At 44.5% G+C, this 57360-nt stretch carries 38 protein-coding genes, 1 tRNA gene and 1 pseudogene; 19 read left to right on the plus strand and 21 right to left on the minus strand.

Going from position 1 to position 57360, the window contains the following annotated elements:
- Positions 1 to 104: 104 nt before the first annotated feature.
- A tRNA-Ser gene (locus HMPREF9007_RS19325) sits at positions 105 to 192 on the plus strand.
- Positions 193 to 366: 174 nt separating this feature from the next.
- A complete protein-coding gene (locus tag HMPREF9007_RS19320) occupies positions 367 to 1374 on the plus strand; it encodes a beta-ketoacyl-ACP synthase III (protein WP_008760442.1) in 1008 nt (335 codons plus the stop codon).
- A gap of 50 nt (positions 1375 to 1424) precedes the next feature.
- On the opposite strand, the pseudogene nuoE reads toward HMPREF9007_RS19320, so the two are convergent.
- The 3 genes and pseudogenes from nuoE to nuoF all read right to left on the minus strand — a co-directional run bounded on the left by nuoE (position 1425) and on the right by nuoF (position 5606).
- Positions 1425 to 1902 (minus strand): annotated as a pseudogene (nuoE, locus tag HMPREF9007_RS0124730) (NADH-quinone oxidoreductase subunit NuoE).
- Positions 1903 to 1920: 18 nt separating this feature from the next.
- Positions 1921 to 3687 carry an NADH-dependent [FeFe] hydrogenase, group A6 gene (locus HMPREF9007_RS19315; protein ID WP_008760444.1) on the minus strand — a complete coding sequence of 589 codons (1767 nt, stop codon included), beginning with the start codon at positions 3685 to 3687 and terminating at the stop codon, positions 1921 to 1923.
- Between the two features lie 11 nt (positions 3688 to 3698).
- The gene (gene nuoF, locus HMPREF9007_RS19310; protein WP_008760445.1) at positions 3699 to 5606 is read right to left on the minus strand and encodes an NADH-quinone oxidoreductase subunit NuoF; all 1908 of its coding nucleotides are present in this window, start codon (positions 5604 to 5606) and stop codon (positions 3699 to 3701) included.
- A gap of 581 nt (positions 5607 to 6187) precedes the next feature.
- On the opposite strand from nuoF, the gene HMPREF9007_RS19305 reads away from it, so the two are divergent.
- The 3 genes from HMPREF9007_RS19305 (at position 6188) to HMPREF9007_RS19295 (ending at position 12965) form a co-directional block, all read left to right on the plus strand.
- Positions 6188 to 8944 carry a heparinase II/III family protein gene (locus tag HMPREF9007_RS19305; RefSeq protein ID WP_008760446.1) on the plus strand — a complete coding sequence of 919 codons (2757 nt, stop codon included), beginning with the start codon at positions 6188 to 6190 and terminating at the stop codon, positions 8942 to 8944.
- 144 nt (positions 8945 to 9088) lie between these two features.
- On the plus strand, positions 9089 to 12382 hold the full coding sequence (locus HMPREF9007_RS28050) for an alginate lyase family protein (protein WP_022470146.1): 3294 nt from the start codon (positions 9089 to 9091) through the stop codon (positions 12380 to 12382).
- A 211-nt stretch (positions 12383 to 12593) separates the two neighbouring features.
- Complete coding sequence (locus tag HMPREF9007_RS19295) at positions 12594 to 12965, plus strand: hypothetical protein (protein WP_008766743.1); 372 nt, start codon at positions 12594 to 12596, stop codon at positions 12963 to 12965.
- Between the two features lie 105 nt (positions 12966 to 13070).
- Here the strand turns inward: HMPREF9007_RS19295 and uxuA are convergent, their stop codons facing one another.
- Positions 13071 to 14258, minus strand: a complete 1188-nt coding sequence (gene uxuA / locus HMPREF9007_RS19290) for a mannonate dehydratase (RefSeq protein ID WP_008760449.1) — start codon at positions 14256 to 14258, stop codon at positions 13071 to 13073.
- A gap of 12 nt (positions 14259 to 14270) precedes the next feature.
- The gene (locus HMPREF9007_RS19285) at positions 14271 to 15086 is read right to left on the minus strand and encodes an SDR family oxidoreductase (protein ID WP_008760450.1); all 816 of its coding nucleotides are present in this window, start codon (positions 15084 to 15086) and stop codon (positions 14271 to 14273) included.
- Between the two features lie 212 nt (positions 15087 to 15298).
- Here HMPREF9007_RS19285 and HMPREF9007_RS19280 point away from each other — a divergent pair, with 212 nt between their 5' ends.
- Complete coding sequence (locus tag HMPREF9007_RS19280) at positions 15299 to 17248, plus strand: glycoside hydrolase family 97 protein (RefSeq protein WP_008760451.1); 1950 nt, start codon at positions 15299 to 15301, stop codon at positions 17246 to 17248.
- On the opposite strand, the gene murQ is transcribed toward HMPREF9007_RS19280, so the two are convergent.
- The 3 genes from murQ to HMPREF9007_RS19265 are packed head-to-tail and all read right to left on the minus strand — an operon-like array spanning position 17232 to position 19219.
- Entirely contained in the window at positions 17232 to 18065 is an 834-nt protein-coding gene (murQ, locus tag HMPREF9007_RS19275; protein WP_008760452.1) for an N-acetylmuramic acid 6-phosphate etherase, read from the minus strand. The genes HMPREF9007_RS19280 and murQ overlap by 17 nt on opposite strands.
- Before the next feature lie 10 nt (positions 18066 to 18075).
- Entirely contained in the window at positions 18076 to 18459 is a 384-nt protein-coding gene (locus tag HMPREF9007_RS19270) for a DUF3037 domain-containing protein (protein WP_008760453.1), read from the minus strand.
- A complete protein-coding gene (locus HMPREF9007_RS19265; RefSeq protein ID WP_008760454.1) occupies positions 18437 to 19219 on the minus strand; it encodes a HipA family kinase in 783 nt (260 codons plus the stop codon). The genes HMPREF9007_RS19270 and HMPREF9007_RS19265 overlap by 23 nt, the downstream gene beginning before the upstream one ends.
- Before the next feature lie 152 nt (positions 19220 to 19371).
- Here HMPREF9007_RS19265 and HMPREF9007_RS19260 point away from each other — a divergent pair, with 152 nt between their 5' ends.
- The 10 genes from HMPREF9007_RS19260 (at position 19372) to HMPREF9007_RS19215 (ending at position 38300) form a co-directional block, all read left to right on the plus strand.
- Positions 19372 to 20982 carry a hypothetical protein gene (locus HMPREF9007_RS19260; RefSeq protein WP_008760455.1) on the plus strand — a complete coding sequence of 537 codons (1611 nt, stop codon included), beginning with the start codon at positions 19372 to 19374 and terminating at the stop codon, positions 20980 to 20982.
- Positions 20983 to 21092: 110 nt separating this feature from the next.
- Positions 21093 to 23012: a glycoside hydrolase family 127 protein gene (locus HMPREF9007_RS19255; RefSeq protein WP_032850230.1), complete on the plus strand. Its 1920-nt coding sequence runs from the start codon at positions 21093 to 21095 to the stop codon at positions 23010 to 23012.
- 185 nt (positions 23013 to 23197) lie between these two features.
- Positions 23198 to 25981 (plus strand): two-component regulator propeller domain-containing protein, encoded by a 2784-nt coding sequence (locus HMPREF9007_RS19250; RefSeq protein WP_008760457.1) that lies wholly within the window; start codon positions 23198 to 23200, stop codon positions 25979 to 25981.
- Positions 25982 to 26728: 747 nt separating this feature from the next.
- Positions 26729 to 27244 carry an RNA polymerase sigma-70 factor gene (locus HMPREF9007_RS19245; RefSeq protein ID WP_008766735.1) on the plus strand — a complete coding sequence of 172 codons (516 nt, stop codon included), beginning with the start codon at positions 26729 to 26731 and terminating at the stop codon, positions 27242 to 27244.
- Positions 27245 to 27377: 133 nt separating this feature from the next.
- Positions 27378 to 30608 carry a TonB-dependent receptor gene (locus HMPREF9007_RS19240; protein ID WP_170848630.1) on the plus strand — a complete coding sequence of 1077 codons (3231 nt, stop codon included), beginning with the start codon at positions 27378 to 27380 and terminating at the stop codon, positions 30606 to 30608.
- A 10-nt stretch (positions 30609 to 30618) separates the two neighbouring features.
- A complete protein-coding gene (locus HMPREF9007_RS19235; protein WP_008760460.1) occupies positions 30619 to 32358 on the plus strand; it encodes a RagB/SusD family nutrient uptake outer membrane protein in 1740 nt (579 codons plus the stop codon).
- Between the two features lie 29 nt (positions 32359 to 32387).
- The gene (locus tag HMPREF9007_RS19230) at positions 32388 to 33773 is read left to right on the plus strand and encodes an Ig-like domain-containing protein (RefSeq protein WP_008760461.1); all 1386 of its coding nucleotides are present in this window, start codon (positions 32388 to 32390) and stop codon (positions 33771 to 33773) included.
- Between the two features lie 9 nt (positions 33774 to 33782).
- Complete coding sequence (locus HMPREF9007_RS19225) at positions 33783 to 35159, plus strand: alginate lyase family protein (RefSeq protein ID WP_008760462.1); 1377 nt, start codon at positions 33783 to 33785, stop codon at positions 35157 to 35159.
- Positions 35160 to 35363: 204 nt separating this feature from the next.
- A complete protein-coding gene (locus HMPREF9007_RS19220) occupies positions 35364 to 37013 on the plus strand; it encodes a glycoside hydrolase 43 family protein (protein ID WP_008760463.1) in 1650 nt (549 codons plus the stop codon).
- 60 nt (positions 37014 to 37073) lie between these two features.
- Positions 37074 to 38300 (plus strand): glycoside hydrolase family 88 protein, encoded by a 1227-nt coding sequence (locus HMPREF9007_RS19215; protein WP_008760464.1) that lies wholly within the window; start codon positions 37074 to 37076, stop codon positions 38298 to 38300.
- Positions 38301 to 38430: 130 nt separating this feature from the next.
- Here HMPREF9007_RS19215 and HMPREF9007_RS19210 read toward each other — a convergent pair whose 3' ends face one another.
- The 4 genes from HMPREF9007_RS19210 to HMPREF9007_RS19195 all read right to left on the minus strand — a co-directional run bounded on the left by HMPREF9007_RS19210 (position 38431) and on the right by HMPREF9007_RS19195 (position 43670).
- The gene (locus HMPREF9007_RS19210; protein ID WP_008760465.1) at positions 38431 to 38907 is read right to left on the minus strand and encodes a copper resistance protein NlpE; all 477 of its coding nucleotides are present in this window, start codon (positions 38905 to 38907) and stop codon (positions 38431 to 38433) included.
- Between the two features lie 59 nt (positions 38908 to 38966).
- Positions 38967 to 40253 carry a hemolysin family protein gene (locus tag HMPREF9007_RS19205; RefSeq protein ID WP_008760466.1) on the minus strand — a complete coding sequence of 429 codons (1287 nt, stop codon included), beginning with the start codon at positions 40251 to 40253 and terminating at the stop codon, positions 38967 to 38969.
- A 217-nt stretch (positions 40254 to 40470) separates the two neighbouring features.
- Positions 40471 to 41253, minus strand: coding sequence for a M48 family metallopeptidase (locus HMPREF9007_RS19200; protein ID WP_032813850.1), 783 nt, complete (start codon positions 41251 to 41253; stop codon positions 40471 to 40473).
- A gap of 38 nt (positions 41254 to 41291) precedes the next feature.
- On the minus strand, positions 41292 to 43670 hold the full coding sequence (locus tag HMPREF9007_RS19195) for a TonB-dependent receptor (protein ID WP_008760468.1): 2379 nt from the start codon (positions 43668 to 43670) through the stop codon (positions 41292 to 41294).
- 97 nt (positions 43671 to 43767) lie between these two features.
- On the opposite strand from HMPREF9007_RS19195, the gene HMPREF9007_RS19190 reads away from it, so the two are divergent.
- Positions 43768 to 44202, plus strand: coding sequence for a DUF2007 domain-containing protein (locus tag HMPREF9007_RS19190; protein WP_008760469.1), 435 nt, complete (start codon positions 43768 to 43770; stop codon positions 44200 to 44202).
- Positions 44203 to 44228: 26 nt separating this feature from the next.
- Positions 44229 to 45047 (plus strand): alpha/beta hydrolase family protein, encoded by an 819-nt coding sequence (locus HMPREF9007_RS19185; protein ID WP_008760470.1) that lies wholly within the window; start codon positions 44229 to 44231, stop codon positions 45045 to 45047.
- Positions 45048 to 45411: 364 nt separating this feature from the next.
- On the opposite strand, the gene HMPREF9007_RS19180 is transcribed toward HMPREF9007_RS19185, so the two are convergent.
- Positions 45412 to 46287 (minus strand): DUF4595 domain-containing protein, encoded by an 876-nt coding sequence (locus HMPREF9007_RS19180; RefSeq protein ID WP_008760471.1) that lies wholly within the window; start codon positions 46285 to 46287, stop codon positions 45412 to 45414.
- 6 nt (positions 46288 to 46293) lie between these two features.
- A complete protein-coding gene (locus HMPREF9007_RS19175; protein ID WP_008760472.1) occupies positions 46294 to 47748 on the minus strand; it encodes a S41 family peptidase in 1455 nt (484 codons plus the stop codon).
- A gap of 329 nt (positions 47749 to 48077) precedes the next feature.
- Between HMPREF9007_RS19175 and mnmA the strand changes: the two genes are divergently transcribed.
- Positions 48078 to 49145: a tRNA 2-thiouridine(34) synthase MnmA gene (gene mnmA / locus HMPREF9007_RS19170; RefSeq protein WP_008760473.1), complete on the plus strand. Its 1068-nt coding sequence runs from the start codon at positions 48078 to 48080 to the stop codon at positions 49143 to 49145.
- 29 nt (positions 49146 to 49174) lie between these two features.
- Here mnmA and HMPREF9007_RS19165 read toward each other — a convergent pair whose 3' ends face one another.
- The 7 genes from HMPREF9007_RS19165 to pbpC all read right to left on the minus strand — a co-directional run bounded on the left by HMPREF9007_RS19165 (position 49175) and on the right by pbpC (position 57091).
- Positions 49175 to 49837 carry a response regulator transcription factor gene (locus HMPREF9007_RS19165; protein ID WP_008760474.1) on the minus strand — a complete coding sequence of 221 codons (663 nt, stop codon included), beginning with the start codon at positions 49835 to 49837 and terminating at the stop codon, positions 49175 to 49177.
- A gap of 85 nt (positions 49838 to 49922) precedes the next feature.
- Positions 49923 to 50513, minus strand: coding sequence for a DUF4251 domain-containing protein (locus tag HMPREF9007_RS19160; RefSeq protein ID WP_008760475.1), 591 nt, complete (start codon positions 50511 to 50513; stop codon positions 49923 to 49925).
- Positions 50514 to 50580: 67 nt separating this feature from the next.
- A complete protein-coding gene (locus HMPREF9007_RS19155) occupies positions 50581 to 52008 on the minus strand; it encodes a Na+/H+ antiporter NhaC family protein (RefSeq protein ID WP_008760476.1) in 1428 nt (475 codons plus the stop codon).
- A gap of 94 nt (positions 52009 to 52102) precedes the next feature.
- The gene (locus HMPREF9007_RS19150; RefSeq protein ID WP_008760477.1) at positions 52103 to 52975 is read right to left on the minus strand and encodes a VIT1/CCC1 transporter family protein; all 873 of its coding nucleotides are present in this window, start codon (positions 52973 to 52975) and stop codon (positions 52103 to 52105) included.
- Between the two features lie 121 nt (positions 52976 to 53096).
- Positions 53097 to 53531 (minus strand): hypothetical protein, encoded by a 435-nt coding sequence (locus tag HMPREF9007_RS19145; RefSeq protein WP_008760478.1) that lies wholly within the window; start codon positions 53529 to 53531, stop codon positions 53097 to 53099.
- Between the two features lie 46 nt (positions 53532 to 53577).
- Positions 53578 to 54753: an MFS transporter gene (locus HMPREF9007_RS19140; protein ID WP_008766719.1), complete on the minus strand. Its 1176-nt coding sequence runs from the start codon at positions 54751 to 54753 to the stop codon at positions 53578 to 53580.
- Positions 54754 to 54772: 19 nt separating this feature from the next.
- Positions 54773 to 57091 (minus strand): penicillin-binding protein 1C, encoded by a 2319-nt coding sequence (gene pbpC, locus HMPREF9007_RS19135; RefSeq protein ID WP_008760480.1) that lies wholly within the window; start codon positions 57089 to 57091, stop codon positions 54773 to 54775.
- Positions 57092 to 57360: the final 269 nt, after the last annotated feature.

Raw genomic sequence — 57360 nt, forward strand, 5'->3', positions numbered from 1 at the left:
AAAGCAGCTTTTGGGCTGCTTTTTGTTTTTATGGAGGGCGACGCCTCCGATGTTGTGAAACGAAAACGGGAGCGTTTTCTTAGTGTTTATTGAGTTTTTTGAAAGGAGAGATGCTCGAGTGGTTGAAGAGGCACGCCTGGAAAGCGTGTATACGCCAAAAGTGTATCGCGGGTTCGAATCCCGCTCTCTCCGCTGAATCTGAAATTTAGTCAAAACTTCTCGTTCTTTAGCCAAAAGTTCTTTTCATAGGTCAAAGTGTTTGGTATTTCTAGTACTCTTCTCTTGTATATCATTCTCTTTTCTGTATATTTGCGCCCGATATTTTTTTTGAGATATCACATTTTTGTAATTCTGAAAATAGACTTGATGGATAAAATAAATGCGGTAATTACTGGGGTCGGGGGATATGTGCCCGATTATGTGCTGACTAATGATGAAATTTCTAAAATGGTGGATACCACCGACGAATGGATCATGGGGCGTATCGGCATAAAAGAACGACATATCTTGAATGAAGAGGGGCTTGGAACTTCGTATATGGCCCGTAAGGCCGCCAAGCAGTTGATGCAACGCACAAAGAGTCATCCCGATGATATCGATCTGGTCATTGTCGCCACTACTACTTCGGACTATCGTTTTCCTTCAACGGCATCTATCTTGTGCGAAAGACTGGGCCTGAAGAATGCTTTCGCTTTCGATATGCAGGCGGTTTGCAGCGGTTTCCTGTATGCGATGGAAACGGGAGCGAATTTTATCCGTTCGGGAAAATATAAAAAGATTATTATTGTAGGTGCTGATAAGATGTCATCCGTAATCGATTATACGGATCGTGCCACTTGCCCTATCTTTGGCGACGGTGCGGCCGCTTTTATGCTGGAACCTACTACGGAAGAGGTCGGCATCATGGATTCGGTGCTGAGAACGGATGGTAAAGGGCTGCCTTTTCTGCATATAAAAGCGGGAGGGTCCGTATGTCCTCCTTCCTATTATTCATTGGATCATCATCTGCATTATATTTATCAGGAAGGCCGCACGGTGTTCAAGTATGCCGTAGCGAATATGTCGGATTCCTGTGAAGCTATTATCGCCAGAAACCACTTGACTAAGGAGGATATTGATTGGGTGATTCCCCACCAGGCTAACCAGCGTATCATTACCGCTGTGGCGCAACGGCTGGAAGTACCGTCCGAGAAAGTGATGGTCAACATCGAACGTTATGGCAACACCAGTGCCGGCACGCTTCCACTTTGCATCTGGGATTTTGAGAAAAAACTGAAGAAAGGCGATAATCTGATATTTACCGCATTCGGTGCGGGATTTGCCTGGGGAGCGGTTTATGTGAAGTGGGGATACGACCCCAAAGAAGATGCGTGACATATCGGATACCCGATACGTCACATCCTCTTTTGAAGGGCGGGGGAGACTTATTCCAGTTCCTCGATAATCTTCTTCACATCCACCGGTTGCAACCGTCCGTACACCTTTTTCGCCGATCATCACTACCGGAGCCAGTCCGCAGGCGCCTACGCAGCGCAGGCAATCCAGCGAATACTTTCCGTCGGGGGTGGTTTCTCCGACTTCGATGCCGAGTACCCGCTTGAACTCTTCCAGCAACTTCTCCGAACCACGTACGTAGCACGCCGTGCCCATGCAGACGGAAATCGGATGCTTTCCTTTGGGAGTCATCGTAAAGAAGGTGTAGAATGTCACAACTCCGTAGACTTTCGACACGGGGATTCTGAGTTTGGAGGCTATGATCCGTTGCATCTCTTCGGGCAGATAGCCGTGCAGATGTTGCGCTTCATGCAAAATATTGATTAATTCGCCCGCATTGTTCCCGTGCTTGTCGCAAATCGTCTTGACTTGTTCCACCACATCGCAGGCTAGTTTGATATCTGACATAATAGTACTTGTTTAAAGTTAATCAATCGATTTGTTGAAATAATGCGTGTGCAAGAGCATTTCCGATTTCTCACCCAGCGGTTTGCCGAGGTATTCTTCATACAGTTTCTGAATATACGGGTTGTCGTGAGATTTGCGCAAAGGTTTGTTGGCATCTTCCCGGTAAAGGGCGTTGGCACGGGCGTAGAGAACGTCCGAGTTGCCGTGATGCAACGGTTGCCCGCCACCTCCGATGCAGCCGCCGGGGCATGCCATGATTTCGATGACATGATATTCATTATGTCCGTTTCGTATATCTTCCAGTAAGTGCCTTGCGTTGCCTAGTCCGTGTGCGATGCCTACTTTCAGTTCAAATCCGTTCAGGTCGATGGTGGCGCGTCGGACACCGCTCAGTCCGCGTACCTGTTCAAAGTTGACATTCTTCAGCGGCTGTCCGGTGTAGATTTCATAAACGGAGCGCAGGGCGGCTTCCATGACACCACCCGTCGTACCGAAGATGACACCGGCGCCGGTCGATTCTCCCATAGGGTTGTCGAACGGGCTGTCCAGCACGAGGGTAAAGCCGATGTTGGCTCGCTTTATCAGGCGTGCCAGTTCGCGGGTGGAGATGGAGTAATCGACGTCGGAGACACCGTTTACTTTGAACTCGTCGCGGTCACATTCATATTTCTTGGCCAGACAGGGCATGATGGAGACAACTACCAGCTTTTCGCGGGGGATTCCCATTTTCTCTGCCCAGTAAGACTTGGCGATGGAGCCGAACATCTGTTGTGGAGAACGGGCGGTAGAAGGGATATCCAGCATATCCGGGAAGTGGTGCTCGAAGAAGTTTACCCAAGCCGGGCAGCAGGAAGTCAGGATCGGAAGCCGGACGGATTTATCTCCGTCCAGATAGCGTGTCAGTCGGTTCAGGATTTCGGAACCTTCTTCCATGATGGTGAGGTCGGCGGCAAAGTCGGTATCGAATACATAGTCGAAACCCAGTTCGCGGAGGGCGTAAACCATTTTTCCGGTTACCAGTGTGCCGGGAGGCAAGCCGAATTCTTCTCCCAGGGCGGCACGTACGGCGGGGGCAGTCTGGACAATTACGATCTTATCGGGGTCGGCCAAATCGTCCAGAAGGCGGTTGGTGTAATCCCGTTCGGTCAGTGCGCCTACCGGACATACGGCTACGCATTGACCGCAGTAGGTACATTCGCTGTCTTTCATCATTCTGTCGAAGGCAGGGGCTATCGTTGTGTTGAATCCGCGGCGGATGGCTCCCAGTGCGCCGACTGTCTGTACATCGTTGCAGACGCTTTCGCATCGGCGGCAGAAGATACACTTGTCCATGTTGCGCACAATGGAGGAGGTCACTTCCCGTTTGCGGGGAGAAAGTTCGCCGCCGTTGAACGGCATTTCACGGATGTTGAAACGCAGTGCCAGTGTCTGGAGTTCACAGTTGCCGCATTTGGGACAGGTGAGACAGTCGTTGGGATGATCGGACAGGATCAGTTCGGCTACCACTTTCCGGGCGTTCATCACGCGTAGGGTACTGGTTTTCACCACCATCCCTTCCGTGCAACGGGTAGCGCAGGCGGGAGCCAGATTGCGGCGTCCTGCCACTTCGACTACACAGATGCGGCAGGAAGCGGGATTGTTCTTGATACAGGTTCCTTTCAGGTCGATGTGACACAGCGTAGGTATGTTGATGCCGATTTTGCAGGCGGCTTCGAGGATCGTGCTTCCTTCGGGTACGGTGATAAAGTGACCGTCTATCTGGAGGGTAATTTGTTTTTCTTCCATAGCAGTAGATTTTAGCAGACAAGAATAGCTTTGAATTTACAGCGTGCCATGCACATGCCGCACTTGATACATTTCTCGGGGTTGATGACATGAGGTTTGCGTACCAAGCCGCTGATGGCATCCGCCGGACAATTCTTGGCACACAGGTGGCAACCGATACAAAGTTCCGGATTAATGGTATAGGTCAGCAGGGACTTGCATTGTTTGGCGCGGCAGGTCTTGTCTCTGACATGTTCCAGATATTCGTCACGGAAGTTGTCGAGGGTAGACAGTACCGGATTCGGAGACGTTTGTCCCAGTCCGCAGAGTGCCGTGTCTTTTATCACCCGTCCGAGGGTGGCAAGCGTGTCCAGGTCTTTTTCCGTGCCCCGTCCTTCCGTTATCTTGTTCAGCAGTTCCAACAGGCGTTTGTTGCCGATACGGCATGGGGTACATTTACCGCAGGATTCTTCGACGGTAAAGTCGAGATAGAAACGGGCGACGGATACCATACAGTCATCTTCATCCATCACGATCATGCCTCCCGATCCCATCATGGAACCGGCTGCCAGCAGGTTGTCGAAGTCGATGGGAGTATCCAGATGTTTCTCCGTCAGACAGCCCCCCGACGGACCGCCTGTCTGTACGGCTTTGAATTTCTTTCCTCCCTTGATGCCTCCGCCGATTTCGTAGATTACTTCCCGCAGGGTAGTTCCCATCGGTACTTCGATCAGTCCGACATTGTTGATCTTTCCGGCAAGAGCGAAGACTTTGGTGCCTTTGGAGCGTTCCGTTCCGATGGAGGCGAACCATTCGGCGCCTTTGGTCAGGATAATGGGAATATTGGCGAGGGTTTCCACATTGTTCACATTGGTCGGTTTGCCCAGATAACCGGATTCGGCGGGGAAAGGAGGTTTCAGGGTCGGCTCTCCCCGTTTTCCTTCCATCGAGTGGATTAGGGCGGTTTCCTCGCCGCAGACGAACGCGCCTGCTCCGTAACGGATCTCTATGTCGAAGCTGAAATCTGTCCCCAGGATGTGGTCTCCCAGTAATCCGTATGCACGGGCTTGCTCAATCGCTTTTTTGAGGCGGTTGATGGCCAGCGGATATTCGGCGCGGATGTAGACCAGTCCTTTGGAGGAACCGATGGAGTAACCGCAGATGCACATCGCTTCTACAATAGAGTGCGGGTCGCCTTCCATGATGGAGCGGTCCATGAAGGCGCCGGGGTCGCCTTCGTCGGCGTTGCAGACAACGTACTTTACGTCCGATACCTGCTTACTGGCAAATTCCCATTTCAAGCCGGTGGGGAAACCGCCCCCACCGCGTCCCCGCAGGCCGGAGCGTTTGATGACGTCGATGACGTCGGCAGGCTGTTTGTTGAGAAGGCAGTCGGCCAGTGCGAAGTATCCTTCACGGGCGATGTATTCTTCTATATTTTCGGAGTCGATGAATCCGCAGTTGCGCAAGGCGATGCGGAGTTGTTTCCGGTAGAAGTCCATGTGTTTGGAGTCACTGACAGTTTGTTCGGTCTTCGGGTCTATGTAGAGCAGCCGTTCGATTCTTCGTCCTCCGATGATGTGTTCGCTGATGATTTCCTCCGCATCTTCGGGAGTGACTTGGGTATAGAACGTATTGTCAGGAATGATCTTTACGATGGGGCCCTTTTCGCAGAATCCGAAGCAGCCTACTGTGATGACGTCTACTTTGTCGGTTATCCCGTTTCTTTCAATGGCTTTTTGAAGATTTTCAGTGATGCCCTGACTGGAAGAGGCTTTACAACCGGTACCTCCGCAAATAAGAATCTGGAGGTGTGCTGTTCCGGACGCCAGCCCGCAACATTTTTCGGAAACCTTTTCATTACTTTCTTCGCGCAATGAAAGATGGTGCTCCGCTCTCTTCCTGATTATTTGCAAATCATGGATAGATAGTATTTTCATAAGTATCAGAATTGTTAGATTTCTGCAAATATAATTCTTTGTTCGGAATTAACGCTTTGTTTAGAGAAAATAAATATTCTTCTTTGGTGTCGGCTTGCAGAAGTATGGTATGAAATCTTTATTTTTAACACTTTTAATAGGCGGTGTTAACTATAATAGTAGCATAAAAAAATTATCTTCGCATCGAAAAAGGGCGGATACCCATATGAATCCAACGATAGTTGGGGAGATTCGCAAGAACATTGTGGAGTGACTTATGGGGACCTGCCGGTACTGTATCTGAATGGGGAAATGCTCCTTGTATGAAGTATATATAGCTTGATGGCAAGGATGTACAGCAAGAGTTCCGGCGGGGACGGGGAAACGTAAGTTGCCTCCCTGATACAAAGGGAAAAAAGGGGATTGTGATAGCCTGTAAGTGGTATGCTTGCAGGCTATCTTTTTTGAGTATACTTGAATGTCCGGAGTATGAAGGCAGTCCGTACCGGTGAAAATAAAAACGGGTTTTCTGATACCAGTTAGGTAAATAATTCCTTATTTTCGTATTAAATACGTAGCAAACGTAAATAAGAAATGGAAGTATGAGACGAATTTTGTTAGGATTGTGTGTGCTTTTTTTCCTGAATGCGCACGGGCAGGAGATTCCGTTGCCGGAGAAGATGCCGCAGGATCATCCGAGAGTGCTGGCTACCCCGGAAGGAAAAAAAGAAACATGGAAGTTGATCAAGAAGGAAGCATGGGCACAAGATGTCTTTAACAAGCTGAAAGAACGGACGGAAGTATATACGCGACGTACGGAAAGTCAGCCGGACTGGTTATTATCCCGTTTGGCCATGTACTGGAAGTCGCATGCAACGGAAGTGTACGTGAAAGGTGAGGTGTTCGACCATGCCGGAGGCGCGAAGGCACCTGCCCCGACAGTTCGCTATACCGGAACACGAGGGACGGCCGCTACGCACGGTCGACCTAAACTGGAAGATGTAGTACCTTATGACGATAGTGCGGAAGGAAACGTGACTTTCTGCAACAATGCCTTGGAAGGCCGTCCGCAGGAAAGTGTGCATGCGTCCAAGACCGGGCGCAATATTGAGAGTCTGAACTGTGAGATTCTGGGAATTGCCCGTGACGCCGCTTTCCTCTATTGGATGACGGGAGAAGAAAAGTATGCCCGGTTGGCTGCCGGTGTTTTCGATACTTATATGACGGGAATCTATTACAGAAATGTTCCTGTTGACCTGAATCACGGGCATCAGCAGACACTGGTGGGGCTGACTTCTTTTGAAGTGATCCATGAGGATGCTTTGCATATCGTTGTCCCTTTGTATGACTTTCTCTATCATTATCTGCAATCCAACTATCCGGATAAGATGATGATTTATGCTGGCGCATTGAAGAAATGGGCGGATAATATTATCACCAACGGAGTCCCTCATAACAACTGGGATTTATTGCAGGCACGATATATCATGAACGTGGGACTGGTGCTGGAAGATAATGAAGAGTATGCGGACGGGAAAGGACGCGAATACTATATTGACTACGTAATGAACCGTTCGAGCATCCGCCAGTGGAGTCTGACCAAGCTGGCCGATTACGGCTTTGACTCCGAAACGGGAATATGGGCGGAATGTCCGGGATACAGCAGTGTAGTCATCAATGATTACGCGAACTTCACCCATCAGTTTGACCATAATCTGCAGTATGACTTGGTAAAGGCAATGCCTGTGTTGGCAAAAGCCGTAGCGGCCACTCCGCAGTATCTTTTTCCGAACCGGATGATCTGTGGTTTCGGAGATACGCATCCAAGTTACTTAAGTACGAACTTCTTTATCCGGATGATACAGAATGCGCAGGCAAACGGAAAGAAAGAGCAGGAACGTTACTTCACCGCTTTGCTGAAATGTCTGAATCCGGAGGAAGGCAGCGAAAAAGATAGCAAGAAGAATGTACGGGCTTCTGTCAATTCTTTCTTTGAGGACAAGCCGTTGGTGCTGGACCCGAAGGTGGAGGCGGGGAAAATCGAGGATTATGTATCTCCTCTGTTCTATGCCCCCAACGTATCGTGGCTGGTACAGCGCAACGGGATGCATCCGCGCAACAGTCTGATGATTTCTCTCAACGCAAGTGAAGGCAATCATATGCACGCGAATGGCATTTCGATGGAGCTTTACGGAAAAGGATACGTGCTGGGACCGGATGCGGGTATCGGACTTTTCCTGTATAGCGGTCTGGACTATGCGGAATATTACTCTCAATTCCCCAGTCATAATACGGTTTGTGTAGATGGCATTTCCAGTTATCCGGTGATGAAAAGTAATCATTCTTTCGATTTGCTTTCCTGTTTTCCGGCTTCGGCGGAACCGGGTAAAGGATTTACTTCCGTCACCTATAGTCAGGTAGCTTTCCGTGAGCCGGAGAGCAGGGCGGATCAGACTCGACTGATGGGCATTGTTACTACCGGTCCGGAGACAGGGTATTATGTGGATGTATTCCGCAGCCGGAAAGAACGGGGAGGCGATAAAATGCACGATTATTTCTACCATAATCTAGGTCAGACAATGACACTAACGGCTGCCAACGGCACGGACTTGAATTTGCAGCCTACCGAAGAACTTGCTTTTGCAGGTGCCCATCTTTATGCTTATTCCTACTTATATGATAAGAAAGTGGCTACCACCGGTCAGGATGTGAAAGTGACTTTTACCATCGATATGAAGGATAAAGGCGGAGATGATATTTCCATGAATCTCTGGATGAAAGGAGAACCGGAACGGGAAGTGTTCACCGCACTGTCACCGATGACCGAAGGATTGAGCCGGACTCCCCATATGCCTTATAATATAAAGGAGCAGCCTACGCTCACCTTCGTTGCCCGGCAGCATGGAGAAGCATGGAACCGTCCTTTTGTTGCTGTTTATGAACCAAGTACGCAGAAAGAGCCTTCGGCTATTCAGTCAGTCTCTTACTTTGATGCGGAAGAGCCCGGCTTGAAAGATTTTGCCGGTATCTGTGTGGAAAGTAAAAACGGGCGTACTGACCATATTTTCTCTTTGACGGATTCGTCGCAGACCGCAACCTATCAGGGAATGAAAGTGAAAGCGGACTATGCCGTAATCAGTAACGAATATGCGGGAAACCGGACGCTGTTTATAGGGAACGGAACGCAACTGATTGCATCCGGTATCAGTATCCAGACTTCGGAGGCTGCTAATGTGCTGCTCGAAAAGAAGCAGGGAAAATGGTATATTCTTTCTTCTGCCCCCTGTAAGATAGTGATTGACGGAAAAGCGGTGCAATCTGGAATAACCACCGAATTGACGTTGTCGGCTGTACAATAAGAATCATTGTTAGATGAATAAACATATCATTGTTTTAATTGAACGATTGTTGTTTTGCGAGTTTTCATAAATATCTTTGATAGAGAATAGGTGAATCGTCTTTATTGTTCGTAATACTATAAAAGAATTTTATTCGGTAATATCATGAAGAAATATTGGTTCTTATTATTAGCTGCATTATTAGGTGGTGCAACTTGTATCTTTGCTAAAGACACACTTGCAACCTGGAAGGCTCCCGCAGGAGTTGCTTTAAATAGTGATTTTACGGTTAAGGTCCGTTTGCAAGATGGAGTCTGGCATACCTTATCTTCTTATCTGATTAAGGTGGATGAGGTAAGAGATACACGACATTATGTAGAAAATGCTTCGATGGCAATTTTTGATTTTACAGGAAAAGTGGAAGTAGCCGTAACCTATAATTTGGGAGAAGTACAGACGGCAAAAGTCCGTCCTCTCTCGTATGATATCCCATTTCAGATCGATGGTAATACAGTAACTTTTACATTAGAGCATCCTCGAAATTTGTCAGTAGAAGTAAATGGGGATATTTTTCATAATCTTCACTTATTTACAGGATCTCCGGAAAGAACGATTCCGGACAAAGATAATCCGGAAGTAATTTACTTTGGTCCTGGAATACATACAGTTAAAAATGGGGAATTGAGAGTGCCATCCGGTAAGACTGTGTATCTGGCAGGAGGAGCTGTTTTAATGGGGCGTGTCCTAATCGAAAACGTACATGATGTAAAATTGCTAGGAAGAGGAATTATCGATCATTCTATAAAAGGAGGTATTCGTATTGCGAATTCCCGAGATGTCTATGTAGAAGGAATTGTTGCTACTCAATGTGCGACAGGAGGGTCGGAAAATGTTACTATCCGTAATGTCAAAAGTATTAGTTATTATGGGTGGGGAGATGGCATGAATGTTTTTGCGAGCAATAACGTATTATTTGATGGTGTCTTCTGCCGTAACTCAGATGATTGTACAACTGTTTATGGCACTCGTTTGGGATTTGAAGGAGGTTGTCGGAATATAACAATGCAGAATTCCACTCTTTGGGCAGATGTAGCCCATCCTATTTTTATTGGAATTCATGGTAATTCTAAAGCTCCCGAAGTTTTGGAAGATCTGAATTATATTAATATTGATATATTGGATCATAGAGAGAAACAAGTCGATTATCAAGGATGTATGGCTATTAATGCAGGTGATAACAATTTAATACGCAATGTTCATTTTGAGGACATCCGTGTTGAGAATTTCCGTCAGGGGCAACTTGTCAATTTACGTATCTTTTATAATGAAAAATACTGTACTGCTCCCGGAAGAGGAATTGAGAACGTATTGTTTAAGAATATATCCTATACCGGAGAGAATGCGGAACTTTCTATTATTGAAGGATATGATGAAAAACGTAAGGTAAAGAACATACGTTTTGAAAATTTGAAAATAAATGGAAAATTGATTGATGATAATATGCCGGACAAACCTCGGTGGTATAAGACTTCAGATATGGCACGCATATATGTAGGACCTCATGTGGAAAATATTGTTTTTACAAGTGATGTAGCTCAGTCACAACGTCGTTTTGTTCATCCGGGTATTACTTATACGCAAGGTGACCTCGATCGTATGAAAGCAATGGTAGAAGCCAGACAAGAACCTTATTATTCTACCTTTTTGAAATTGAAGGAGTCTTCTTATTCATCACTTGATGCACCTGTGGTGAATCGTGGAGAGCAAATAAAGGAAGGGCGATTTAATGCTACAATCGGGGTGGATGGGCGTCGTGCTCATGATTTAGCTCTTCTTTGGCACTTGACAGGAGAAGAAGCCTATGCACGTAAGGCTGTAGAATATTTGAATGCAAATTCTTATTATACTAATACTAGTAGCCGTGGTACAGGACCGTTGGATAATGGGAAAATTTATTTGTTGATTGATGCGGCTGAAATGATGAGAGATTATTCTGGATGGACACGGCAAGATCAGCAACGTTTCAAAGATATGCTGGTTTATCCGGGGTATAGTAATACGGAAAATTATTCTGCTAAATATGCTAATTATCTGGATGATACAAAAAATGGAGTAACTTTTTATTGGAATATCTATAATTTTGATGCAGCGCGTTTCGGTAATCAAGGATTGTTTGCAGCACGCAGTATGATGGCAATGGCTATCTATCTTGATAATGAGATAATGTATGACCGTGCTTATCGCTATTTACTGGGAATGAAACATCGTAAAGATGATTTGCCATATCCTTCAGGACCGGCTATTTCCAGCGATCAACCCATTCATGTTTCTCCTACTATGATTGATTATAAATTGTTACAACGGAAGAATGATATTCAGGATTATGGTTATGACGAACAGCTTCAATATTATATTTATCCTAATGGTCAGTGTCAGGAATCCAGTCGTGATCAGGGACATGTATTAGCCGGGTTGCACAATTATGTTGCTATTGCAGAAATGGCATGGAATCAGGGGGATTCTTTATATAGTAGTTTGGACAATCGTTTATTGCTCGGGCTAGAATGGAGTTATCGTTATAACCTGTCAAGTATTCAATCTTACAAAAAACAGGAAACACCTTGGGAGCCAACAGGATTAACAAAGGATATGAATGAAGTCACATTTGATAACGGGAAATATCTCCAGATAAAAAGTCGTAGCGGACGTTGGGAGTCTGTGAATATCTCCTCTCATGGACGGGGAGATGTTGCCGGGACAGGAGGAACCAGAGAAATGGCATTGGCACATTATGCGGTGCGTAGTGGATTACCGGCTGAAAAATATACCTGGTTACAGCGTTATCGTGATTATATGATAGAACGTTATGGATGTGAGAATTGGGGAGTAGCCCCGAATTGGTTTTATGAGTGGACTGGTTGGGGGACTTTAACTAAGCGACTGACCCCTTGGATGGCAGGTGATCCGGTTACTTTTTCTACAGGTAAGCGAGTTTCCGGTTTGCATCAATTGCCCAGTACAATTTTGGCTGCTGATTATGATTATTATTGTATATCAGAAAATCCTGAAGGGCATACCTATCATAATATAGGGACAGTACGTGGAAATGAGTATCGTCCGGATGGAGCAGTTGAATTACAGAAAATAGATAATAAATACGTAGTGGTTCAGGTAGAAGACGGCGAGTGGATGAATTATACTGTCAATATCCCTAAAAGTGGAGCTTATGCTGTTTATCTTACTTATTCGGCAAATTCCTCTTCACATGTAGCAATGGCCTCTGATCAGGGATTAGAAATCTCGTCTTCGATCCCTTCTTCTAAAAAGTGGAAAGAAACAAAACTTGGCGAACTTTCACTTTCGGCTGGTGCCTGTGTATTGCGTTTACGTGTTGACAAGGCCGGACAAAAGTTATGTCTCAGTGCTTTCCGATTGGAAAAAGTAGAAAGGGATAGATAAAGTGGTGATATGATATAAGTATGTGTGAAGCATTTTTTAGGGAGTAATTAACGTATTACTTAAGTAATTTGTAGGAAAATATAGAAAAAGAACAGAAAAATGATCATTATGATATTATAAATTACTATTTTTGTGCACTCTGTTACAGGATGATATTCTGATCCTGATAATTGAACCGTTGAGCATGTTTTATATTATAAATGATAGATATATGAAATTATTAATTTTTATTTCGTTATTTGGAGGCTTATTGTTAGCCTCTTGCGGTAGCAGTAGTTCACAAAAAAATGCAAGTACACAAGAAGTAAATCCGGCAGACACTATTTATTTAGGTGATTTACGTGAAAAATTTGAAGGAGATAGTATTTTCTTTAAGGTGGTTGCTCCTGACTTGATGCTGATGGATTACCAGTATTTCTGGGCGGCTACAGAGTCTGAAGCTGTGGAGAAAGGACTGACTAAAGAATATTATAAGCGTGTTAAGAAAGAAATTTCAGAAACCAATGAAGCAATTAAAAAAGGTGTAATGAAAGGTGCGGATGTAAAACGTATACCGGATTTCCAAGAAGGACAAAAGAAATAAATCGTTTCAAAGAGAAATTGATTATTGCTATGATAGATAAAAAGAAGGGAGATGTTAAATATGACTTCTCCCTTCTTTTTTGCATCAATGTCTGGTGAAAGAGAATCATAATTTCATCTGACGTTTTATTTCATCATCCACTACCGTCATCATACCCTCTACTTGCGCCAGTGCCAGCATACGTCCATAAAAAGAATAGCCTGGATTATACCCCTTGTCTTCATCTCCCAGCATCATTCTCCCGTGATCAATGCGCATAGGTAATCCCGGATTTTCTTTCTCAAAGATTCGGATAAGGTCAATGATATGTCCTCTTCCTGCCAGGTGAGAACTTTCAATGAAGTTTCCACCCGGCATGGCGGCTGTGCTGCGTAGGTGTATAAAGTGCGTACGTTTAGCAAACTTCTTTGCCAATTCGCGGGTATCATTGTGTTCGCCGGCACTCAAGGAACCTGCACAGAATGTCAGTCCGTTGTGCGGATTGTCTACTGCATTCAGAAACCAGGCTATATCTTCTTCATTGGTGACGATACGAGGAAGACCAAGAACCTGGAATGGAGGATCGTCGGGATGCACGCACATATTCACTCCGTATTCTTCGCAAACCGGCATAATGGCAGAAAGAAAGTGACACATATTTTCTCGCAGGATGTCACGGTTAATATCTTTGTACAAAGTTAACAACCGTTTGAAAAGGACGACCGGTTCTTTGTCTCCTTCTTTGATGTTCCCATTGACAAATTCTTGTGTCTTAACGATAATGGTATCAATCAGATCATCCTTCTCTTTTTCGGTGATCACTTGATCCAGTTCGGAAACTTTATGAAGTTCTTCTTCCGTATAATCCTTTTCAGCCCCTTCCCGTTCCAGTATCTTCATGTCGAAATAGGCGAAACGGATACGGTCATAATACAATGAGCTAGTACCGTCAGGGCAGAGGTACTGCAAGTCTGTACGTATCCAGTCGATGACTGGCATAAAGTTATAGCAAACAGTTTTTATTCCACATTTACCTAGATTGGTAAGGCTTACTTTGTAGTTCTCTATCAACTGTTCACGTTCTGTCCCACCATATTTGATCGCTTCGCATACGGGCAAACTTTCTACTACAGACCAGCGCAGTCCGTATGATTCTATATAGGATTTCAGAGCATTAATCGCTTCTATTGTCCATATTTCTCCGTTCGGTATGTCGTGCAAAGCTGTAACAATCCCTTCCACACCTATTTGCCGGAGCATTGGCAAGGTAATCTTGTCTTTCTTGCCAAACCATCTCCATGTTTTTTCCATCATAGTTTCTTCTCTTTATACGCCGCTGAATGCACTGAATCCACCATCGATAGGCAACATTGCACCGGTTACAAAACTGGCAGCTTCGCTACACAAAAATTGTACGGCACCGTTCAATTCTTTAATATCACCAAAACGGTTCATCGGTGTCTTGGCTAAAACCTTTTTGCTTCTGTCAGTCAGCGAGCCATCCGGATTGATAAGTACGCGACGGTTCTGATCGCCGATAAAGAAACCGGGAGCAATGGCATTTACACGGATGCCGTCACCATATTTCAGAGCCATCTCACTGGCAAGCCATTGTGTAAAGTTAGCTACAGCTGTTTTTGCAGCCGAATACCCCGGCACACGGGTGATGGCACTATAAGCAGCCATAGAAGACACATTGATAATGCAACCTTTTTTCTGCTCTGCCATCACTTTACCAAAGATCATAGACGGATAGACTGTACCGTTCATATTCAGACTGGTCACTTTCTCCCAACAGGAAATGTCCATATCATAGAAGTTCTGATCCGGTTCAAGAGTGGCTCCCGGCATGTTGCCTCCGGCAATATTCAACAGAATATCAATCTGTCCCCATTGGGTAACAATCTCTTCCGCTACTTTTTCCAGACTGGCGATGTCCAGCACGTCTCCAATAATACCGATAACATCCTGACCATATTGTTTAAGTTCTTCTATACGGTTGTCCAGTTGTTCCTGACGGATGTCGATAGCTACAACTTTTGCTCCCTGCTGTACAAAGTGCTGGGCGATATTTCCTCCCAACACACCACCTGCTCCGGTAATTACAGCTACCTTACCGGCAATACTAAATAATTCGTTCATGGTTTTATTTATTATTTATATGAATTGATGCAAAAGTAGCTGCTTTTTGAATGTGATGTTGTGCTTATTTTTGCAAGATGTTTGTTTATATTTGCAGAAATGTATGAAAGAAAAGAGACTTTTATAAAAAGAATTGAGAAGTAGTGTTTCTTTGGGAGACAGATTGAGTATAATAATTAATTCGTTCGTATATATTGGAAAAACGGATAAACATGAATTTAAATAGAATGAAGAAAAGTATCTTGCTTTTACTGTTGGTAATACCGACACTGACAAAGGCACAGAATGTGATGACAGAAACCCGCCGGGAACTGACTTCCCCAGACGGAGCGTATCGGTTCACCTTTTACCAGCGTTCGTTCGGAGAGGATAATGCACGAATGTATTATACGCTGACATATAAGAATCGTCCTGTAGTGGAGGAGGGTGAACTCGGTGTACAGATAGAGAATCAATTGTTTGAATCGGCATTGGGAGTACCAAATGATACTTGCTATTTTTGGTGCGAGAATCTGAAATTAACGGATACTGATCATCGGAAAAACGATGCAACATGGAAACCTGTATATGGAGAACGTGCCGAAGTTCGGGACTGTTATAATGAAATGACTTTAAAGTTTCGTAAAGGTGAGGGACAAGGGATGACTGAAGGCGGTTACGACAAACGTAAAAACTACTTTATGAATATTATCGTCCGTGCCTATAACGAAGGAGTGGCATTCCGTTATCATTTTCCGGAAACGACCAATGGGCTATTTTTACATATTACAGGTGAACGGACAAGTTTCACAATGCCTGAAGGTACAATGGCTTACTATGAACGTTGGGCACAAGGTCCTTATGAGCTTCGTCCCCTGTCAGGGTGGGGAAAAGAGGAAAGTGAACGCCCTTTGACTATGAAACTGCCAGATGGATTGACTGTTGCATTACTGGAAGCGGAGATGGTGGATTATGCTCGTGGAAAATTCCGTTTGTCTGCAGAGAAGCCTTCAACACTGGAAACTAGCTTGTATAGCAGCGTTGACATTATTTCTCCCTACAGTACCCCTTGGCGTGTCATTATGGCTGCCGAACGTCCGGTCGATTTGATCAATCATAATGATTTGGCTTTGAATTTAAATACTCCTTGTCGGATATCAGATATTTCTTGGATTAAGCCTGGGAAAGTATTCCGTTCTGGAGACTTAAAACAGGAGAAAGTAAAAGCAGCCATTGATTTTGCAGCGGAACGTGGCATTCAATATGTACATATGGATGCAGGATGGTATGGCCCGGAAATGAAAATGAGTTCGGATGCTACTACGGTTTCTCCGGATAAAGATCTTGATATTTCTGCTTTATGTAAATATGCAGAATCTAGAGGCATTGGATTAATGGTCTATGTCAATCAACGTGCTTTGGTTCAACAGCTAGATTCTTTATTGCCATTGTATAAAAAATGGGGATTGAAAGGAATTAAATTCGGTTTTGTACAGATAGGTAATCAGCATTGGAGTACGTGGCTACATGATGCAGTCCGTAAATGTGCGGAATATGAAATGATGGTGGATATTCATGATGAATATCGTCCAACCGGTTTCAGTCGTACCTATCCCAATTTGATGACGCAAGAAGGTATCCGTGGAAATGAAGAGATGCCGGATGCGACACACAATACCATTCTCCCTTATACTCGTTTTCTGGCAGGCGCAGGAGATTATACACTCTGTTATTTTAATAGTCGTGTGAAAAACACCAAAGCACATCAATTGGCAATGGCAGCCGTGTATTACAGTCCTTTGCAATTTATGTTTTGGTATGATAATCCTGCTATGTATAAAGGTGAGGAGGAACTGGAGTTCTGGAAAGCCATCCCGACTGTTTGGGATGAAAGTCGTGCATTAGATGGAGAAATAGGTGAATATATTGTGCAGGCTCGTCGTTCCGGAAAAGAATGGTTTGTGGGAGCAATGACAAATACAGAAGCGCGTACCATTACGTTAACCACGGATTTTTTGAAACCGGGAACGAAGTATATAGTCAACTTGTATGAAGATGACGACAAGTTGAATACACGTACAAAGGTTCGTACTACTCATAAGAAGATAAAAGCCGGAGATAAGCTAACTTTGAAGTTAAAGTCCTCCGGTGGTGCTGCACTGCATTTTACTCTTGCTGAGTAGAGTTGTGTCTGCGATAGGCCTCTATCGCAGACTTAACCGAACCGTGTAGCAACAGAAGTGCCTCAGCCTTTTCGTAGTCCAGATGGAGTTCTTCAATGATCATGCGCGTTCCCCGATCAATGAGTTTTTGGTTACTCAATTGCATATTGACCATTTTATTTCCTTGCACGCGTCCCAGTTCAATCATGATAGTAGTGCTGATCATATTCAGAATCATCTTTTGAGCAGTACCCGATTTCATCCGAGAACTTCCTGTCACATACTCCGGACCGACAATCACTTCTATCGGTACATCAGCTTCGGTAGCCATCGGCGAATTTGGATTACTGGTAATGCAGCCGGTCAGTATTCCGTGTTCCCGTGCTGTACGCATGGCTCCGATCACATAAGGAGTGGTGCCGGATGCTGCAATTCCGATGACTGTATCTTCACTATTGATATGATGCTGCAATAACTCTTCCCATCCGCGGGACATATCATCTTCCGCATTCTCGACGGGATTGCGCAAGGCGGTATCTCCTCCGGCGATTAGTCCGATAACTACGGTGGGAGGCATACCGAAAGTCGGAGGTATTTCGGAAGCGTCGAGTACACCTAAACGTCCGCTTGTTCCGGCCCCCATATAGAATATTCTCCCACCTTTTTTTACTCGGGGAATAATTAATGTGACCAGTTTCTCTATTTGTGGGATTGCTTTCTGCACGGCATCCGCTACTTTATGGTCTTCAGTATTGATATCTTCCAGAATCTCTTTTACCGATTTCTTGTCGAGGTCATCATAGAGCGATGGTTGCTCTGTTATCTTGATAAATTCCATGATTGATCATTTAAAGCACTAATTCTTTGAACAAACGCTCCAAGGTAGCATCCAAATCCTCGGAAAATCCGGGATGCGGGCGGGATACTTGTATACATGAGCTTTTTACAGCGGTCAGCCACCGGAAACGATCGGGGACATCCATGCTTGCTATCATTCCCCCTTCCTTACTACCCGAACAAATCCTGTCGAAGACATGCAGTCCTTCTTTCAGACAATTCATATCCAGTTCGGAAGAAAACAGTTTCAGTTTATTCTCATCTATCGTATAAAGTGATTTGAGGTATTTGCATCGTTTGGAGAACAGTACAATACCTACATTGATAAATTCTTCACGTTCTACTTTGGGAACGAAACGAATGGTTGCGTATTCATATAAGTGCCTTTCTTGCATGTTGCGCTTCATTTACAAATAGTTCGGAATGCTTGATCCTTTCCTCTAAAAATTGAATATAAATATCTCTCAGGTCTTGTGGAGTTTCCTGTCCTTCCGTCCAGTTCAACCAGTCGTCGGGGACGGTATTGACTATTTCCCGTATCTTATCGGAGGTTAGTAACTGTCTGAATGCCATATCTGTTTCTTTCAGTTGGTCGGCAAATGGCAATAAAACATGATCTTTTATCTGCACGAATGGGGTGAGTGCCTGTTGCTGCCAGTTGGTCCAGCTATGTTGGAAGTAAAGGGAAGCTCCATGATCGATCAGCCATAATTCTTTATGCCACATCAGCATATTGGTATTCTTGATGGTACGGTCCACATTTGTCAGAAAAGCATCCATCCACACAATCTGTGAGGCGGTTTTACCATCCACTTGATGTACGACAGGATCGAAGGTCAACGCTCCGGACAAGAAATGCAAACCGATATTCAATCCACGGCTCCATTGCAGTAAATCCTGTATCTCTTCATCTGCTTCCGTTCGGCCGAAAGCTTCATCTAAATTCAGGAAGATGATCTCCGGTACTCTGAAGCCCAGAGTACGGGCTATTTCTCCTCCGATCAATTCAGCGATAAGGGCTTTGGTTCCGTGCCCTGCTCCTCTGAATTTTACGACATATTTGAACTCATCGTCAGCTTCAGCCAAAGCCGGCAATGATCCGCCTTCCCGCAGGGGAAGAATATATCTAGTTACGTTTGCTGTACGTAAATCCATATCACTCCTTTCTTAATTGAGAATAAAGATACGACGTTTTTGTGAAATTGTCGATGAAAGAGTTCCTATAATAATAGTTTTTTTATATTTTTCGGTTGAGTATACTTTGGTTTCGTTACGTATTACATAAAATAACGATAAATGAATGGAACATGAAACTACTTCGATTTTTAGTATTTGGAATATTAGTGTTTATGTTATGGCCGGAATGTATAGCGGCGGAATGGCAGTGGTCTGTACAAATACCCGGCATTATTTCTAACGAAACCGATGATCATCCACAGGCATTCCTATGGATACCTTCCGATTGTGCCCAGGTAAGAGGTGTGATGATAGGTACTCACAATATGACAGAGGAAACCCTGTTTGAGAATCTTCTGTTTCGGGAGAAAATGTCCGAAATAGGTATGGGCTTGATCTGGATTACTCCGGGCTGGGACCAGAAATGGGATGTATCTGCCGGAAGTCAGAGGGCATTTGAGCAGATGTTGGAGGACTTTGCCGCTATCAGCGGTTACAATGAATTAAAATACGTTCCGATTGTTCCTTTCGGACATTCGGCGATGGCAACTTATCCTTGGAATTTTGCAGCATGGAATCCCGAACGGACATTGGCTGTCATTTCCTTTCATGGAGATGCACCGCGTACTAATCTTACCGGATATGGCCGTGATAACATGGAGTGGGGGAAACGTACTATTGACGGCATTCCCGGCTTGATGATCGAAGGAGAATATGAATGGTGGGAAGATCGCGTAAATCCGGCATTGGCGTTTCGCCTGATGTATCCCCGGAGTTGCATCTCGTTTCTTTGTGATACTGGGCGCGGACATTTTGATATTGCAGACCGTACAGCAGTATACCTTGCATTGTTTCTGAAGAAAGCCATGGAGTACCGATTGCCGGAAACGTATGATGTAGATAAGCCCGTGATGCTGAAGAAATTGAATCCGGAAAACGGATGGCTTGCCGAGCGTTGGCATCCTGACCAAAAGAGACGTGCTAAAGCAGCTCCCTTCAAACAATACAAAGGCGATCCGCATGATGCCTTCTGGTATTTCGATAAAGAGATGGCTGACATGACAGAAGAACGTTATCGTCAGGAAAGAGGGAAAAAACCGCAATATCTTGGTTTTGTACAAGAGAACAGCCTTCTTGCATATCACCCGAAGTCTCATGTGAAAGTTGCCGCCCGTTTCCTGCCGGAGGAAGATGGACTTACTTTTCATCTGAAAGCTGTATTTACGGATAGTCTGCATACAACCATCTCCGACGAACATTCATCGACCTTTCCCGAAATAACCCGCATCTGCGGACCGGTACAGAAGGTGAATGATACTACTTTTACTGTTCGTTTCTACCGCATGGGAATGTATAATAAGCGTCGCACAGGAGACATCTGCCTCTTGGCGAGTCATGACGGTGATAATCAATATAAAAGTACAGTGCAGGAACTTAGTTTCCGGATTCCTTACCGTAACACGGAGGGGAAACGACAGTATATACTTTTCCCAGGCATTGGGGATGTGAAGGCAGGGACGGAGTCCGTCACTCTTCGGGCTACTTCCGATTGCGGACTGCCTGTATATTATTATGTGAAAGAAGGCCCTGCGGAAATCGACGGAAACAAACTTGTATTTACTCCGATACCTCCTCGCAGTAAATATCCGTTGAAGGTGACAGTAGTTGCCTGGCAATATGGGCTGGCGGGAAAGGTACAGACAGCAGAGCCGATAGAACGAAGTTTCTTTATTTATCAATAATATGGAATAAAACGAAAGCTTACGGAACGATCAATCAGAATTAATTTCATTGTATTGAGTGTTGAACAGCGCTTATTCGTATCTTATTGAAAAGGATACAAAGAATGATTATGAATAAGAAAAATCTAGTTGTAATAGCATGGTTGGCAGTGTCGACTATGATGTCCGCCCAGTCTGTATACCCCGGTCAGCATCAGGGAAAAATGAAAAAAGAGACAGTGGCTCCAATTCGGGTACAGAGTTTTGATTTAAAGGATGTCCGCCTCTTAGCGAGTCGTTTTCGTGATAATATGTTGCGGGATTCGGCATGGATGACTTCTCTTGATGTGAATCGTCTGTTACATAGCTTCCGGACCAATGCCGGTGTCTTTGCAGGTCGTGAAGGCGGCTATATGACTGTAAAAAAACTCGGTGGCTGGGAATCTCTGGACTGCGAACTTCGCGGACATACTACCGGACATTTGCTTTCAGCTTACGCATTGATGTACGCTGCTACCGGAAGTGAGATTTTCAAACTTAAAGGAGATAGCCTTGTAAATGGATTGACCGAAGTGCAGAATGCACTTAAAGGAGGATATTTGAGCGCATATCCCGAAGAACTGATCAACCGCAATATTCAGGGAAAGAGTGTCTGGGCACCTTGGTATACCTTGCATAAACTTTATTCCGGTCTGATAGACCAATACTTATATGCAGATAATCAGCAGGCTTTGAGTGTGGTGACCAAAATGGGCGACTGGGCTTATAACAAACTGAAACCGCTTAGTGAAGAGACACGCCGGTTAATGATACGTAATGAGTTCGGGGGAATCAACGAATCATTTTATAATTTATATGCCATCACAGGCGACGAGCGTTATCGTTGGTTGGCGGAATATTTCTATCATAATGACGTGATCGACCCACTGAAAGAACTTCGGGATGATTTGGGAACCAAACATACAAATACATTTATCCCGAAAGTAATTGCAGAAGCTCGCAACTATGAATTGACACAGAATGAGACGAGTAAAAAACTTTCAGAGTTTTTCTGGCATACCATGATTGACCATCACACCTTTGCTCCGGGATGCAGCAGTGATAAAGAGCATTTTTTCGACCCGAAGAAATGCTCTAAACACTTGACTGGTTATACCGGTGAAACATGTTGCACCTACAATATGTTGAAACTTAGTCGCCATCTTTTCTGCTGGACCGGTGATTCTTCTATTGCCGATTACTACGAGAGAGCATTATACAATCATATCCTTGGACAGCAAGACCCGGAAACAGGGATGGTAACTTATTTCCTTCCGTTACTTTCCGGCTCTCATAAACTGTATAGCACCAAAGAAAATTCTTTCTGGTGTTGTGTAGGCAGTGGATTTGAGAATCATGCCAAATATGGAGAAGCCATCTATTACCATAATGATAAAGGCATCTATGTGAATCTGTTTATTCCTTCCCAAGTGACTTGGAAAGAAAAAGGACTGACGCTTCTCCAGGAAACCGATTTTCCGAAGGAAGAGACTACTCGGCTCACTCTTCGTGCAGAAAAGCCAAGGCATACTACTATTTATTTGAGATATCCCTCATGGAGTAAAAATGTGAAGGTACTTGTGAATGGTAAAAAGGTGTCAGTGAAACAGAAACCGGGTTCTTATATTGCTATTACCCGTGAATGGAAAGATGGTGACCGTATTGCGGCCACTTATCCCATGCAGATCGAACTGGAAGCTACTCCCGATAATCCGAATAAAGTAGCTTTGCTGTATGGACCGTTAGTACTTGCCGGAGAACGGGGAACGGAAGGAATGCAGGCACCTGCTCCCTTCTCTGATCCTGCTCTTTACAACGATTATTATACTTATAATTTTCATGTTCCTGTCGATCTGCGTACATCATTTAAAATAGACGTGAAACACCCCGAACGAACATTGCACCGTGTGGGAAAAGACTTGAAATTTACTACGGAGCAAGGAGATGTGATCCGTCCGCTTTATGATTTGCATCACCAGCGTTATGTAGTGTATTGGGATTTACAAGATTGATTTAATTTAATGAACAGGCACGAATAAATTATTCGGGTGCATTGAGTAAATACTTCCGCCTCTTCGTATTTGTCTATTAGCATCAGCAAATATGGAGAGGCGACTTTTTAGATAAGGAACCGCTCTCTTTTGGAGATTTTTGTGTATGTTTGTCACATGTTTAATATGATAAAGCCCGTTGGCAGGTGAAAAGCACGATTAAATATTTGGTTCTTATAATAATGTGTTGGGTTTGCGGGGAAAACTTGCAGGCACAACCCTATATGTTTCGTAATGTCGTTATGTCCGACGGCCTTTCCGGTTTGTTGGTGAATGCTATTTATAAAGACTCGGAAGGTTTCATCTGGTTGGGGACAGACAACGGCCTCGACCGTTTTGACGGTGTGAAGGTGAAGCATTTCGAATTCCGCGGAGTAGATTCGGGAAGAAAGAAACGGGTGAACTGTATTACAGAAACCGATAACAAGCAACTATGGATCGGAAATGGAATCGGACTCTGGCGGCTGAATCGCTCCGGTAGTGAATTGCAGAGAATCGTTCCTGAGAAGATCGACTGTGCCGTCAATGCTTTGTTGGCAGATGGAGATGTACTTTATATAGGTACGGAGAGAGGACTGTTTATTCAGAAAGACGGTCAGTTGCTTCAGGTACAGACCGATAAAAATATGCTGGCAGCCTGTAACCGGATCATGGACCTCTGCCTGAATGAGAATAAGAGTGTCCTTTGGTTGGCAACAGTGCAAGGGTTATTTTCTTATTCGCTGAAAGATGGTCAGATTAATTCCTGGCATTTCAGAGAGAATGTTCCCGAAGCCGATTATTTCCGTTGTCTGACCCGCATAGGCGAAACGCTGTATCTGGGTACAATGAGTCAGGGAGTCGTCTGTTTCGATATCCCGAAACAGACATTTGCCCATACGGTTTCTTTGGGATGCGATGTGATATCTGATATTTCCGGTGATGGAAAGGAGACGGTGTACATCGCTACAGATGGAAATGGGGTTCATTTCCTTTCTCACAAAGACCGGAAAGTGGTTCGCCGCTTTTTCCATGATGTGAATGATAAAGAAGGGATTCGCAGTAATTCTATCTACTCATTACTGGTGGATGACAGGGGTGCAGTCTGGGTAGGACATTTCCAAGCCGGATTGGATTATTCACTGTATCAAAACGGACTGTTCCGTACGTACGCTTATCTTCCTCAGTTTAACTCTGCCAATTTATCAATTCGTTCGTTCGTAAACCGGGGACCGGAGAAAGTGATTGGTTCGCGTGACGGATTGTTCTATATTAACGAAGCTACCGGCATAGTGAAAAGTTTCGTGAAACCGGTTCTTACGTCCGATCTGATCCTTACCATTTGCTTCTATGAAGGTGAATATTATATCGGTACGTATGGCGGTGGTATGATGGTATTAAATCCGCAGACGTTATCTCTCAAATACTTTACACAAGGTGATACGGAACTCTTCCAGAAAGGACATATCTTCTGTGTAAAACCGGATAACAGGGGAAATCTTTGGATTGGCACCTCGCAGGGACTATTCTGTTACAACGGGCAGACAAAGCAAATCAAAAACTTCACCAGCACCAACTCTCAGTTGCCCGAAGGAAATGTGTATGAAGTAAGTTTTGACTCTACCGGAAAAGGGTGGATTGCTACAGAAACCGGTATGTGCATCTATGATCCGGCCTCACAAAGCCTTCGTTCCAATGTGTTTCCGGAAGGATTTGTACACAAAGATAAAGTACGTACTATTTATGAAGATGCAGAACATAACCTTTACTTTATCCGTGAGAAAGGCAGCCTGTTTACTTCTACCTTAACGATGGACCATTTCCGCAATCAATCAGTACTTTCTACGCTTCCCGATAACTCGCTGATGTCAATAACAGAAGATAATCAAGGCTGGCTGTGGGTAGGCTGCAACGATGGATTGTTGCGTATTAAGGAAGAAGGAGAAGAGTATGACTCCTTCACCTTCAATGACGGAGTGCCGGGACCGACTTTCACTAACGGAGCGGCTTATAAAGATGAAAGAGGACTGTTGTGGTTTGGCAATACCAAGGGGCTGATCTATGTAGATCCGAAACAGGTAGATGAGGTACGTGGAAAGGTCCGTCCGATTGTTTTTACGGATATTCTGGCTAATGGAGTTTCTATCAATAAATCGTCTTTGAAGTATAATCAGAACAATCTTACTTTCTGTTTTACCGATTTTGCATATGGATTACCTTCTGCCTTGTTATATGAGTATAAACTGGAGGGAGTGGACAGTGACTGGAAGTTGCTGACAGCACAGAGTGAAGTATCGTATTATGGGCTTTCTTCCGGGACATACACATTCTGTGTACGTATTCCGGGCAATGAACAATCAATGGCCATTTATAAGGTGACTGTGCAGCCGATGATTTCTTGGTGGGGATGGGTGATTCTCGCTATATCGATTATTCTGATCGTTGTTCTGGTGAGATATTATGTGCGGAAATCTGCTCCATTGGTCACGGAAGTACACGAGATCTCATCCGAAGAAGAAGAGGAAGAAGAAAAGACGGTGGAACCACATCCTGCAGAAGAAAAATATAAGGCCAACCGTATGAGCGAAGCCGAATGTAAAGAACTTCATGACAGGCTTGTTGCTTATGTGGAGAAAGAAAAACCTTATATTAATCCCGACTTGAAAATGGGAGAACTTGCCGCCGCATTGCATACTTCTTCCCATTCCTTGTCCTATCTGCTCAATCAATATCTTAATCAGTCATACTATGACTTTATAAATGAGTATCGGGTTGCCCAGTTCAAGAAAATGGTAGAGGATAATGATTACTCCCGTTATACATTGACAGCATTGGCCGAACTATGCGGCTTCAGTTCACGTGCTTCTTTCTTCCGTTCATTCAAGAAAAGTACCGGAGTTACTCCGAACGAGTATATTCGCAGTATCGGAGGAACGGCTAAAGACGAATAGTAAATGTGCTCCCTTCATTAAGATATTATGCAGGTAAGATTAATGTATTCGGTCAGTAACAAGAGATCGTTTCACGTATGTGATTCCATCGGTTCATGTACGTGATTCATTGGGCTTACGTACATGAGCTGAACGGTTCACGTACGTGAAATGAATACATGAAAGCACCTGAATATATTAGTCAAGCCTTGTTTGTATGTTAAGCTTCCCAGCCTTTGTCTTAATACATGCAGCTTACATAGAACAATATTGGGCGTAAACAACGTACATTCATGGCAAAAATGGTGTTTTTAACATTGGTAGACGTTACCCTTGAATAGTCTGTCTAACACCTGATAATCAATTGAATAAATAGATCGCTTGTCAAAAACAGGTGATAATAGAAATCAAGAACTATTCTATTATCACCTTATTATCACCATCTATTATCACCCTTACTGCTTTAATTATAAGACACTTGTCCTGCCAAGGTGATAAGTGACAATAACCAAAGGCTTTTTATTTCCCAGGTTACTTTGCTCAAATTGATGAGATGTGAACCATCGGTCTGCTTATTATGCCCAAACGGAGTCTCATTTTATAAAGTGAGACTCCGTTTAAAAAGTGTGTAAGTGATTGTAATTCATTTGCTTAAATAAAATAAAGTCTACCTAGATGCGTTGAGATTCATCTCCCTTGTTTTTTGAAATTATTCTCCGGAATTGCCTTTATATTTGCATCGTGTTCAAAACCGAAAAAGATAGTATTATGGAGACAACAGCTTACACTTCCGACAACATTATCACCCGTTCTTACGAGGAATATCATCAGGTAATCTTAAACTATATTACCTATCGGATTGCTCACCGTTATGAAGCGGAGGATTTAACTCAAGATGTATTTGTGCGTCTGATGGATTACAAACAGATGCTCCGTCCGGATACAGTAAAATACTTCCTTTTTACGATCGCACGCAATTTAGTGACCGACTATATCCGTCGTTATTATAAAAAGCAGGAGATAGATAGTTACCTCTATGATTTTACTGTCACTTCTTCCAATGATACTGAAGAGAAAATCATTGCTGATGATTTGATGGCGATGGAACGGACACGGTTGGCAGCCATGCCCGAACAGCGACGGCTGATCTATACGTTAAATCGTTTTGAGGATAAATCTTCTCCGGAGATAGCCTCCGAATTAGAATTGAGTTGCCGTACAGTGGAAAACCATCTTTTTCTCGGACGCCGTGATATGCGTGACTTCTTCCGAAACTGTATATAAAATTATTCATATAATAAACAACCTTTGGTGCTTATGGAAAAGGAATCAATACTGAGTGAGAGGTATCTTTATGCCTCAACAAATTTTAGAGAACAAGAATTTAATACTATTTTTAAACCTCAAATTTAATGTTATGAAACGAAGAGGATTAATTTTTAATTCGCAACCTAATAAGGCGGTCATAGTTGCTTTAGGACTGATGTTGATGCTGTGTCCGGCTTCCCGGACATGGGCTTATGCAAATGTTAATGATAGCAGGACTATAGCACAGTCTCAAAAACAAGTCAAAGGTCAGGTTGTGGATGCGACGGGAGAACCTGTTATTGGTGCAAGTATACTCGAGAAGGGAACTACGAATGGAGTAATTTCTGATATTGATGGGAATTTCTCTTTAAATGTAAGTTCTCCGAATGCTGTGATTGTTATTTCGTATATTGGTTTTAAATCAATGGAACTTCCGGCTTCCGATCCTAAATTGCGGAAGATTATAATGAAAGAAGACACTGAAGTACTGGACGAAGTGGTGGTTGTAGGATATGGTACTCAGAGAAAGGAATCTTTAACAGGTGCTGTAACCGTTGTAGGAGCCAAACAACTGGAAAATAAAGGTACGATGTCAAGCCCGTTGCAGGCAATGCAGGGCACTGTGCCCGGAGTACTTATCACTCGTAATTCCGGAGCTCCTGGAGATGAGAGTTGGGGTATGAAACTTCGTGGAGCGTCTTCATCCAACTCTACTGATCCACTCATTATTGTAGATGGTGTGGAATATAGTGACGGTATCAACGGTATGCGTAATTTGAATCCGGATGACATTGAATCTATCAACTTCCTGAAAGATGCTTCGGCTGCTATATATGGATCGAAAGCAGCGGGAGGTGTTGTATTGATTACAACGAAGAAGGCAAAAGCGGGTAAAACTGTTGTCCAGTATAATGGTTCTTTTACTGGAAAAGTGGTAGGGCTTCAACCGGAATTGATGTCGTTGGATCAATGGGCGGATGCAGTGATTACTGCTCAGACTAATGATGGCTATTCTGATTCAAACTGGATTCGCTATGCCAGGCTAGCCAAATTGTATAAGAACCAGTACATTGATTTGAGTCATAGTGCACACCCGATTCCCGAAGGATTCAAGGATGTGGAAGACTTTGTCTTTATGGATAATGACTGGCAGGATATTTTATGGGGAAATTCATGGTCTACACAACATGACCTCAGTGTCTCGGGAGGTACAGAGAAAAACTTGTTTCGTTTGTCACTGGGATATATGTATGACAACAGTACCTTGAAATGGGGAAATAATAACAATCAACGTTACAATATGCGTTTGAACAACCAATTTAAGCTATCCGATGCTGTGATGTTGACATCTAGTATCGGTTATAACCGTCAGGATCAAGTATCTCCCAGTATGATAGGGAAAGTTCTTTCCCAGTCTTCCCCACAACCGGGTTTGCCTGCTTCTACTATCGACGGACGTCCCTATGGATGGGGAACGTGGCGTGCATTGAACTGGTGGGCTGAGGAAGGTGGAGACAATAAACTGAAGGTTTCGGCTATCAATATCAGCGAATCGTTGAACTGGAAGATATATTCGGATCTGGATGCCGTTGTCAATGTGGGCTATAACACTTCAACCGCTACACGTGAGAAAGTAGAGAAATCTATTGATTGGTATAATTATGCAGGCACTAAATTGTTGGCGACAGAACCTACTCAGGAAAAGAGTAAATACTCTGATTCTTTTTCAAGAACAGACTACTATATGGTTTCCGGTTACCTGAATTGGCACAAAACATTGGCGGAAGTACATAATCTGAGTGCAATGGCTGGTACACAGTATAATTACACACAGTATAAATATACTTTTGTATCTGTAAAAGATATCAATCCGTCTTTAGAGATACCAAATGGTGCCGGAGAAGTTCTGATAAAAGATGGAGACAGTAAGCCTGCAAAATGGCATGAGGCAATGATGTCCTATTTCGGACGTTTGAACTATGATTATAAACAACGTTATTTGGTGGAAGGCAATCTGCGATATGACGGTTCTTCAAAGTTCCGTCCCGAAAATCGCTGGCAATTCTTTTGGGGAGTATCTGGAGGATGGCGTTTGAGTGAGGAAAGCTTCATGCAGCCGTTATCTTCTTTGGTCAGTAACTTAAAGCTGAGACTGTCTTATGGTGTATTGGGCAATCAAAGTGGCGTAGATCGTTACGATGGTACTCAGTTGTACAATTTTTCTTCGTCTAGCGGAGCATATATTGGCTCTGGAAAAGTTTCGACTATTGATACGAATGGGAAGATTGTAACTACAGACCGTACTTGGGAACGTATTCATAGTTATAACTTGGGGCTGGACTTCGGATTCTTCAATAACCGACTGACTGGTACTGTAGAGTTATTTATGAAGAAAAATAATAATATGTTGATTGATGCCCAGTATCCGGGTGTGTTGGGAGATAATGCCCCAACGATGAATCTTGGAAAGTTTGAGGCTAAAGGATGGGAAGGAAACATGACGTGGTCGGACAAAATAGGACCTGTACAATATCATATTGGAGGGACTATAACTTATACTACTAATAAATTGATTGATTTGGGAGCAACTTCCGTTCTGAAATCAGGTTTTGTTGGTAAGCAGCAAGGTTACCCGTTGAACTCATATTTTGGATTACGCTATGTCGGTAAAATTCAGACCCAAGAAGAACTGGAAAAATACAAATATTACTATTTGGATGGCAATGGAATTGGAATGCAGGATAATCTTCGTCTGGGAGACCACATGTTCGAAGATGTGAACGGTGATGGCAAACTGGATCAGAATGATTATGTATATTTAGGGACGGATGATCCGAAACTTTCTTATTCAATCAACATCGGATTGGAATGGAAGGGCTTTGATCTCTCTGCTATTTTTCAGGGAGTGGGGCGCAGAACAGTTTTCCGTGGTGGTGAAGGAAATGAAACATGGCGGGTACCGATGAGTGCTATTTACTTGAATACTACAACCCAGTCCATCGGTAATACATGGAACCCGGAGAACAGAAATGCCTATTATCCCTCTTATACAAGCATTGGTTCTATAAATAATTATAATTATCAGTGTTCTTCTTGGTCTGTAGAGAATGGAGCCTATCTCCGTTTAAAGAATCTGACTTTGGGATATACGTTACCTGCTTCATGGTTGGCCAAAACAAATGCGATCAGTAAACTACGGATATACTTTACAGGAGCTGATTTATGGGAACATAGTAAGTTAAGAGACGGCTGGGATCCGGAAGCTTCACGTAAAACTAAAGATTTAGGACGTTATCCTTTTAACAGAACTTTCACGGTAGGTGTTAATGCAACTTTTTAAATAGAATAGTATGAAACGATCAAAAATAACAATTCTCCTTGCCATAGTGTTAGGAATGACATTCCACTCTTGTTTGGATCTGGAACCTCAGGATCAGTTGGGTGGTAAGAATATGTGGACTTCTGTCAATGATTATAAGCAGTTTGCCAATACCTTTTATAGTTGGACGCGTGATTTTTCTTCTGTCGTATATGATGGAACACATAGTGACAAACGTTCGGATTTGATTACTTATCAGAGCTACAATGAATTTAGCCGAGGAATAAATTCAATTCCGTCTTCGGACGCCAACTATACGGATAACTACAAGCATATCCGGCGCACGAACTTATTGTTGCAGAATGCTGAAGCTTATGCTAAGCCGGAAGATATAAAGCAATATATAGGAGAGGCTTATTTTTTCCGTGCTTATAGTTATTTTGACTTACTTCAATTGTATGGAGACGTTATCATCACCAAGAAGCCGTTGGACATTACAGACCCTGAGATGAAAGTAAAACGGAATGACCGCAGCGAAGTAGTCGATCTTATTATCGATGATCTTAATCATGCCGTTGAAAATTTACCGGCTTTTAAAGAACTTACGACCGAAGAGGAAGGACGAATTTCTAAAGAAGGTGCACAGGCTTTCCTTTCAAGAGTGGCTCTTTATGAAGGAACATGGCAGAAGTCGCGTAATGGTAATCAGAATACGCAACGTTCCGCTAATCTGTTGGACATAGCTGCCAAAGCAGCACGGACTGTGATTGATGCTAAATATGGATACACATTCCGATTGTTTGGAACAGACAGTGAGACAAAAATACTGGGTGACAGTGCGCAGAAGTATATGTTCATTTTGGAAAATGAGAAGTCAAATCCGGCAGGTATTAAAAAGTCTTCTAATCATGAGTATATTTTTGCTCGTCGTCATGATCAGGTATTGGCCTCAATCGGTAAGAATATAACGCAAGAATGTCTGGCAAATGTGCAATGGGTCACTCGTAAGTTTGCCAATCTTTATTTGTGTGATGATGGATTGCCTATTGAGAAATCGGGGCGCTTCCAGAAGTATGATAAAAAGGTCTCTGAATTTTTGAATCGCGATAATCGTATGCGTTATACGTTGCTGAAACCGGGTACCCGCTATTGGGGGAATAAATTCGGCCGAACTTCGTGGCAGTGGGATGAGACGGATCTTAAAACATCCAAAGTTTATGATCCAGCTTCCGGTACATGTTATGGCAACCAAAAATGGAGTGCTGAACGTGTGGTACCCGATACGCAAGAGGGATATGATTTCCCGCTTATCCGTTATGCGGAAGTCTTGTTGAATTATGCAGAAGCCATATATGAGAGAGATGATAAAATTGAAAATGAAGACTTGAATATTTCCTTGAATCTGGTTCGTCAACGTGTAAATACCAATATGCCGGCATTGACTAACGAGCTTACACAGGCACATGGGTTGGATATGAGAACGGAAATACGGAGGGAACGTACTGTCGAACTCTTTAATGAAGGATTTCGCATTGATGATTTGAAACGTTGGAAAACAGCAGAGAACGAGATGCCGCAGACTATGTTGGGAATTAAATGGAAGGGGACTGAATATGAGTCCTGGAATACAACCTTTAGTTTGAATGATGAAGGATGTGTTGTTGTAGAGACTGGGCGTCAGTGGGCGGATAAGAATTACTTGTACCCATTGCCTTCTGATCAGTTACAGTTAAATCCGACTTTGGGACAAAATCCGGGTTGGGGAGAATAATGGAATATGAATAATAAAAAAGAAAAAATATGAAACATATAGCTTTCTTATCAGTAAAATGGATGTCAGTAGGTCTTGGGATGCTAAGCTTATTACTGTCAGTAGCTTCATGTGGCGATAAGGAATATGGTGATGCTATGAATGAGGCGCAACTAATGAATGATATAGAGGTAAATGTAGGTTCATCACTACCTTTAGCTGTAGGAATGGATTTTGTTTTAGATTATAAGCCGGTTCCGGAGAATGTGACGAATCCGGAGATTACTTTAACATCATCGGACGAAAATGTGGTGTCTGTTTCGCAGGACGGCAGGGTTACGGCTAAGATGATCGGAAAAGCATATATTAATTTGTCTCAGAGTACCGCCTTTGAGACTCTCAAAACAATAGAAGTCCAAGTAATGCCGGTGGCTACAGCTATAGAGCTTGAAAACGTGGAACTGTTTGAAGGAACAAATAAGAAAGTGATTGTCAATGTGACTCCTTCAGACGGATATAATGTGTTTGATTGGAAAAGTGATAATGAAGAAGTTGCAACGGTAGCGGACGATGGTACGATAACGGGGAAAAAGCCTGGAACAGCTAATATTTCAGTTTCAAGTCAAGATGGTAGTCAATTGACTGCTACGGCTGTAGTAACAGTAAAAGAAGTGATTCCTATTGATAAAATCACATTAAGTGAACCGGGATATGATATGATGATAGGAGATAAGACTCTGATAAATTGTCTTTTGGAACCAATTGATGCATCGGTTGGATTATTAAGCTGGAGTACTACCAATGACAGAGTTGCCACAGTGGATGCTGATGGCTTGGTAACTGCTGTGGGTGCAGGCGAAGCCGAAATTATAGCTCAGGATCCATTGTCCGGACTATCAGCATCGATAGCTGTCAAAGTAGTTGGTGAAGGAGTAGTCTCATTGTCACTATCTTATGTTCGTAATCAGGATGAACTGAAAGCACTGGGATGGGGATTTGGACAAACGCCCGCTTCGGTCAATTTTGATACTGAAGGTATGACTGTAAATATGTCTCTGCAATCGAACAGCAAATATAGGGCAGACTTAAAGATGGCTTCTAATGACCGTCCGGTTGTCTTGAATATAGGAACTTACCGCTATCTTGCCTTTAGAATGGATGTGCCGGGTAACGGAAGTCTTAAGTTGGATACGAACAAAGGTGATTATGGTAACAATCCGACCGGAGTTTTGGCTGAAGATTCGCAGGTTATATATTATGATTTGCAGGCTAAGCCCTATTTTCCAACGGATGCTCCATCGGATAAGTTGACGACTTTCCAGCTGAAGATAGCGGACGTTACTGTACAACCTTATTCTTATAAGGTATATTGGGTACGTACTTTCAAGACATTGGAAGATTTAAAAGTTTACGTAGAAAAAGAAAATAACAAATAAATCTGAAATATGAAAACGAAATATATAAGCTTATTCTTTAGCTTTGTGATAGCATTTGGTATGATGTCCTGCAGTAGTGAAATTCCCAATGGGGATACCAGTAAATTCAGTGATTTGAAAAGTCCTGAAGAAGATATGGTTAAGAAAGACTATTTGCCATTGAAGCATCCTTGTATGCTTCATACACAGGCCGATATTGATCGCGTAAAAAGTAATCTGACACGATCGCCCTGGAAAGAAGCCTACGCTCAACTGGAAGCAAGCGATTATGCGCAAAGTTCTTATGCAGAAAAAACGAGTGCTTTGCTTGATGGATATTTGAAACGAATGGATAAGAATAATTGGTCGGGTAAATATCCGGATTACTCTAATTACACATCGTGTATGTATGATGCTGCGGCTGCTTACCAACTGGCACTCCGCTATCAGTTGTCGGGAAATACCGTATTTGCAGATGCTGCTGTAAAACTGTTTAATGCATGGGCTACGAACTGCAAGGGTATATTGAGAATGGAAGGTTATACTAATAATATTCCAGACCCTAATTTATATTTGATACCTATTCAGGCACATCAGTGGGCAAATGCGGCGGAATTGCTCAGAGATTACAATGGATGGGATAGGAATGATTTTGAGAAGTTCAAGACTTGGATGAAAGATACGTTTTACAGTGTTTCCAATATGTTCCTTAAGAATCATAACGGCGGACAGGGCAATATGCATTACTGGCTAAACTGGGATCTGGCTCAGATGACATCTATTCTTTCCATTGGAATATTGTGTGATGATAATGTGCTGATTAATCAAGCTATCGTATATTTTAAGAATGAAGAAGGAAGATATAAAGAAGCTGGAAATATCAAAAATGCAGTTCCTTTTTTGCATCAGGACCCGGATTCTGATGAGATTTTGGGACAGTGTGAAGAGTCGGGACGTGACCAAGGGCATGCGACATTGTGTGTGTCATTGATGGGGGCATTCTGTCAGATGGCTTATAGTATCGGTGAGGACCTGTTTGCTTTTGATAATTATAGGGCAGTAGCAATGGCTGAGTATGTAGGCAAGTACAATCTGATCAAAGATGAAGCCTTCAATAAAGGAACATTAGTTGGTGATGATTTTGTATATGATTCCCATTCTTTCCCCTATACTTCCTATTCAAATCCGTCTTATACCAATGCAACTATATCTACAGACCAGCGCGGAACGAAAAGACCGGCATGGGAACTGTTCTATGGATATTGCAAGGCAAAAGGTATATCTTCCATTTACAGCGGGAAGTGGGCAGAGCAAATGCGCCCCGATGGAGGTGGTGGAAACTATGGACCGAATAGCGGTGGATTTGATCAGTTAGGTTTCGGCACATTGATGTATTACCGGGAATGACGATACATTTTGGAATATTTTTGCGAGGGGATTAGGTATTTACCTGATCCCCTTCGTATATATAAGCAAATAGGTCAGTAATAAGATTGTTGAAAAGAGATAAAGGATTCAGTTTTTAAAAGATTGGTTTTAATATAAGGTAAAAAGAACCTGTTTTTAGGAATAACGGTTAGTATGTTTGAATGAATTGATTAGTAAGGTTATATGCGTAAAAAGATTCTGTTTATAGCAGGAATGATGGCTTGCTGTACTTGGGCGAGTGCACAGGAAATATCCCGGACCTGGGTGGCTGATAAAGGCGATGGTACTTATCAGAACCCTGTTCTATATGCCGACTATTCCGATCCGGACGTATGTGCGGCAGGAGATGATTTCTATATGACGGCTTCCAGTTTTAATTGCATACCGGGACTTCCTATACTTCATTCCCGTGATCTGGTAAACTGGTCGCTGGTGAATTATGCGCTGCCGGTACAGGAACCCAAAGAGTTTTTCGATAAAGCGCAGCATGGGAAAGGTGTATGGGCTCCTGCTATCCGCTTTCATAAGGGAGAATTTTATATTTATTGGGGCGATCCGGATTATGGAATTTACATGATAAAGACTAGAGATCCGAAAGGAGCATGGAGCAAACCCGTATTGGTGAAAGCCGGAAAAGGAATGATCGATCCGACACCACTTTGGGACGAGGACGGAAAAGTATATCTGATACATGCTTATGCCGGCAGTCGCAGCGGAGTGAACAGCATTCTGGTAATCTGCGAATTGAATGCGGAAGGAACGGAAGTGATCTCCGATCCGGTACTGGTGTTCGACGGAAATGACGGAAAGAACCATACGGTAGAGGGACCGAAGCTCTATAAACGGAATGGTTACTATTATATTTTTGCTCCGGCAGGCGGAGTAGCTACCGGTTGGCTGCTGGTGCTTCGTTCAAAGAATATCTATGGTCCCTATGAATCAAAGATTGTGATGGCGCAGGGGAAGACCACTATCAACGGTCCGCATCAGGGAGGCTGGGTAGATACAAATACAGGAGAATCGTGGTTCGTCCATTTTCAGGATCAAGGGGCTTACGGACGTGTCATCCATCTCAATCCGATGAAATGGGTGAATGACTGGCCTGTGATCGGAGTGGATAAAGACAAAGACGGTTGCGGAGAACCTGTCACCACCTATAAAAAGCCGAATGTCGGAAAGACGTATCCGGTAGCTACTCCTCCGGAAAGTGACGAGTTCGATACAAGGCACTTGGGATTACAGTGGCAGTGGCATGCCAACAAACAGGATACCTACGGATTTACGACTGATTTGGGATATATCCGGCTCTATGCAGGCAGCCTTTCCAAGGAGTTCGTGAACTTTTGGGAAGTGCCTAATCTGTTGCTGCAAAAGTTTCCCGCTGAAGAGTTTACGGCTACTACCAAGCTGACGTTTACCGCCAAGCAGGATGGAGAGCAAGCCGGAATGATAGTAATGGGATGGGATTATAGTTATTTGTCTGTCCGTAAAGCCGGCGACAAGTTTATCCTGCAACAAGTCGTATGCAAAGATGCGGAACAACAGCACCCCGAACAAGTGAAGGAACTGGCGAGTTTTCCGGTGGAATATCTGAAAATGCCGGGAGTGGCTGATAATGAGTGGAAGACCGTTTACTTACGGGTAAAGGTTGCCAAGGGAGCCGTTTGCACCTTTGCCTATAGTCTCGATGGAAAGAAGTATACAGCAGCGGGAGAACCTTTTACTGCCCGGCAGGGAAAGTGGATAGGAGCGAAAGTCGGTTTATTCTGCGTCACTCCTAATGACGGAAATCGCGGATGGGCGGATGTAGACTGGTTCCGGGTAACTAAATGATAAGAAAGAATAAGTGAGAATAAAAAATAAGAAACTAACACGAAGATATAGAACGAAAAAATGAAGAAGATTGTAGCAGGGTTGGTTGTAGTACTAGGCTTTTGTGCATGTGCCCATCGGACTTCCGGTACGTTGGATGTGAATAAAGCTCTGGATTATTGCGCGGAACAGACCCAACGTTCACTGGTAGAACTGAAAGGAGACTCGGGTATAGACTATACAATGATGCCACGTAATGTCATGGCAGACGAACATCATTGGAACTGTCGGAAAGCAACGAAGGAAGAATGGTGTGCCGGTTTCTGGCCGGGAGTATTGTGGTATGATTATGAGTACACACAAGACAAGCATATACTGGAAGAAGCCGAAAAGTTTACGGCATCCTTAGAGTTCCTTTCCCGCATTCCGGCTTATGATCATGATCTGGGCTTCCTGGTCTTTTGCAGCTACGGCAACGGATATCGCCTGACCAAGAACCCCGCTTACAAACAAGTGATTCTAGACACAGCCGATTCATTGGCTACTTTGTTTAATCCGGTAGTCGGCACGATGCTGTCCTGGCCACGGGAAGTAGAACCCCGCAACTGGCCCCACAATACCATCATGGACAATATGATCAATCTTGAGATGCTTTTCTGGGCAGCAAAGAACGGTGGTAATCCTTACTTATACGACATCGCTGTATCTCATGCCGACAAGACTATGAAGTGTCAGTTCCGTCCGGACTATACCTCATATCATGTAGCGGTATACGATACTATCACAGGTAACCTGATTAAAGGAGTGACTCACCAAGGATATGCGGACAGCACAATGTGGGCACGTGGACAAGCGTGGGCTATTTATGGTTACACCGTAGTCTATCGTGAAACGAAAGACCCAAAATACCTTGACTTTGTACAGAAAGTAGCCGATGTCTATCTGGAACGCTTGCCCGAAGACAAAGTGCCTTATTGGGATTTCAGTGCTCCGGGCATACCCGATGCTCCGCGTGATGCTTCGGCGGCTGCCGTAGTAGCTTCCGCGCTGCTCGAACTGTCTGCCTATCTTCCCAATGGAAAAGGCAAACACTACAAGGATGCCGCTATCGAAATGCTGACAAGCCTGAGTTCCGACAATTATCAGAGCGGTAAAAGCAATCCGGCTTTCCTGCTCCATAGCACAGGCCATTGGCCGGCTCATTCGGAGATAGACGCTTCTATTATCTATGCAGACTATTATTATATAGAGGCATTGCTTCGTCTGAAACGTCTGCAGAAGGGGGAAGGAGTATTGGGACAGAAATAAAAAAGGGGATGTGTCAGACTTCCCTTTTAACGAAATCATCCTCGCCACAGATGGTCGTAGCGAGGATGATATTTAATTTATGAGGGTTTCAACACATCCTCTTTCTTTTTACTGGTTAGGGTTTAGGTTATTATTTCTTTACCTTGATGATGTCATAATTCAGATCGCTGACAGCTTCTTGCAGGCTATCGTTCACCAGACGCAGGGTAGTGTCATTTACAATCACGAAGTACATTGGAGCCTCACCATCATTCGGAGTTAACTTAACAGCTTTGGTAGGTTTTTTGTTCACTACTTTTTGGATAGTCTGTTGTTTTCCTTTAGAAGAGAAGGTTTTGTTCTTACCCTGACCTTCTGCATCGAGGTAAGTCATATCCAGTGTATACGTGGTATCTACACCGTCAGTTGCAGCGTTCAGGGTCAATACGTAGTCGATACCCGGACCGTCGGCAGCAGGGAGTGTACCTTCATAAACTTCGGTCACTTCTGTGATCGGAGCCATTTCTATAGAAAGACTGTCTGCTTCTGCCTCTGCGGCTTTGTTGGCTTTTGACTGGCAAGATGCCAAAGCAGCTACGACTGCTGCTAACATAATTACTTTTTTCATCGTTAAGTGCTTTAAGTTAATATAAATATAGTGAGCTTACTGCTCGGGTTATTTTTTCTTTATTCTTCGTCCCGTTTGATGACCAGCAGTTTGTCTACCCGTCCACGGTCCATATCCACTACTTCGAATTGCAGGTTCTTGTAGGTGAAGATATCTCCGGCTTTCGGGATACCGCCCAGCAGGAACATTGCCAATCCTCCGAGGGTTGTGAAGTCTTCGTCCTCCAGGTCTTCATAAGATAAGATTCCCATCTCTTCCATAAAGTCCTTGATGTTCATCGAGGCTTCCACCAACATCGAACCATCCTGTCTTCTGACGATATCTTCCTCTTCCGTATCGTCTTCTTCAAGGATATCTCCGAAGATGCTTTCGGTAAGGTCGTGCAGGGTAATGATACCTTCTGTACTACCATACTCGTTAACAACAACTCCGAACTTGTTTTTGTTCTTCTTGAACAGCTCTAAAATTTTATTTGCATATAAACTTTCGGGGATAAACAGAGCCGGGCGGGCTATTTCGCGCAGATTGAACTCCTTTTTATTGCCTACCATCAGAATAATATCTTTGACGGATACCACACCGATAATCTCGTCTTTCCGCTCGTCCACCAACAGATATTTGCTGTAGTGTTCTTCTTCGATTGTCTTCATCACCTTGTCTTTTGTATCGTCGGGATGGAAGATGACAAGGTCTCTGCGGTGCGTCATCAGTTCATTGGCACGTTTGTCCGAGAAACGGAACACATCACGCAGCATTTCCGTCTCTTCCTTGTCGATCACTCCCTGTTCGGAGCTTTGGTGGAGAATCATTTTGATCTCTTCCTGTGTCATCGGGCGTTCTTCGTTTTTTACGCCGATGATTCTGTTCAGCAGGCGGGTGGAGATACTGAGCAGCCAGACGAACGGATAGGAGACTTTCGTCAATAAAATCATAATCGGGCTGAACAAGGTTGCGTATCGTTCCGGATTGCTGAGGGCAATGGACTTGGGAACCAGCTCTCCGATGATAAGAGAGAGATAGGTAATGATTACCACAGTGGTGATCATGGCCAGATTACGTGCATAGGCTTCCGCTCCCGGTATGAGGGAGAAGAGCGGAACAAGGTCGTCTGCGATAGCGACACCACCATAGGCACCGGATACGATACCGATCAGGGTAATACCGATTTGAATGGTGGACAAGAACTTTTCGGGTTCTTCCAGTTGTTTCAGTACTCCACGTGCAGATTTGTTGCCTTTTCCGGCGAGAGTTTCGAGACGTGCTTTGCTGGATGATACCAGCGCAATTTCGTACATGGCAAAGATGCCATTCAGTACAAGTAAGAGAAGTATGATAAGAAATTCCATAAATGGATTTAAATGATTATTGCCGTGAAATTACATGAAATCACGACATCATGCAAATATGTGCTGTATATTAATGATTTTTTAATAAACAATTGGTGCGGAATGGTGATGTATTCTTTGAAATGAGGGGGCTTAAGAACAAAAGAACATATTCCGAGGTTGCAAAGTAAATGCTCTCGGAATATGTTCTTTTGTTATTTCTGATCTTGAGTCTTTTTTATTGTTTGTATTTATCAGCCAGTTCTTTAGCACGGGCTACACGTTTGGCAGTGTCGGGGTGTGAAGAAAACATTCTCTGCATGTAGGAAGATGCGGGAGCCCCATTGGACAATTCGAGAAGCTTATTCAGTGATTTGTACATACCATAAGGGTCGATGTTGTTTTTTACGCAGAACTCTACGCCGTAGGCATCTGCTTCGTACTCTTGTTTCTGTGAGTATTGTGCGCCGGCAAGTGCTTCTGCCATTGCTCCCAGTTCAGAGTCAGTCAGTTTGGCGACCTGGCTGCTGGCTGCTCCTGCCGCATTCTTTACAGCCGAACGGAAATATGCATTCTTCATTGCGTCTTTAGAGTCGGTATGGATGACATGACCGATCTCATGACCGATTACTGCCATTACTTCTTCGTCAGTCATGACGTCCATCAGTCCGGCACAGATACGCACGCTGCCGTCACCACAGGCGAAAGCGTTAACGTCCACTACTTCATATACGCCAAAGTTAACTTTCATACCATCTACTTCTTTGATGTTTCCGGTCAGTCTTTCCAGGCGTTTTCCGTATTCGCTGTCCGGTTTGGTCAGTGGGTTATGCTTGTCCATCCATTCCATATACTCCTTGCTCATAGCAGCAATGTCAGCGTCAGATAGAGAGAGTGCTTGTGCGGCATCTTTTCCTGCTTGAATAGCTTTGCCTAAATTGAATTTCTTGAATTGTGCTGAAGCGTTAAAACAACTCATGCCCAAAAATAACAGGGCTACTAATGCAATTTGTTTTTTCATCATAGTGAATTTTTAGTTTGTTATTATATAATATAGTGTTAGTATTCAAACGTGATTCCCAAAGTCGGCAGCAGTGTACCGCTTTCTTGCTTGAGGGACTTCATGACATACCGTTGTTCGGCTATCGGTGCGTCCGGATTCTTGATTACTCCGGTGCTCATTAATACATCTGCCTGTTTCAGCTTGCTGCCCGCGATATTCTGCAGATCGATGTAGAAACCCAGCATACAGCGCTTCAGATAGAATGTTTTGTCTATGCGGATATCTACCTGAGTGAAGGCCGGGAGTCGTTCTTCATTGTATCGGGTATAGTCGTAATACGGTTTTCCCTGCGCATTCCAGGCTGTTACCAGAGATGACTTGTCGGCATCATAAGGAGTATAGGGGGCACCGCCTATACAGCTGACTTTCATTCCGACGCTCCAGTGCCGGGGGAGATTGTAAGTTCCCCGCAAGTTGAAAATAAAGCGGTTGTCCCATGCGGAAGCGATGTATTCGCTTTCCTTATCAGTACGATATTCGCTTTTAAAGAGCGTGAAAGATGAGGCGAGATTCAGTTTCTTGGCGACCAGCCATTTAAGGAGAAGTTCTGCTCCGTAAGACCGTCCCTGTGCGGTGGAAGTAAGCAGCTCATTGCCAATCACTCCGTAATCGTTTCCTTTGCAGGTCAACGGAATGCCGTCGGCTACGGAAAGAGGAATTTTGTCATAATCTTTATAGAATCCTTCGACGGATACTTCGAAGGTATCGCCCTTTCTCCAGTTCAGTCCTATGCTACCCTGGCTGACTTGCATATAGCGGAGCGCATACTTGTTGGCATAGAGTCCGTTATTGTTTTTAAAGCCGAGAGCGGTGTAGGGAGGCAGTTGATAATAGAGTCCTGCGTTTCCGCTCAGCGACCAGTGCTCCGTCAGTTGATAGGAGAGTGACAGGCGGGGAGAGAGCTGGTCGGACAGGTCTTTCATGGCTGCCGAGTAGTTGTTGGCATCGGCACGCAGTCCCAGAGAAGCCGTAAAACGCTCGTCTATGGAGGTGTAATTGACTGTTCCGAAAAGTCCCCAACGCATGATGCCCAGATAGGTATGGTAGTCGAACGTCTGCGCACGGTCGGTGTATACCTTCTGAAAGGTGGTGTTGCTATACTGGCTATAGTCCAGACTGGTTCCGACGGTGACTTTCCAGTTGCGGAAAGACGAACTGTTCTCAAGACGGAGCTGAGTATTTTGTTCCGTAGAACGGAGGCGGAGCATCAGATGCTCCGGATCGCTTTCATCGTTCTGCTGATATTTGGTGTTCCGGTTGTTCAGATAACTGTGACTGGCAACGACCGACTGCACGTGCGCCCCCGCATAGTGCCGGTATACGGCTCCGAGAGTGAACGTCTCCTGCTGAATCTTAGGCAGGTAACTGAGGATGTATTCGTTGTCTTCATCGTCGGCTTTGGTGTTTAGTTTCATCTTATCAATGCCGCCCAGCCCTAGTACAGTCAATTCATTCCGGGCGTCAAACCTTGTTTTCAGCTTGAACTGCGCATCCGTAAAAGTCGGCAGAAAGGGCAAGCCGAGCATATCAAACAAGAATTGCAGGTAGGACTGACGGACGGAAACCAGATAGGAAGTCTTTTTGCCCAAATGTCCGTTGGAGGCAAGGGAGACTTCGGAAGCTCCGAGAGTAGCTTTCAGGGAATTGCGTTCCATGTCCCCGTCGCGCAATTTGAAGTCGAGCACGGAACTGAGCGCATTTCCTTTGTCTGTCGGGAAGGCTCCGGTATAGAAGTTCACTTCCCGTATCAGGTCGGCATTAAGGATACCTACCGGACCGCCCGATGCTCCCTGTGTGCTGAAATGGTTGATATTAGGGATCTCTACTCCGTCCAGGTAAAAGCGGTTTTCGGAAGGCGATCCGCCGCGTACGATCAAGTCGTTACGGTATCCTATCGGTGAGAAGGCAACTCCCGGATAAGACTGTACGATGCGTGAGATGTCCCGGTTGGCTCCCGGACTTTTTTCTATTTCCTGCAGTCCGATGATGCGCAGGCTGACCGGACTTTCAATGTCCCGGCGGAAAGGGGAGGCGGTGACGGTCACTCCTTCCAGTTCCGTCTGATTCTCTTCCATCTCTATTTGTATATGTAGGTCTCTGGTCGAAAGTATGTATTCGGGGGTAGTGACAGTTTTGTATCCGATAGCGGACGCTTGCAGGCGATAGATGCCGGGCGGTACTTGCCCGATCGAGAACTTACCTTCGGCATTCGTCACTCCGCCTTTATTGAGTCCGACAATCATTACATTGATAAATTCCAATGGCTGACGGCTGGATTTATCAATGACTGTTCCCTTCACTTGGTGGACAGGCTGTGCCAGAAGGAAGGATATGGTTATGTTGCAAAACAGCAGAAGCGACAGTAGTCTTTTCATGTTATTTGTAGTTTAGCGACTGCAAAGTTAATGGAAAATAGTTTCACATTTCAATTTTATGTTCTATTTTTGTGGGAATAATAAAATCTGGTTAAGTATGAAAACCGTAAAATTGATTACCTGTAATGACGCGATGAAGGCGCATATCCTTCAAGGGGCGCTGGAGAATGAGGGCATTGAATCTATTCTGCATAATGAGAACTTTTCTACTTTGTATAAAAGTTGCGTGAGCAGTATTGCGGGAGTGGATATTCTGGTAGCGGATGAAGATTATGAGAAAGCCGTTCAGGTGCTGAGGCAGAACCAAAGCTGGCCCGAAGAACTGACGCTCTGTCCTTATTGCGGTTCGTCCGATATTAAATTCGTATTGAGAAAAGGACACAAACTGCGTGCTGTTGGCGCAGCTGTACTTTCCATGCTGGCAGCGGCGCCTCCGGGGGACAATCATTGGGAATATACTTGCCAGCAGTGTCATCAGACTTTTGAGACACCTGTTGCCGAATTTCAACCTTCGGGAGAAGATGAAGAATGATTGGATCTAAACATATTATAAACACAATGAAAAAGAAAAAACTTCTATTAATCGCTCTTTTGTTAGTTGGGGCAGCGTCTTCTTTTGCTGCCAAAGTAGATACGTTATTAGTGAAAAGTCCTTCCATGAACAAGGACATCAAGGTAGTAGTAGTCACTCCGGATGCGGCATTGGGAAAGAAAGCTACGGCGTGTCCTACTGTTTATCTCTTGCATGGTTTTGGCGGACATGCCAAGACGTGGATTGAGATTAAACCCAATCTGCCTCAGATTGCGGATGAGAAAGGAATCATTTTTGTTTGCCCGGACGGAAGTACCAGCTGGTATTGGGACAGTCCGAAAGACCCGTCTTTCCGATATGAAACTTTTGTCTCATCGGAACTGGTGAAGTATATCGACGGACATTACAAGACAATCACCGATCGCAAGGGGCGTGCCATTACCGGTCTGAGTATGGGCGGACATGGTGGTCTGTGGACTGCTATCCGTCATAAAGATACCTTTGGCGCTTGTGGAAGTACAAGTGGAGGCGTAGACATTCGTCCGTTCCCGAAGAATTGGGACATGGCAAAACGCCTGGGGGATTATGAATCTAACAAGGAAATATGGGATACGCATACTGTAATCAATCAGATTGATAAGATTCAGAACGGGGATTTGGCAATTATCTTTGATTGTGGCGAGGCTGACTTCTTCATTCAGGTGAATAAGGATTTGCACAACCGCTTATTGGAAAAGAAGATCGATCATGATTTTATCACCCGTCCCGGAGGACATACCGGAGAATACTGGAATAACGCTATCGATTATCAGATTTTGTTCTTTGATAAATTCTTCAAGAAATAAAACCGGAAAAGCTTGACTTTTGCATCCGGATGTCGTATCTTTGGAGACATAATCATATAGTAGATTGAAATTAAACTACGATAGAAGGAGGAAGTGAAAACTTTCTCCTTTTTTTGTGTACTACTTGGTGAGGAACTGTTCAGATCGGTGCTGGGAGTGGTTCAGCTCGGTGCTTATTGAAATTTAGAAGGGATGTCGGGAAGAATTAGAAGGTATGTTAAGGCAAATTACATACTATGTTAAGTGTAATCAGATGCTTTGTTAGGTGAAAACGGAGGCTTTGTTTCGATAAACAGGCTTTTATGTAGCGGAAAAGGTCAGTCGGAGTTAAGAATCTATAAATCTGCTCTTGACAAGAATCGGGTTATTCAATCGTAATTGAGATCGTGCGATTCAGATAAGATATACTTTTGCCATTACCATATTTAGTGCTGACCTTTAGACTGACAGGTTTCTTGTTTTTATCAAAGCTATAAGTATATTCGGTTCTTTCGGTGTATGTGTCACTGGTTTTCTCCGGATAAGAGGCGGTAGTAAGGTGTTGTGTCGGTTTGCCAAGCATGCCGGCAAACAAGGCTTCACGATGGAAGGAAAGGGGATAAGTATCCGCCACCAGCATACAGGGAAGACGATAATAATTGATATCTTCTCCCGCTTCATAATTAGTCTGAAGCTTTCCGTAACCGGTGGATGATTCATAGGGCAGTGAAGGAGAGATGGTGGAAATTAAATCGCCCTTGTCATACTGTAGAGAAAGAGTGTGCGCGACAACTGCATCGCTGCTTCCTTCCCGGGGCATAATCTTTTCATTCACTTGTGTCAGATAGCCGTCCGTATATGAAAAGGTATATTGTCTCTTCTGGTCGAGAGAAGCATATTCGCATTGCGTGGCGTATCCTTCTTCGTTTAGGGTGTATTTACGCTCAGTCCCTATTTCGTCTGTGAAAGTAACACTGCTTCTGTTGTTTTCGTATTGGATGGTAAGCGAATGGCTGATGATCTCTGTCAAGTCCGCTATCGAAACTTCTTGCGTGTAGGTATAACCGGTCAGCCAGGCATCTTCGTAGCGAAACTCTTCTTCTTTAGTAACGTCAGATACTCCGATTCCATCGGACTTGCAAAATTCGGAGAACAGCATCTTGCTTATTTCCGGGTCAGGAACTTCTGTGCCTGCTTTTTCTTCATCATCCGAACAACCGAACATTACTATCGCACACAACAGAAGTGCTATCTTTTTCATACTTGTTTATTTAATCCGTAACCCTCCGGCAAATCTTCTGCTGGCAGGACTGCTGACACTTTTTTCTATCTTAATACTCTTGGTACTTCGAGTTTCTTCTTCTTTGTCTTCGTCTTTCGGCGGATAGGTTCCCTCCAATGTCTGGATGGCTATGCTTAGCATTCTTTCTTTAGGATTGCCGAAAGGGAGGAACTGGCTGTAATCAGTAGTCCCGTTAATAGACGTTTCGCTTATTTTGAATTTATCGCTGGGAACAAGCACGAATGCGTCTTCGCCTGCATCATGGTCGGAGTTGTAAACGGTGCATACCACCGGATTGACAGACCAACGGTAGGTTTCGTTGATGAATTGCTCTGTAGCCACTGTTTGTCCCTTGCTTGCGCTACCCATGACAATAATGTTAGGAGCCTGATCCTCTTTGTATAGGCTGGTCAGTAGCATTTCTGCTGCTCCGGCTGTTGTTCCGCTGGTGATTGCTACCAAAGTGTTTTGATTCAGATTGACACCGGTCTTCAGCACCTCCTGATCGAAATTGATGGTCGCGTCTTTGTCCAAGTTCTTGTCGTTATATTCCAGATAAGCCATCGGAGTGCCCATTCTTGCATTTGGCACAAGGATGGTGGCAAGTAACTGAACACAGTCCAGCGATCCTCCTTCGTTATAGCGAAGGTCAAGGATAGTGGCTTGTACGTTGGCTTCCTGAAATATCGTTGAGACTTTACGTAATTCATTATTATACTTCTCCGGATCGTCATTGGTTCCGGCGGTGAAGCTGTTGTACATCAGATAGCCGACTTTAGCACCATTGTCTAAAGTCAGAATTTCGTATTTATGTACCGGTTGGTCTTCTATAGACTGGGCGGCTCCCAAATCCAGCGTGACACCGTTCGGTACTACTTTATACACCATAACCGGTTCTTCCGGTACTTCTTCCCCTTCTTCGGGCTCTTCCTCGACTTCTTTCCATACCCCCATCGAAAGTTCTCTTGCTATTGTACCTTGCAGTAGTTGCGTTTCATACTTCTTGCTGATATAGGAAGTGTCTACTTTCATAATCCAGTCACCGCGTTGGAGTCCGGCTTTTTCGGCGGGTGATTCGGGGATAACATAAGTAATCAAGGCATTGTATGCCGTATCGTTATCCTGACTCTTGACGAGCGAGTAGTCGAATCCATAGGTTGGCAACGGAGCTTCCAGGACAGAATCTACAAAAGAGTAGCTGTCTTTGTCCCATTTTGCTTTGGATAAGAAGGTGGCAGGGTCCTGAAACAGGTTTACTTCATCGTAGCCAGGCATATATTGATACCACAGATAATTCTGTTGCATGATATCATACATCCATGTATCCAGTTCAGTCAGGTGGGCATATTCCGGCCAGCGGTCCACACCACACGAAAAGAAGCTGCTGACAGATACGACGATCAGGGCAGGTATAAGTAGTATTTTACGTAAATTCGTCATCTTAAAAAGCTTTTCAGTGTGCAAATGTAGGAAATACTTTGCTTATCTACCACATTTATGGTATAAAAATGCCTTCAATATGTGATAGGCTGTTAGCAAATCCCGCCTTATCTTTGCAACATCGAAAATGATCAATAGGTATTCATATAAATAGAGAGAGAATAATTAGAATCCAAAGAGAGTGATATAGAGTAAATGATTTTTGGATGGACCGTAACCTGACTTTGATAAAGATTTAATGAAACAGATTTGCTGATGTGCTAATTTGTCGGTGATTAATACATTGGCATCTTAGCACAACTTTTGTTGTTTAACGAATAATTATGATGATGAATATAGCTGCATTATTGTCCGGAGGTGTCGATAGCTCTGTTGTCGTTCACCTTCTTTGTGAGCAAGGATACAAACCGACTCTTTTCTATATCAAAATAGGTATGGACGGGGCGGAGTATATGGATTGTTCAGCCGAAGAAGATATTGAAATGTCCACTGCCATTGCCCGTAAGTATGGTTTGTCCTTGGAAGTCGTGGATTTGCATAAGGAGTATTGGGAGAATGTGGCCGCCTACGCGATTGATAAAATAAAGAAAGGACTAACACCGAATCCGGATGTGATGTGTAACAAACTCATCAAGTTTGGCTGTTTCGAACAGCAGGTCGGAAAGAATTTCGATTTTACGGCGACAGGGCATTACGCCACCACCATCCGGCAGGACGGCAAGACGTGGCTTGGAACAGCCAAAGACCCTGTTAAAGACCAGACGGATTTCCTGGCCCAGATAGACTACCTGCAAGTTTCCAAACTGATGTTTCCTATCGGCGGACTGATGAAGCAGGAAGTACGCGAAATCGCAAGCAGGGCAGGATTGCCCAGTGCCCGAAGAAAGGACAGTCAGGGAATTTGCTTTTTGGGAAAGATTAACTATAATGATTTCGTTCGTCGTTTCCTGGGAGAGCGGGAAGGGGCGATTATAGAACTGGAAACCGGAAAGAAAGTGGGCACGCATCGCGGCTACTGGTTCCATACGATCGGACAACGGAAAGGACTTGGATTGAGTGGCGGTCCCTGGTTTGTGATCAAGAAGGATGTTGAGGAAAATATCATCTATGTCTCTCATGGATATGGAGTCGAAACGCAGTTTGGCAGTGAGTTCCGTATCAATGATTTCCACTTTATTACGGAGAATCTGTGGAAAGATGCCGGAAAGGAGATAGATATTACCTTCAAGATTCGTCACACTCCTGAATTTACGAAGGGAAAGCTGGTACAGGAAGAGGGCGGTCAGTTCCGTATCTTATCTTCTGAGAAGTTGCAGGGCATTGCTCCCGGTCAGTTCGGGGTGATTTATGATGAAGAAGCGGGGATATGTGTCGGAAGTGGTGAGATAACCCGATAGGCTGTTCCCTTTCAGAACTGAACCGGCTGTCAAATATAGTATTCCGCTAAATCCACAATCCCTGCACGCATCGCGTACTTGGTAGCTTCGTGCACATTGTTGACTCCCAGCTTCCGGAAGATATTCTTTCGGTGGCTGTTGATTGTATGAAAGCTGAGGTTCTTTTCTGCCGCTATTTCTTTTGTCGTCTTCCCCAGTGCAATTTCTTTGAGGATATTCTTTTCTGTCTGCGTCAGCAGATGATCATCCACCGTTGCAGGGGATGCGGCGGAAGAAGCCGTTCCCGAAAGCAGCAGATTGCTGACATGATTGCAGATATATCGTTGTTTGCGTGAAGCGCATTGCAGGGCGGACATGATTTCCTCTTTTGAGTTATCTTTCATCACTACTCCGAAAGCCATACTGCTGAATAATACCTGCCGGAGAAAATTGATACTTAACTCATCGGAGAACAGAATCCAGTCGGCCTCTTTAAACCGCTCCTGCAGGACGATCAGTTCGTCCGCTCCGGCAAAATCGAATAAGGTATAATCCAGAATAACCACCGCTTGCGGATACAGGCGCAGCTGCTGAATCAGTTCGGCCTTGTTGTCAGCTTCTAAAAGAACGGATACATCCTTTTGCCGGCTTAGCAGAAACATCATTCCTGCCTTGCTGATATCCTGATTATCTGCGATGATATATTCCCTCATAATGATCAATTAAAAAAACTCCGCTACAAATGTACGCATTTTGCGCGATTTGTAGCGGAGTTATTCTTATATTCTTCTGTTCGGATTACCAGGCACGTCCTTTGAAGATGTTTGACTGATCCAGTGGGACGATGTTACCGTTCAATGTCAGGTTGTTGTTATTGAAGTTCGGGCTGATAGATACCGAAGCATTGTTGTTACCGCTGCTCATATTAATAAATACCTGAGCTGAGATACCGATGCCCTGTACACTGAATGAACAGTTTACATTTCCTTTCTTATCGATATTCATCTTCATGTCCGAAGAGTTACCGTCTACAGTCACACCACCGATACCGTTAGGGCCGGGATAAGGAGTGTTGAAAGCTGTCTGTACAGTGGCTCTGTTTCCGTTCATCAGGACGAAGTTAGTGTTGGAAGTCACGAAGGAACTCATACCGTTACGGAAGATCACCTGATTGGCTTCCAGAACAAACTGTTTGTTCTTCAAAGCCTGTACAGCCTGCTGGTAGGCTACCATGTCCTGTACCTGTTCTTCTGCGCGAAGTTTTGCTCTTTCTGCGTCTCTTTCTGCTTTTCTGTCTGCGCGGCGGATGGCTGCGTTACTTTCCTGTGCATACATCATTGTGCTCGCACTTACTAAAACTAATGCTAATAATGCAATAAACTTTTTCATAACTTTTTTTTGTTTAGGTTTAATACGTTGTTCGTTTATTGCAAAAACAAAGTGTATGCCAGATTGTTCACGGGCGTTTTACAATTTTATATCCGATAGCTGCGACAGCGATACTCATTAAAGGACTGATAATGTTGAAAAAGCAATAGGGGAGATACACCAGCGTAGGCACACTCAGGATGGTAGCCTGAGTCATTCCGCAGGTATTCCATGGGATCAGTACGGATGTAACGGTTACTGAATCCTCGGTGGTCCGGCTGAGCAGGCAGCTTTCGTAACCTTTTTTAGCATAAATGTCGCGAAACATATTCCCGGTCAGGATGATGCTGATGTACTGGTCGGCAGTTGCCAGATTGAGGAAAAGCCCCGAACAGACGGTAGCCGATACGACGCTGACTGTTTTCTTCATGAAGCGTACGAAGAGCGATGTGATGCTTCCCAGCATACCGCTGGCTGTCATTGCCCCGCCGAAACACATGGCACATAATATCAGCCAGATGGTATTCATCATTCCCGACATACCACGGGTGGCAATTAAATCTGTCAAAACAGCATTGTCGGTCTGCAGGCTTGTCTTGCCGTAGATGGTCATCATCAGTCCTTTAAACAGGGAGTCGAAGTTGGAAACGGCAGCCCCCGAAATTTCCCGCAACAAATCCGGTTGGAAGATCAGAGCGAAAATGCCCGCCAATAGAGTGGACAGAAACAGGGTAATGATGGAAGGCACTTTCCGTGCAATCAATATGCCTGTTGCTATCGGTATAATCAGCAGCCACGGGGTGATATGGAACTTTTCGTTCAGGGCAGCTGCCACTTCCGCGATGTGCTGGGTATTGCTGGCGTCATGAGACAGACCTGCTACCGTAAATATAATCAGTGTGATGATCAGTGAGGGCACCGTAGTAATCATCATGTAGCGGATATGACGGAAGAGGGGCGTGTCCGTGACGGATGCCGCCAATATGGTCGTCTCGGACAAGGGAGAAACCTTATCGCCGAAATAGGCACCGGAGATGATAGCTCCCGCAATCCAGCCTTCTTCAAATCCCTGTGCCTTTCCGATGCCCATGAGAGCAATACCGATGGTGGCGATCGTTGTCCACGAACTTCCGGTCATAACGGAGATCAATACGCAAATAATACAGGTGGATGTCAGGAAGAAACTGGGATGGATAATCTGCATCCCGTAATAAATCAAAGTGGGCACTACTCCGCTAATCATCCAGATACCGCTTAATGCGCCGATAATCAGTAAGATGATGATGGCTGTTGTCACTCCTGCCACGTTGTTCGTGATTGCCAGTTCGTAGTCTTTCCAAGGGATTTTGTAGAAAGCCATGCCGATAAGGATACAAATGGCGGTGGTAGTAAGCAGCGATACCTGACTTCCGCCATTGAGGGCATCACTGCCAAATACACGAATGGTGGCGAATAGTAATATCACTAATACGACAATGGGCAATAGTGATACGAGGGGAGATGGAGCTTTCTTCATTCTAAATATAACGCTTTATTATTTAATCTGGTGGTTTAGGTTTCTTTATTATGTAACTGCCGGACCTTCAATGATGTCGGATGCTTTATTGATTTCAGGCATCGATTCCGGTAAATGTCTTTAGAGCGTATCCTATCAGGAAACTGATACCTGCCACACTGAAACTGAGTACAGCCATTTCCGTAAACCGCTTTCGGAAGCTTTCTCCACGGGCTACGGAATAATAGTAGTTGAAAAGAGCAATGATGATAAGTGCCATGGTCAGCATCACCCCCAAAGCTACGATTACATTGCTGATCAGTATAAACGGAGTAACCAGTGACACTACCGTGATCAGATAGGCGATTCCTGTATATACAGCTGCTTTTACCGGATGTTTCTTATCATCCCCTTCCGATTTGGTAGAAAGATATTCGGAAGATGCCATTGACAGTGCAGCGGCTATCCCTGTGATACTGCCGGTCAGTGCTATCAGTTTACTGTCACTCAAGGCAAGTGTGAAACCTGCCAGTGCACCTGTAAACTCAACCAGCGCATCATTAAGTCCCAGTACGACCGATCCCATATATTCCAGCCGTTCTTCATTGATAAGTGAAATCAACTTTTGCTCGTGCACTTCTTCTTCATGTGCCAGCCGTTGTAGGTCCGGTATATGGGCATATTTATCATAATTATTATGGGCATTTTCCTCACTGGACTCCATTAATTTGATGGCGAATGTGATACCTAGTATGCGTGCCAGAAAGTAGAAACGGGCGATACGCTTATAGTCCGGACCGATTTCTTTTCCTGTATATTTCTTGAGGATAGCGTAATGCGACTTTTCTTCTGCTGCTATCAGTCGGAGCGTTTTGCGGTTATTCTCGTCTTTTTCGATAGATGCGAGCCGTTCATATAAGATGCTTTCTGTTATCTCGTTTCGTTGAAAGCGGGTGAATTCGGCAATATCCTGTTGGGTTGGAATCATTTCTTTATTTTTTTGGTCGCGCAAAGATACAATAAAAAGACAGAATTCTTTTTACCTTGCCGGACAGCACAATAAAATTTATTATAAGTTTATATTTTATTGGAATATAGATGCTTTCCTGTTACACCGGATTCGTCTTGCGCCTCAGCCACCAGTAACGGATAAAGAGTACACCGGTCAGGATCAGTGCGATGGACAGTCCTGTGTAGAAGACAGATATAAAACTTTCGGGCAACAGGTGGAAGCTGCGGATGGTGATGCCCATACAGATCATAAAGATCATGACGATCCAGCTTTTGACATCGAAGAAGGAGAAAGGGCAGTTCTTCTGTTCCTTTTTCCGTTCGATCCTTTGAGTATGCTTGTAATAGAGTCTTTTGAAGATTAATACGAAGAACAGCAGAAAGACGATGGTTGCTTCTCCTATCTTGAACATCCAGCCTTCGGAGTTATTAAGCCATGTAACGATGCCTATTCGCAAGATATTGGCACCGGCGATAATCCAGACGGTGCCTGCTGTGATAAGTAAGATTTCTTTGTTAACTCCGTATTTCATGTTTCCCTTTTTTGTATTAAACGGTTTACTGCTCCGTTTTGTTGACTCACTTCTTCGACAAAGTTGTAATTAGTAAAGAAATGCAGGTCAGTGTAGCTCCAATTCCAATAACACCATGCCATCCGTACAATTGCCAGAATGTACCCGCAAGGAAGGTTCCCAGGGAACCGCCGACGAAGTAGGTCGTCATGAAAATTGTATTGATGCGGTTGGAGGCTCGGGGTGACAGTTCGAAGATACTGGTCTGATTACTGAGCTGGATGCACTGCATACCTATGTCGATGATGATAATTCCCAGAATGATACCAAGGTAGGTGTTTTCTCCGACGAAGAAGAGTAGCCATGAAAAGAGGATCAGTCCGCAACCGATGAAGTTGAAGCGGCGGACACCCACTCTCTTTACGTATTTCCCCACAAAGGAGGCGGTTAATGCTCCCGCCACACCGCATAATCCCAGCAAACCGATGATGTCGCTGTTGGCATGAAAGGGGGCTTGCCCCATCTTGAAGGCAAGGCAGGACCACATGGCAAGAAGGGAACCGAAGTTTAACGCCGCACGAATGGAATAAATGCGTAGCTGCGGAAACTCTTTCACCAAAGCCAGCAGGGATTTCATCAGGTCGCCGTACTTGCCCCGGAAGTTGGTCTGAATATCGGGAAGGACTTTGAGCACGACAATCGCGCAGACGAACATCATGGCTGCGGCGATGTAATACATTTCGCGCCATCCGAACAGTTCGCCGACGAATCCGCTGACCACCCGTGAAGCAAGGATTCCGGTCAGCAAGCCCGATAGGACGATCCCGACATTCCTGCCTTTGTTTTCCGGACGGGAGAACTGGGCGGCTATGGGAATGAATATCTGCGGAATCATAGAGCAGGCTCCCGTGAAGAACGAAGCAAGGAGTATCAGATGGATATTATCTGCCAAAGCAATCGTCAGCAGGGAGAATATCAGGACAAAGAAATTGACAAGGATAATCTTTTTCCGCTGATACAAATCACCTAAGGGAGTGATAAACAAGAGTCCCGCTGCATAGCCTATCTGTGTGACCATGGCAATCAGGTTGGTACGGAATTCTGATATGCCAAGTTCATGGCGTATCATATTTAGCAGCGGTTGGATATAATAGATGTTGGCTACCGAGACTCCTGCCACAATGGCGAGCGTCCACAGGATGGATGCCGGCAGACCTCCGTTTTCTTTCAATGACTGTTTCATGCCGCAAAGATAATGAATATCACTCAACAAAGAAAGTGGTGGAGATGGTATTTCCTTCACCGTCTACTGCCGTCAGCGAATGTTTGCCGGCGGCGGGTTGCAGGGAGATTTTGTGAAAGTCCTGTGTCTGGGCTTGGTAGGTCTCGTCAAGATGCCAGAAAACGGTAGCATTAGGATTGCTGTGCGCCAGTTCTACAGTCAGGAAACCTTTGCTGCCATCCAGTTGCTTGGGCAGTTTGATGCGTGCGTTCATCGGAGGATAGATAAATTGCATCGGCTGGAAAGTATCTTCTCCGCATCCGGCTTTGAAAGGAGGCAGCGGTTTATACTCCGGATGATGTTGCTTGTAATACCATTCCCATACGGGTGGCAGTGTGAACCAGCTTTTTCGAAGCGTAGGCTCCGTGTTGGCGCAATTTTCATAAATACGCTGGCTTTCATCGGCTGATAAAGTGACGAGATGGTGATAGGGGCATGCCTCTGTCCGCAGTCCTGCCGGTAAAACAAGAAGTGTGTCCGTTTCATCACAGAACCGTCCTTTCAGATGTCCCGATTTCCGGCAGACCTCTGCTTCGACAAAGATGCCCGCAGGACGTGTAAACCACGAAGAGGAGGGGAGCAGATTAAAAATATCGAATAGTACGGGGCCGGCTGTCTGTGCACCTACCAGCCCGGGTTTTCCTTCTCCGGTGGCATTTCCTACCCATACGCCGACTGCATAGCGGGGCGTAACACCCACCGCCCAAGCATCCCGGAATCCGTAGCTCGTTCCGGTTTTCCATGCAATGGTCTGCATGGAAGGAATGGATTTCCAGTCAATCTCTTCGGGACGGTTGACTTCTTTCAAGGCATCGAATGTCTGCCATACGGCGCCTGGCTGAAAAGGATCGGTTGATTCTGTGATTCGGCTTGTCGGGAGCAACAGGCTGCAAGACCTTTGCGGCAGTTGCAACAAACTGCGTCCCATCATTGCATATGCGTTTGTTACATCCCATAAAGTGGCTTCCGCCCCTCCCAGAATAAGTGATAAACCATAGTGGGAAGAAGAACGGTTGATGGTTTTTAGCCCGATCTGTTGCAGGAAGCTATGAAACTTCGGGACTCCGTATCTTTGCAGCATCGTGACTGCGGGAATATTTAATGAACGCGCGAGAGCTTCCGAAGCGGGAACAGCTCCTTCGAACTGCATACTGAAATTCTGTGGCGTAAATCCGTTGATATTGACAGGTACGTCCGGCAGCAACATATCCGGCAGTAAACTTCCTTCCTGTAACATTGCGTAATATAAGAAAGGTTTGAGAATACTGCCCGTACTTCTCGGAGCCTGAATGACGTCCACTTGATTTCCTCCTTGTTTCCGGTCGAAATGGACGTTGCCGCAGTATGCCACCACTTGATTGCTCGGAATGTCAATCACCAGAATGGCCAGATTGCGAATATCACTTCGCCCGAATTCGTTACTCCATCGTTCCGCCAGGTCCTCTACCTGAGTCTGAATGCCCTTGTTGATGGTCGAACGGGAGTATTCGCCGTTTCGTTCCTGATAGAACCGGCTGACCAGGTACGGTGCGATTTGTGGGAGCGCATGAGGCTCATCGGGAAGTGGCTCGCTGATAGCCAGTTCGTAGGTAGACGGATCGATGGTTTTCTTTTCGAGAAGCTGTTTCAGCAGGCGGTTTCGTTTGTCAAGCAACGTTTTCCGTCCTTTGGACAGATGAATCATGGCGGGCGCGTTGGGAAGAACGGCAAGCATGGCAGACTCCGCCCACGATAAGTCATCGGCAGAATGTCCGAAGTAGCGCCATGCGGCGGCATCCAGTCCCACTACATTTCCCCCGAAAGGGGCATGGGAGATATACATGGAAAGAATCTCCTCTTTGGAAGCGCGAAATTCCAGGCGGGTGGCCCAGATCATTTCAATCAGTTTCTCACGGAAGGTGCGCGATTCGTTTCGTGCCAGGCGGATGGTCTGCATGGTCAGCGTGCTGCCTCCGCTTACGATGCGTTTATTCTTCACATTCTGATAGAAAGCTCTTCCGATAGCGAACGGATTGACTCCCCAATGGTGGTAGAAATGTTTGTCTTCGAAAGTGATGAGGCATTCCTTGATCTTTTCCGGAGTCGTGTTTCGGGGAGGGAATCTCCATTGGCCGTCGGAGGCGATGCGTGCACCCAGCAGTTCCTCGTTTCGGTCCGTCACTACTGTGGAGTAGGGGACATGAAACAGGTGGCGGGGAAGACAAAAGATATATCCTGTCACCAAAAAAGCAAGAATACAAAGTATTACTTTTTTGGTGACGGACAATCGTTTGAAGAAATTCAAGATTTTGCTTCCCATGCACTTATGCTATCTGTTAATTTTATCTGTTATTCAGTTCCCTTAGACAGATACTCTTATATATGATAAACTAAACGGGGTTAACTAAAAAGTCGACTCTATCTCAACTCTCCTCCTTCGGGAAGGAGGAGTACCCGTAGGGGGAGGTGGTAGGTGAATTATAACTCTCTATATTACAGTGAACTATGCATTCACCTACCACCCCGGCTTTGCCACCCCTCCTTCCCGAAGGAGGGGAGTTTGAGATACTGCCGACTTTTTAGTCAGCT

The sequence above is a fragment of the Bacteroides sp. 1_1_14 genome (genome assembly GCF_000162515.1).
Taxonomy (GTDB): Bacteria; Bacteroidota; Bacteroidia; order Bacteroidales; family Bacteroidaceae; genus Bacteroides; species Bacteroides thetaiotaomicron.

What these genes read in the sequence shown, in the direction of transcription:
- HMPREF9007_RS19190 (WP_008760469.1), top strand. Translation starts at nt 43,768, where the DNA reads ATGAAAACCGTAAAATTGATTACCTGTAATGACGCGATGAAGGCGCAT.
- HMPREF9007_RS19295 (WP_008766743.1), top strand. Translation starts at nt 12,594, where the DNA reads ATGAAATTATTAATTTTTATTTCGTTATTTGGAGGCTTATTGTTAGCC.
- HMPREF9007_RS19320 (WP_008760442.1), top strand. Translation starts at nt 367, where the DNA reads ATGGATAAAATAAATGCGGTAATTACTGGGGTCGGGGGATATGTGCCC.
- HMPREF9007_RS19140 (WP_008766719.1), bottom strand. Translation starts at nt 54,753, where the DNA reads ATGAAACAGTCATTGAAAGAAAACGGAGGTCTGCCGGCATCCATCCTG.
- HMPREF9007_RS19205 (WP_008760466.1), bottom strand. Translation starts at nt 40,253, where the DNA reads ATGGAATTTCTTATCATACTTCTCTTACTTGTACTGAATGGCATCTTT.
- HMPREF9007_RS19225 (WP_008760462.1), top strand. Translation starts at nt 33,783, where the DNA reads ATGAAAACGAAATATATAAGCTTATTCTTTAGCTTTGTGATAGCATTT.
- HMPREF9007_RS19175 (WP_008760472.1), bottom strand. Translation starts at nt 47,748, where the DNA reads ATGACGAATTTACGTAAAATACTACTTATACCTGCCCTGATCGTCGTA.
- HMPREF9007_RS19285 (WP_008760450.1), bottom strand. Translation starts at nt 15,086, where the DNA reads ATGAACGAATTATTTAGTATTGCCGGTAAGGTAGCTGTAATTACCGGA.
- HMPREF9007_RS19315 (WP_008760444.1), bottom strand. Translation starts at nt 3,687, where the DNA reads ATGGAAGAAAAACAAATTACCCTCCAGATAGACGGTCACTTTATCACC.
- HMPREF9007_RS19195 (WP_008760468.1), bottom strand. Translation starts at nt 43,670, where the DNA reads ATGAAAAGACTACTGTCGCTTCTGCTGTTTTGCAACATAACCATATCC.
- HMPREF9007_RS19150 (WP_008760477.1), bottom strand. Translation starts at nt 52,975, where the DNA reads ATGATTCCAACCCAACAGGATATTGCCGAATTCACCCGCTTTCAACGA.
- mnmA (WP_008760473.1), top strand. Translation starts at nt 48,078, where the DNA reads ATGAATATAGCTGCATTATTGTCCGGAGGTGTCGATAGCTCTGTTGTC.
- HMPREF9007_RS19255 (WP_032850230.1), top strand. Translation starts at nt 21,093, where the DNA reads ATGAATAAGAAAAATCTAGTTGTAATAGCATGGTTGGCAGTGTCGACT.
- HMPREF9007_RS19185 (WP_008760470.1), top strand. Translation starts at nt 44,229, where the DNA reads ATGAAAAAGAAAAAACTTCTATTAATCGCTCTTTTGTTAGTTGGGGCA.
- HMPREF9007_RS28050 (WP_022470146.1), top strand. Translation starts at nt 9,089, where the DNA reads ATGAAGAAATATTGGTTCTTATTATTAGCTGCATTATTAGGTGGTGCA.
- HMPREF9007_RS19230 (WP_008760461.1), top strand. Translation starts at nt 32,388, where the DNA reads ATGAAACATATAGCTTTCTTATCAGTAAAATGGATGTCAGTAGGTCTT.
- HMPREF9007_RS19305 (WP_008760446.1), top strand. Translation starts at nt 6,188, where the DNA reads ATGAGACGAATTTTGTTAGGATTGTGTGTGCTTTTTTTCCTGAATGCG.
- HMPREF9007_RS19200 (WP_032813850.1), bottom strand. Translation starts at nt 41,253, where the DNA reads ATGAAAAAACAAATTGCATTAGTAGCCCTGTTATTTTTGGGCATGAGT.
- HMPREF9007_RS19265 (WP_008760454.1), bottom strand. Translation starts at nt 19,219, where the DNA reads ATGGATTTACGTACAGCAAACGTAACTAGATATATTCTTCCCCTGCGG.
- HMPREF9007_RS19240 (WP_170848630.1), top strand. Translation starts at nt 27,378, where the DNA reads ATGAAACGAAGAGGATTAATTTTTAATTCGCAACCTAATAAGGCGGTC.
- uxuA (WP_008760449.1), bottom strand. Translation starts at nt 14,258, where the DNA reads ATGATGGAAAAAACATGGAGATGGTTTGGCAAGAAAGACAAGATTACC.
- pbpC (WP_008760480.1), bottom strand. Translation starts at nt 57,091, where the DNA reads ATGGGAAGCAAAATCTTGAATTTCTTCAAACGATTGTCCGTCACCAAA.
- murQ (WP_008760452.1), bottom strand. Translation starts at nt 18,065, where the DNA reads ATGGAATTTATCAAGATAACAGAGCAACCATCGCTCTATGATGACCTC.
- HMPREF9007_RS19165 (WP_008760474.1), bottom strand. Translation starts at nt 49,837, where the DNA reads ATGAGGGAATATATCATCGCAGATAATCAGGATATCAGCAAGGCAGGA.
- HMPREF9007_RS19180 (WP_008760471.1), bottom strand. Translation starts at nt 46,287, where the DNA reads ATGAAAAAGATAGCACTTCTGTTGTGTGCGATAGTAATGTTCGGTTGT.
- HMPREF9007_RS19155 (WP_008760476.1), bottom strand. Translation starts at nt 52,008, where the DNA reads ATGAAGAAAGCTCCATCTCCCCTCGTATCACTATTGCCCATTGTCGTA.
- HMPREF9007_RS19160 (WP_008760475.1), bottom strand. Translation starts at nt 50,513, where the DNA reads ATGAAAAAGTTTATTGCATTATTAGCATTAGTTTTAGTAAGTGCGAGC.
- HMPREF9007_RS19220 (WP_008760463.1), top strand. Translation starts at nt 35,364, where the DNA reads ATGCGTAAAAAGATTCTGTTTATAGCAGGAATGATGGCTTGCTGTACT.
- HMPREF9007_RS19235 (WP_008760460.1), top strand. Translation starts at nt 30,619, where the DNA reads ATGAAACGATCAAAAATAACAATTCTCCTTGCCATAGTGTTAGGAATG.
- nuoF (WP_008760445.1), bottom strand. Translation starts at nt 5,606, where the DNA reads ATGAAAATACTATCTATCCATGATTTGCAAATAATCAGGAAGAGAGCG.
- HMPREF9007_RS19210 (WP_008760465.1), bottom strand. Translation starts at nt 38,907, where the DNA reads ATGAAAAAAGTAATTATGTTAGCAGCAGTCGTAGCTGCTTTGGCATCT.
- HMPREF9007_RS19270 (WP_008760453.1), bottom strand. Translation starts at nt 18,459, where the DNA reads ATGCAAGAAAGGCACTTATATGAATACGCAACCATTCGTTTCGTTCCC.
- HMPREF9007_RS19260 (WP_008760455.1), top strand. Translation starts at nt 19,372, where the DNA reads ATGAAACTACTTCGATTTTTAGTATTTGGAATATTAGTGTTTATGTTA.
- HMPREF9007_RS19145 (WP_008760478.1), bottom strand. Translation starts at nt 53,531, where the DNA reads ATGAAATACGGAGTTAACAAAGAAATCTTACTTATCACAGCAGGCACC.
- HMPREF9007_RS19245 (WP_008766735.1), top strand. Translation starts at nt 26,729, where the DNA reads ATGGAGACAACAGCTTACACTTCCGACAACATTATCACCCGTTCTTAC.
- HMPREF9007_RS19280 (WP_008760451.1), top strand. Translation starts at nt 15,299, where the DNA reads ATGAATTTAAATAGAATGAAGAAAAGTATCTTGCTTTTACTGTTGGTA.
- HMPREF9007_RS19215 (WP_008760464.1), top strand. Translation starts at nt 37,074, where the DNA reads ATGAAGAAGATTGTAGCAGGGTTGGTTGTAGTACTAGGCTTTTGTGCA.